Origin of the sequence: Galliscardovia ingluviei (assembly GCF_014635685.1) — a bacterium.
Classification (GTDB): Bacteria; Actinomycetota; Actinomycetes; order Actinomycetales; family Bifidobacteriaceae; genus Galliscardovia; species Galliscardovia ingluviei.
This window is the reverse complement of record NZ_BMDH01000004.1, coordinates 57,672-110,566: the sequence shown is the minus strand read 5'-3', so window position 1 is coordinate 110,566 and position 52,895 is coordinate 57,672. Positions and strand designations below refer to the sequence as shown.

38 protein-coding genes and 1 pseudogene are annotated in these 52,895 nt (G+C 44.8%); 16 read left to right on the top strand and 23 right to left on the bottom strand.

The window, feature by feature from the left end:
* Nucleotides 1-541: 541 nt before the first annotated feature.
* The 4 genes from IEU85_RS07265 to IEU85_RS07250 all read right to left on the bottom strand — a co-directional run bounded on the left by IEU85_RS07265 (nucleotide 542) and on the right by IEU85_RS07250 (nucleotide 5,720).
* Nucleotides 542-2,188: a glycoside hydrolase family 43 protein gene (locus IEU85_RS07265; RefSeq protein WP_188355591.1), complete on the bottom strand. Its 1,647-nt coding sequence runs from the start codon at nucleotides 2,186-2,188 to the stop codon at nucleotides 542-544.
* Between the two features lie 9 nt (nucleotides 2,189-2,197).
* The gene (locus tag IEU85_RS07260; protein ID WP_188355590.1) at nucleotides 2,198-3,085 is read right to left on the bottom strand and encodes a carbohydrate ABC transporter permease; all 888 of its coding nucleotides are present in this window, start codon (nucleotides 3,083-3,085) and stop codon (nucleotides 2,198-2,200) included.
* Nucleotides 3,085-4,071, bottom strand: coding sequence for a carbohydrate ABC transporter permease (locus IEU85_RS07255; protein WP_371866657.1), 987 nt, complete (start codon nucleotides 4,069-4,071; stop codon nucleotides 3,085-3,087). The genes IEU85_RS07260 and IEU85_RS07255 overlap by 1 nt, the downstream gene beginning before the upstream one ends.
* A gap of 365 nt (nucleotides 4,072-4,436) precedes the next feature.
* On the bottom strand, nucleotides 4,437-5,720 hold the full coding sequence (locus IEU85_RS07250) for an ABC transporter substrate-binding protein (protein WP_188355588.1): 1,284 nt from the start codon (nucleotides 5,718-5,720) through the stop codon (nucleotides 4,437-4,439).
* Nucleotides 5,721-6,122: 402 nt separating this feature from the next.
* Between IEU85_RS07250 and IEU85_RS07245 the strand changes: the two genes are divergently transcribed.
* From IEU85_RS07245 to IEU85_RS07220, 6 genes are all read left to right on the top strand, one after another.
* The gene (locus IEU85_RS07245) at nucleotides 6,123-7,148 is read left to right on the top strand and encodes a LacI family DNA-binding transcriptional regulator (RefSeq protein ID WP_188355587.1); all 1,026 of its coding nucleotides are present in this window, start codon (nucleotides 6,123-6,125) and stop codon (nucleotides 7,146-7,148) included.
* 179 nt (nucleotides 7,149-7,327) lie between these two features.
* A complete protein-coding gene (locus IEU85_RS07240; RefSeq protein ID WP_188355602.1) occupies nucleotides 7,328-8,143 on the top strand; it encodes an alpha/beta hydrolase in 816 nt (271 codons plus the stop codon).
* A gap of 959 nt (nucleotides 8,144-9,102) precedes the next feature.
* Nucleotides 9,103-10,128 carry a glycoside hydrolase family 43 protein gene (locus IEU85_RS07235; protein ID WP_188355586.1) on the top strand — a complete coding sequence of 342 codons (1,026 nt, stop codon included), beginning with the start codon at nucleotides 9,103-9,105 and terminating at the stop codon, nucleotides 10,126-10,128.
* A 244-nt stretch (nucleotides 10,129-10,372) separates the two neighbouring features.
* Nucleotides 10,373-11,503, top strand: a complete 1,131-nt coding sequence (locus IEU85_RS07230; RefSeq protein ID WP_229714826.1) for an oligosaccharide MFS transporter — start codon at nucleotides 10,373-10,375, stop codon at nucleotides 11,501-11,503.
* A 140-nt stretch (nucleotides 11,504-11,643) separates the two neighbouring features.
* Nucleotides 11,644-12,702 (top strand): LacI family DNA-binding transcriptional regulator, encoded by a 1,059-nt coding sequence (locus tag IEU85_RS07225; protein ID WP_188355585.1) that lies wholly within the window; start codon nucleotides 11,644-11,646, stop codon nucleotides 12,700-12,702.
* A gap of 147 nt (nucleotides 12,703-12,849) precedes the next feature.
* Entirely contained in the window at nucleotides 12,850-13,029 is a 180-nt protein-coding gene (locus IEU85_RS07220) for a hypothetical protein (protein ID WP_188355584.1), read from the top strand.
* Nucleotides 13,030-13,112: 83 nt separating this feature from the next.
* Here the strand turns inward: IEU85_RS07220 and IEU85_RS07215 are convergent, their stop codons facing one another.
* Nucleotides 13,113-13,367, bottom strand: coding sequence for a ribbon-helix-helix domain-containing protein (locus IEU85_RS07215; protein ID WP_188355583.1), 255 nt, complete (start codon nucleotides 13,365-13,367; stop codon nucleotides 13,113-13,115).
* Between the two features lie 80 nt (nucleotides 13,368-13,447).
* Between IEU85_RS07215 and IEU85_RS07210 the strand changes: the two genes are divergently transcribed.
* Complete coding sequence (locus IEU85_RS07210; protein WP_229714825.1) at nucleotides 13,448-14,113, top strand: endonuclease III domain-containing protein; 666 nt, start codon at nucleotides 13,448-13,450, stop codon at nucleotides 14,111-14,113.
* A gap of 94 nt (nucleotides 14,114-14,207) precedes the next feature.
* On the opposite strand, the gene IEU85_RS07205 is transcribed toward IEU85_RS07210, so the two are convergent.
* Together IEU85_RS07205 and IEU85_RS07200 are read right to left on the bottom strand one after the other, a co-directional pair.
* On the bottom strand, nucleotides 14,208-16,592 hold the full coding sequence (locus IEU85_RS07205) for a glycoside hydrolase family 3 N-terminal domain-containing protein (RefSeq protein WP_188355582.1): 2,385 nt from the start codon (nucleotides 16,590-16,592) through the stop codon (nucleotides 14,208-14,210).
* A gap of 88 nt (nucleotides 16,593-16,680) precedes the next feature.
* Nucleotides 16,681-18,927, bottom strand: coding sequence for an exo-alpha-(1->6)-L-arabinopyranosidase (locus IEU85_RS07200; RefSeq protein ID WP_188355581.1), 2,247 nt, complete (start codon nucleotides 18,925-18,927; stop codon nucleotides 16,681-16,683).
* Between the two features lie 208 nt (nucleotides 18,928-19,135).
* On the opposite strand from IEU85_RS07200, the gene IEU85_RS07195 reads away from it, so the two are divergent.
* Nucleotides 19,136-19,747: a TetR/AcrR family transcriptional regulator gene (locus tag IEU85_RS07195; protein WP_188355580.1), complete on the top strand. Its 612-nt coding sequence runs from the start codon at nucleotides 19,136-19,138 to the stop codon at nucleotides 19,745-19,747.
* Nucleotides 19,748-19,877: 130 nt separating this feature from the next.
* Here IEU85_RS07195 and IEU85_RS07190 read toward each other — a convergent pair whose 3' ends face one another.
* From IEU85_RS07190 to dnaA, 14 genes are all read right to left on the bottom strand, one after another.
* A complete protein-coding gene (locus IEU85_RS07190; protein ID WP_188355579.1) occupies nucleotides 19,878-22,043 on the bottom strand; it encodes a beta-galactosidase in 2,166 nt (721 codons plus the stop codon).
* A gap of 66 nt (nucleotides 22,044-22,109) precedes the next feature.
* Nucleotides 22,110-23,447 (bottom strand): glycoside hydrolase family 30 protein, encoded by a 1,338-nt coding sequence (locus IEU85_RS07185; protein WP_188355578.1) that lies wholly within the window; start codon nucleotides 23,445-23,447, stop codon nucleotides 22,110-22,112.
* Between the two features lie 198 nt (nucleotides 23,448-23,645).
* Nucleotides 23,646-24,971, bottom strand: coding sequence for an MFS transporter (locus IEU85_RS07180; protein WP_188355577.1), 1,326 nt, complete (start codon nucleotides 24,969-24,971; stop codon nucleotides 23,646-23,648).
* Nucleotides 24,972-25,246: 275 nt separating this feature from the next.
* On the bottom strand, nucleotides 25,247-25,873 hold the full coding sequence (locus IEU85_RS07175) for a TetR/AcrR family transcriptional regulator (protein WP_188355576.1): 627 nt from the start codon (nucleotides 25,871-25,873) through the stop codon (nucleotides 25,247-25,249).
* 258 nt (nucleotides 25,874-26,131) lie between these two features.
* On the bottom strand, nucleotides 26,132-27,016 hold the full coding sequence (pgl, locus tag IEU85_RS07170; RefSeq protein ID WP_229714824.1) for a 6-phosphogluconolactonase: 885 nt from the start codon (nucleotides 27,014-27,016) through the stop codon (nucleotides 26,132-26,134).
* The gene (locus IEU85_RS07165) at nucleotides 27,009-27,932 is read right to left on the bottom strand and encodes a glucose-6-phosphate dehydrogenase assembly protein OpcA (RefSeq protein WP_188355575.1); all 924 of its coding nucleotides are present in this window, start codon (nucleotides 27,930-27,932) and stop codon (nucleotides 27,009-27,011) included. Before IEU85_RS07165 ends, pgl begins: the two co-directional genes overlap by 8 nt.
* Before the next feature lie 108 nt (nucleotides 27,933-28,040).
* A complete protein-coding gene (gene zwf, locus IEU85_RS07160; RefSeq protein WP_188355574.1) occupies nucleotides 28,041-29,564 on the bottom strand; it encodes a glucose-6-phosphate dehydrogenase in 1,524 nt (507 codons plus the stop codon).
* 382 nt (nucleotides 29,565-29,946) lie between these two features.
* The gene (locus tag IEU85_RS07155; RefSeq protein WP_229714829.1) at nucleotides 29,947-30,528 is read right to left on the bottom strand and encodes a DUF3566 domain-containing protein; all 582 of its coding nucleotides are present in this window, start codon (nucleotides 30,526-30,528) and stop codon (nucleotides 29,947-29,949) included.
* 128 nt (nucleotides 30,529-30,656) lie between these two features.
* Nucleotides 30,657-33,374 carry a DNA gyrase subunit A gene (gene gyrA, locus IEU85_RS07150; protein WP_188355599.1) on the bottom strand — a complete coding sequence of 906 codons (2,718 nt, stop codon included), beginning with the start codon at nucleotides 33,372-33,374 and terminating at the stop codon, nucleotides 30,657-30,659.
* An 81-nt stretch (nucleotides 33,375-33,455) separates the two neighbouring features.
* Entirely contained in the window at nucleotides 33,456-35,453 is a 1,998-nt protein-coding gene (gene gyrB / locus IEU85_RS07145; RefSeq protein ID WP_188355598.1) for a DNA topoisomerase (ATP-hydrolyzing) subunit B, read from the bottom strand.
* A 276-nt stretch (nucleotides 35,454-35,729) separates the two neighbouring features.
* Nucleotides 35,730-36,209 (bottom strand): DciA family protein, encoded by a 480-nt coding sequence (locus IEU85_RS07140; RefSeq protein ID WP_188355572.1) that lies wholly within the window; start codon nucleotides 36,207-36,209, stop codon nucleotides 35,730-35,732.
* Between the two features lie 2 nt (nucleotides 36,210-36,211).
* A complete protein-coding gene (recF, locus tag IEU85_RS07135; protein WP_188355571.1) occupies nucleotides 36,212-37,483 on the bottom strand; it encodes a DNA replication/repair protein RecF in 1,272 nt (423 codons plus the stop codon).
* Nucleotides 37,484-37,776: 293 nt separating this feature from the next.
* Nucleotides 37,777-38,898 carry a DNA polymerase III subunit beta gene (dnaN, locus tag IEU85_RS07130; RefSeq protein WP_188355570.1) on the bottom strand — a complete coding sequence of 374 codons (1,122 nt, stop codon included), beginning with the start codon at nucleotides 38,896-38,898 and terminating at the stop codon, nucleotides 37,777-37,779.
* 928 nt (nucleotides 38,899-39,826) lie between these two features.
* The gene (gene dnaA / locus IEU85_RS07125) at nucleotides 39,827-41,761 is read right to left on the bottom strand and encodes a chromosomal replication initiator protein DnaA (protein ID WP_229714823.1); all 1,935 of its coding nucleotides are present in this window, start codon (nucleotides 41,759-41,761) and stop codon (nucleotides 39,827-39,829) included.
* Between the two features lie 532 nt (nucleotides 41,762-42,293).
* Between dnaA and rpmH the strand changes: the two genes are divergently transcribed.
* The 8 genes and pseudogenes from rpmH to IEU85_RS07085 all read left to right on the top strand — a co-directional run bounded on the left by rpmH (nucleotide 42,294) and on the right by IEU85_RS07085 (nucleotide 49,256).
* A complete protein-coding gene (rpmH, locus tag IEU85_RS07120) occupies nucleotides 42,294-42,428 on the top strand; it encodes a 50S ribosomal protein L34 (protein ID WP_093961566.1) in 135 nt (44 codons plus the stop codon).
* A gap of 49 nt (nucleotides 42,429-42,477) precedes the next feature.
* Entirely contained in the window at nucleotides 42,478-42,909 is a 432-nt protein-coding gene (gene rnpA, locus IEU85_RS07115) for a ribonuclease P protein component (protein ID WP_188355569.1), read from the top strand.
* 154 nt (nucleotides 42,910-43,063) lie between these two features.
* The gene (yidD, locus tag IEU85_RS07110; protein WP_229714828.1) at nucleotides 43,064-43,375 is read left to right on the top strand and encodes a membrane protein insertion efficiency factor YidD; all 312 of its coding nucleotides are present in this window, start codon (nucleotides 43,064-43,066) and stop codon (nucleotides 43,373-43,375) included.
* A 2-nt stretch (nucleotides 43,376-43,377) separates the two neighbouring features.
* The gene (gene yidC / locus IEU85_RS07105; RefSeq protein WP_188355567.1) at nucleotides 43,378-44,415 is read left to right on the top strand and encodes a membrane protein insertase YidC; all 1,038 of its coding nucleotides are present in this window, start codon (nucleotides 43,378-43,380) and stop codon (nucleotides 44,413-44,415) included.
* A 169-nt stretch (nucleotides 44,416-44,584) separates the two neighbouring features.
* Nucleotides 44,585-45,133, top strand: a pseudogene (locus IEU85_RS07100) (Jag family protein); the annotation flags it as partial.
* A 700-nt stretch (nucleotides 45,134-45,833) separates the two neighbouring features.
* The gene (gene rsmG, locus IEU85_RS07095) at nucleotides 45,834-46,496 is read left to right on the top strand and encodes a 16S rRNA (guanine(527)-N(7))-methyltransferase RsmG (protein WP_188355565.1); all 663 of its coding nucleotides are present in this window, start codon (nucleotides 45,834-45,836) and stop codon (nucleotides 46,494-46,496) included.
* A gap of 344 nt (nucleotides 46,497-46,840) precedes the next feature.
* Nucleotides 46,841-47,782 (top strand): ParA family protein, encoded by a 942-nt coding sequence (locus IEU85_RS07090; protein WP_188355596.1) that lies wholly within the window; start codon nucleotides 46,841-46,843, stop codon nucleotides 47,780-47,782.
* 1 nt (nucleotide 47,783) lies between these two features.
* Nucleotides 47,784-49,256 (top strand): ParB/RepB/Spo0J family partition protein, encoded by a 1,473-nt coding sequence (locus tag IEU85_RS07085; protein ID WP_188355564.1) that lies wholly within the window; start codon nucleotides 47,784-47,786, stop codon nucleotides 49,254-49,256.
* 869 nt (nucleotides 49,257-50,125) lie between these two features.
* Here IEU85_RS07085 and IEU85_RS07080 read toward each other — a convergent pair.
* Nucleotides 50,126-50,833, bottom strand: coding sequence for a DNA alkylation repair protein (locus tag IEU85_RS07080; protein ID WP_188355563.1), 708 nt, complete (start codon nucleotides 50,831-50,833; stop codon nucleotides 50,126-50,128).
* 212 nt (nucleotides 50,834-51,045) lie between these two features.
* The gene (locus IEU85_RS07075; protein ID WP_188355562.1) at nucleotides 51,046-52,773 is read right to left on the bottom strand and encodes an ATP-binding cassette domain-containing protein; all 1,728 of its coding nucleotides are present in this window, start codon (nucleotides 52,771-52,773) and stop codon (nucleotides 51,046-51,048) included.
* Between the last annotated feature and the right edge of the window lie 122 nt (nucleotides 52,774-52,895).

Genomic DNA, 52,895 nt, shown 5'->3' with positions numbered 1-52,895 from the left:
CATTCAATCATTCAGCAGCATCAAACTGGCATACAATCAAAGTAGTACAAACACACTCTTGAGTTCTCAAACCACCACACACATTCAGCTTGTAAGCTCAGTTGCTTACTTGCTGAGTGGCAACAGATGATTAATATACACGGAATGAACCATCCATGCAAATCAAAAGCATACGACAAGCTAGAAGGCTTGAAATATCAAGCCTCCATCGGCGTGTTGAAACTCTTAAATACTCCACACTCTGAGCAAATGCGCCATGCTTTATGCGCTATGCCTTGTATGTGTATTCACCTTTATTACATCTCACGCGTATTCGTTTACATCCCTATTCGTTATTATTTATAAACAAAGAAGCACATGCATGCTCCTTTGCACTACATCTGTTATATCCGTCGATATTATATCGCAAAGTTGTTGAGTTGCAAATTACATATAACAACCAATACAGCAAATAATATGGTGACGTACGTGGCACACCAGCTCTATACGTCACCATATCCCGATTACTATCATTCAGATATACAGTTAATCAGCTATACCATCAGGCTGCATCTTCAAATTCTTGATAATCAAAGTCTGTAAACTCTGCCACCGTTTCATATCCAGAATAATCAACAGCCGCCAGACCTACAAATGCTCCGGTGAAGAACCCCCCATATGTTTCATTAACATAATCATCAGAGAGAATCTTTGCATCAAGCACAATCGGAATTTCATGCCAAGTAGCTCCCTCATCAAACGAATACTCATAGGTATAGGTTTGTGTGCGAACCTTGGTACGCAATCCAATACGCTGCACATGCTCTGGCACAACCACTGCATTTTCGCGTAAGTACGTTGTTAAATGGTTCCGATCATTCTGCGCAACTTCAATAATACGGCAGGAGCGTTCCTCATCCCAAGTCACATACACCCATGACCAGTGCTGATCGTTATAGTAATGAGTCAACCCAGCCATTGCTTGATATGTCGACGGATTAAACGATACGCTTGTTGTAGCATCAAAATTAAAGGCTTGCCAACGTCGAGCAACTAGCGATAGATCGAATGTATTGCACAGTGAGCCTTCACCAATAAGACGAAGTTTACCCTGACCAACTTCACCCATGCACTTGCTAAATGGGACGCGCAAAGTATTCCATTCAAGATCCAGAGTTGGCGACATAAAATCATCATGGATATGACGCGGCAATGCAGGATCTTCAGCATTATCTGGCACAATGGCATCAACTGGAGCTTCTACATATCGAGTACCACCATGTCCGCCGACTACGTACGGCCAGCCTTCTTCATCCCACTCCACTTTTTGAATTGAAGTTTCTCGACCAAGCGTGCACCATCCGCGAGGATCAGTAGCAGATTCCGTTGCATGATGCCAAGGACGCGCACATAGCGATGCGTAATACCATTCACCACTCGGTGTATCTACAAGCGCACCATGACCCTGCTTTTGCAAGTACGAGTTTGGGGTATCAAAATTAGAAATAAATGGGTTGCCCGGGCTTGCTTCAAAAGACAACGCTTCCAATGAATTTGAACGCGCTACCACTTCTCTATGCGTCCAAACGGTACCGCCTTCGGCAGCAAACAAGTAGTACAAACCATCTTTTTTATACAGGTGTGGTCCTTCAATAAGCTTAACCTCATCACCGCGCCACAATGTACGTGCTGTCTCAGGCTTTAACTTCATCATTGCCGTGTCAAATTCAGTTAAGGTAATGCCATTAAAAGCATGATGATATTCACGATGATCCCATGTCTGCTGCACGAGATACTTTCTGCCATCATCATCGTGGAATAATGACGCATCAAAGCCAACACCATTCAATCGAATTGGTGTACTCCACGGACCTGTAATCTGGTCAGCACATGTCAGATAATTAATACCGTCTTTGAATGCTCCATTAACAACTTTAATATCTGAATATACTAACCAAAACTTGCCGTCTGCATACGATAAATCTGGAGCCCATACGCCACCGGAAGCAGGATTACCCCTCATGTCGATAAGCTCAGTCGACTGCAGCGGACTTGGCAGTAATTTCCAGTGTACGAGATCCGTTGACTCATGCAACCGTACACCTGGGAACCATTCAAATGTGGAATTTGCAATATAATAGGTATCCCCCACACGAATCATGGAAGGATCAGCATCAAATCCACGAAGAACAGGATTAGAAATTTTCATGATGACTCCTTAACCCTTAACAGCACCCGTAAGACCGCCAACAATCTTCTTTTGGAATAGCGTGAAGCAGATAAGTGCTGGAATCATAGAAAGCGATGTGAATGCCAGAACTTGCGCTGTATCAACAGAGTGCTGTGTACTAAACATCTGCACACCAAGAGGAAGTGTGTACTTGCTTGAATCATTAAGTAAGAATAACGGCAACATATATGCATTCCAGCTGCTTACGAAAGCAAGAATTCCAACAGTTGCAACGCCCGGCCAGCTCAGCGGCAAAATCATGCGCCAGAAGAATCCTAGGCGCGAGCAACCATCAATTTCAGCTGCTTCCTCAAGTTCAAGTGGAATAGACTTAAGGAATGGTACAAGAATAATAATGGCTTGCGGTAGTCCGAATGCAATCTGCGGAAGAATAAGACCCAAATGGCTATTGATAAGACCAAGATTGCGTAGCAGCAAATAGAGTGGGGTAATAGCAACAGTAATTGGAAACATCATACCTGCTGCGAACAGTGAGTACATGAAGCCACGCAGTTTGAAATTGTAGCGGGCAATAACAAAACTCACCATCAAAGCGAATACCACAATACCTACCATGGTGCCGAGCGCCACAATAAGCGAATTCATCAGTTCACCCCAGAAAAGCCCTGAAGTGAATACTGTTTTATAATTGCTTAAATTCCATGGGTTTGGCAAACCTGCTGGATCTCGAGTGATCTGAGAATTGGTTCTAAAACCACCGATAATAATATAGAGCACAGGTCCAATGCACAGTGCAACCAGCAACAGTGAGAAGAAATACACAATTGGGTTGCCCCATGGCGTCTTTTGCGACTTACGTAATTCATATACCCGTGATGTCGCTTGATTAACCTGAGGTGCAGTTGCTGCAGTCATTATGCTACCTCGCCTTCATGAATAGGAGCAGTTGCTAGGGAAGCCTCAGAACTCTTGGCTTGCGATGCAGATACATTAGCCGCTGCACTACGAGCATGAGCACGCTTATTACTGACCTTATGTTTACGATTGCGCTTCTTTTCTGGACCAGTGATTGCGCCTTCAAGATCACGATTGAGAACGAAATGCTGATATGTCAATGCAATAACAAGTGAAATAACGAAGATAACCACAGCAACTGCGTTACCATAACCGTAATTGCCTGCCAGGCGACCTTCACGCACCATGTATGTTGCCATTGTAGAAGTTCCAGCAGTAGAGGCTACATACTGCCCCCAAATAATGTATACCAAATCAAACAGCTGCAGCGAGCCGATAAGAGAGAGGAATGCCCAAATTCGCACTGTTGAACCTAGTAATGGCAGTGTGATGCGCCATTGCATTTGCCAGAATGACGCTCCATCGACACGAGCAGCTTCATAGAGTTCTTCTGGAATTGACTGCATACCAGCAATCATCAAAATAACAGCAAAACCAATATATTTCCATGAAATAATGAACATTAATGTCCAAATTGCAGCTTTTGGATCAGCAATCCAATCTACGCCTGTGATTCCGACTTTTGCAAGCACTGCGTTAACTGCACCTGTGCTTTGCAACATCAGACCCCAACCAGTACCTACAATTACTTCAGAAACCACGTATGGTACGAAAATTAAAGTACGAATAATGCCTCTTCCCTTAAATTTTTGGTTGAGGAGAAGAGCAAAAAGAATAGCAAGTGGACCCTGAATTACCAGCGACAGCACGGCAATCAATAATGTATGACCGAGTGCTTGCTGGAAATTTGGATCAGTAAGAATAATTTTATAATTGTCAAGACCGACGAAAGTACCGTTAACTGACGGCTTACCATAGCCCTTCCATTTGAAGAAGCCATAATAGGCGGCCATAATTACTGGTAAAACAACGAAGCCAAGGAACATAACAAGCGCAGGTACAGATAATATAAGGATCTCTATTCCTTTGCGCATGCTATCTGAGGAACGTTGGCTTTTCGGTTTCTTGGCAATTTGCGTGATTTCGGTAGGATGACCGGCGATCGCGGCTGACATATTTGCCTCCCGAGTAAAAGCTGCTCGAAAAATATGAAAAATATTTAGGTAATAAAACGCAATTTTTTATGAAACGTGGCTCAGCCCAAGATCTGCTGAACTGAGCCACTGAACGATACACTTTTGATATTGCTAGTGCATGACTACTGTGTTGCATGACTACTGTGTGATAAGTGCACCCATACACTCATACATGCATACACGTATACGCTCTTGCAATAGTGACACCTTATTAACTAGCCTTTTGCAGCGGCATCTTCAATAGTCTTAACAACATCTTGAGGAGTGCCCTTACCAGCCATCATGTTCACAACGCCTTCGTTGAGAGCGTTACCGACATTTTGACCGAATACGGTATCCAACCAAATAGTGACGTAAGATGCGTTGTTATATGCTTCGAGAGCGCCCTTCAACGCTGGGCTGGTTACAGCATCCTGAGCTTCCTTAGAGGCTGGAATAGTGGAAAATGCCTTAGCATACTTTTCCTGCCAATCTTTCTCAGAGACGAAGTTCAAGAATTCGACTGCTTCCTCTGGTGCCCATTGACCGACCGCAAGTGCGTCTACACCGCCCATAACAGCGGTAGCATCACCCTTGCCATTTTCTACTGCTGGGAATGGGAAGAAGCCCAAGTCAGCAAGATCCTTGCCATCAGGTGTAAGATCGCGGATAACACCCGGATCCCAGCCACCCATAAGTTCCATAGAAGCCATGTGGTTAGCAATCAGACCTGCAGAAGAGCCTGCACCTTGCTGGGCTGGAGTGGTTAGGAAGCCTTCGTTAAAGACATCAAGCTTGAGTAGTTCTTCGACATCTTCTCCTGCTTTAATCCAGCAACCGTCACTAAAGTCGCCCTTTGTCGTTGCCGCATCGAAAACTTTCGTTGGGCATTCACGTAATGCAAACCAGTACCACCAGTGTGCTGCTGGCCAAGCATCCTTACCACCTAGTGCAATTGGTGTAATACCAGCATCCTTGATTTGTACAGCGGCAGTCTTAAATTCATCCCAATTCGTTGGAGTCTGGCTAACACCTGCCTGTGTAAAGAGATCCTGAGAGTACCACATACCACCAGGAAGCACTGATTGCGGAACGGCATATAGCTTGCCATCTACTGATTCTGCACTAAGTGCTGACTTCATTTGTGTCTTAACAGTGTCCGATACTTTATCGGAAATATCCATAAGCTGACCCGCTTCTACCATGTCACGGAGCTTTTTACCACCGCGTGACATAAAGATATCAGGCGCAGAATTTGGATCTTGCAATGCAGTCTGCAATTTGCCATCCATATCCTCATTCTGGATTGGCTCAATTTTAATGCTGACGTTCGGGTGATCCTCCATAAATGCATCAGCTGCAGACTGCCAATAGGCTTTTCCATCACCAGTGGTGGAGTTATGCCAGAGTGTAATTTCAGTCTTTCCATCTGATGATGCGGAATTTGAGTTACCGCATGCTGCTAGTGAAAATAGGGTAACAATTGACAGACCAGCTGCAAGTACTTGCTTAAGTCTCATCTCATCTCCTTTTTCTGTATACCACATAACAATTGCCACAATGCGTTATGAAGGTTTAGGGTATTTCACTGGATTATGGGTTTTGAATTATGTAGTAGAAATACAGATTTGTTTTCGAAAACAACACTGTTTCCTCGCTTAATTATCGTATCATATCGAAAACTATTTTCGCAAGTTATTTAGTAAAATTATTTAATTAAATTTGAGAAACCCTGAGAAATGGGCAAACTTGCCGTCTATTGTTACAAAGTTTTATCACAAGATCTCTTTGTAGCTGCAAAAAAATATAAAATTTCGAGACAATAATGCTGTATTATGTCGAAATTTTCGATATACTAGTATCTAGGAACCAGAAAATAGCAGAACAGACATAACATATATACAGAACAGGGTGGGGAACACATGACTGCACAAACCGAGCGACCAATACAGCTACAAGATATCGCAAAACAAACGGGATACTCTATTGCAACAGTATCTAAAGTACTCAATGGCAAATCAGATGTTTCTGATAAAACCCGATCACTTATTGAACATGCTTTACAACGTAACGGTTATGCAAAACGTATGCCGACAACAAAAAACAGAAAACTCATCGAAGTCGTATTCCAAAATTTCGAAAACATATGGTCACTTGAAATTTTACGCGGTATTATTGCCGAAGCTCGAGAGCATGGGCTGAGCGTTGTGACAACCGAAAGTGGCGACAGAACCCATCCAGACGCCACTTGGATTAACGGGGTTATCCAAAGACAACCACTCGGCGTAGTGCTTATTTTTTCTGACCTGACACAGACTGAGCGCGATAAATTACAATCCTGCCATATCGACTACGCAACATTTGATCCAGCTGGCGACCCGTCCCCTAATAATCTTTCTGTGCAAGCCGATAATTGGACAGGCGGACTGATAGCAACACGGCATCTTCTCGATCTCGGACATACCAATATCGGCATTATCACCGGACCAATGACCATGATGTGCGCAAAAGCAAGACTGGATGGATATAAGGCCGCACTCGAAGAACGCCATATCGAATTTCGCTCAAGTAATGTGCGCGAGGGCGACTTTCGCACAGAAGGCGGTTATCAGCAAGCACTCAACCTCTTGCACAATGAGCAAACACGTCCAACTGCCATCTTTGCGAGTTCAGATTTGATGGCCATGGGTGTATACGAAGCGGCAAGAACATTACGCCTTCGCATTCCAGAAGACTTATCGGTAATTGGATTTGATGACGTACAAACATCGGCATTTATGGGACCTAGCCTCACTACCGTGCGTCAACCCCTGCAAGAAATGGCGAGCGCAGCAGTTCGGCTAATCGTTGACAAAACAAGTGGTAAAACCATACAAAATCATATGGTATTCCCTACTAATATTGTGCAGCGCAATAGTACGATGCGATACGACCGCACGGGCAAGTGATACCAATGCCAAGCAATCACAAACCACGACCATGAGTCACCTACGTCAGCATGTGTATAGAGACCAAATATGTGCATATACAAGCAGACATATATAAAGCAACCATATGCATGCACAGCAAGCGTGCAGTCACTGTAATTAACGCAACCACTGTAATAGCTTAATAACTAAGGAGCATGATGCAATATATTACGCAAACCATTACAGGAGCAGATGGTAGTAATGCCCAATTTATCGGGTATGTTATCGATAATAGTCCAGAAATTGATGAGCAGCGAACTCGTCCAGCAGTGCTCATTCTACCAGGAGGCGGATATGAGATGACTTCGGACCGTGAGGCTGAGCCAATTGCTTTGCGATTTGTTGGTGCGGGATATCATGCATTTATTTTGCGATATTCAACTTTCCCCAGCCTCTACCCTACCGCATTATTACAGGCTGCTGCAGCAATGCAACTCATCCGAGCACATGCCTCACAATGGCATGTTAAAGCAGATGCAATTTGCGTATTAGGGTTTTCCGCAGGTGGGCATCTTGCAGCAAACTTATCTACTACAGCTAGCGATGATGTGCTACAGGCCAATGGTTTTCAGCCAAATGAAGTGCGACCAAATGGATTGATGCTCTCCTATCCAGTTATTTCGTCAGGCGAGTTTGCGCATAGAGGCAGTTTTGATCACTTACTTGGTGAGCAAAAAGACAACCCACAAATGTTACAGCAACTTTCCCTTGAGCAGCATATTAATAGCGTAACTCCTCCAATATTCGTTTGGCATACATTGACAGATACTGCGGTACCAGTTGAGAATACCTTGATGCTTATCAGCGCCTGCAGAGCAGCAGGTGTCAGCATCGAAGCGCATATTTTCCCAGAAGGTGATCATGGGTTATCGTTGGGCACTTGGGAAACATCACACAATAAGCAACAGGTAGTTCCAGCAGTCCAGCCTTGGTTTGATTTAGCAGTGCACTGGCTAGGAAGAACGTTGCTATAGTATCCATCTTTTGCGTTGAGTTGTATTTGCATTGCGGCGCGATGTATTACTACGCATTACATTACGTTACATTGCATTATGCTGATTGCTTCGCGGTGCAATATATTGAATTACGCTGTATTGGGATATCATGCAACGCATTATATTGCACTATATTGAGGCACATTGCCTTACGCTACATTGCGTCATATTACATTGCAGTACATTGTATTGAATACTACTGTTCGAAATGAGCAGTCTAACCAGCATAGCATCGCTACACAGCCACCGTAGGCATTACGAGTCAGCCACTTCTTACAGTAAAGCATACGCATATGAATAGCAACTATTACAAACCAGCCACTTCTTGTAGCAAAAACGTACGCATACGAATAGTAACTATTCAAAACCAGCGGTTTTCAAGGCAGTAGAACTCGAATTCTATACGATGCGAAACATCAGATATTACAAACCAGCCACTTCGATAGGAAAAGCATACCCGAACGAATAGCTACTAGTCTGTAGCAGCAATTCTTAGAGGCGCTAATGTATTAGCAGTACTAGTTACTGGTTCTGCCTCGCCTATTCCTGCTATATCTAGACCCACCCCAACCTCAACCTCAGTTAGTTCAGCACTACCTAGTCCAACCCTACCTAATTCAGCACTACCCAATTCAACCTTTACCAGCTCATCCTTAGTCAGCTCATCCTTAGTCAGCTCAGTTACTTATTTCTCATACAGCACCTGCACTCGTGCATTCTACGGTATGATAACTGGAATCGGTTTCAGTAAATACATCCCATAAACGCGCCGTAAAGATATTGAAATAACAGTATTTCCATAACCATGTCCACAACTAGGCTATGCTTGATTACTGTAACCGTGCACAGTATTGAGTTTCCAACGAAGAAAAGTACTCAAAACCCAAAGCACAACGCAAAATTACAGAAGTACTACACAACGACGTTAGGCAGGAGAAATGGCGCTACTTCCTAATCCAATCGTGCTCCAACGAGCAGATCCTTTTGTATATAAAGATGGCGATAGCTACTTATTTACCGGCTCATACCCAACCTATGACCGCATTGTGTTGCGCCGAGCAAACAAACTCAGCGAACTACAAGAAGCTGAAGAATTTACCATTTGGCGCAAGCATGATAGCGGCACTGGAGCAATGAGCGAACTGATCTGGGCTCCAGAAATCCATAAAATTGGCGACCAATGGGTTATCTACTTCGCAGCATCACATACAACAGCTATTCATCCAACTGCTGACACTTTCCAACATCGCATTTTCTGCTTAACTTGCGATGATGAAGACCCAATCACTGGCACCTGGACAGAGCGCGGACAAGTCGATACTGGCATGGATACCTTCGCGCTCGATGCTACAACATTCGTCCACAGTGACAGCAAGCAGTACCTGATTTGGGCTCAGCAGGATTTGGCTATTGAAGGCCATTCCAATTTGTACATTGCACGCATGGAAAACCCTTGGACACTTGCTACTACCCCAGTTATGCTGGCTAAACCAGAGCTTGAGTGGGAAAAAGTACGGTTTATTGTTGAAGAAGGCCCCGCAGTATTGCAGCACGGCAACCATATTTTTATTACGTTCTCTGCTTCTGGCACTGGCCCAGAATATGCCATGGGTATGCTTACTGCAGATGCGAGTGCTGATTTACTTGATCCTGCAAGTTGGACTAAGTCTCAGGAACCAGTATTTACTTCCGATGAAACAGTGCGCCAGTTCGGCCCTGGACATAATTCATTCACGACTACTGAAGATGGTCAGGACGTGCTGATTTATCACTGCCGTAATTATGTGGAAATTCTTGGCGATCCTCTCTTCGACCCTAATCGTCACGCTCGCATGGGCTTGATTACTTGGGACGAACAGGGTATGCCGCAGTTTGGCACTCCACAAATGGATACGCGCTGGACTCCTGCAACTACTGATGTACTTCCAGCCAACGGCAAGCTCGAAGTGCGCAACGATTTGTAATAGCAACAGTTTTATCAATAGATCAACAGATCAACAGACAAACAACTAAACAGACAAACAACTAAACAGACAAATAGCAAATAACAACATATATCAAATAGCAATATATATATATGAGGTAATTATGGCAAGCAACACATCGCTCGCAAAATCACTAACCCGCCCAGTGTTCTGGAATTTCGGCGGACTATACTTCTTCTACTTCGCCTGCTGGCAGCTCGTATTCACTTTCCTGCCATACTGATTGCAAGGAGATGCCGGTCTTAACACCACAGTTTCTGGCTTAGTATTCTCTACTATGTCTCTTGGCGCATTGATTTTGCAGCCAATTTTCGGACCATTACAGGATCGTCTTGGATTAAAGAAAACCCTTTTCTACTTTGTTATTATCTGCATTTTGCTGGTAGGTCCGCTCTTCCAGTGGGTATTCCTTCCACTGATTCACGCTAATGCGTATGTTGGTGCTTTCATTACCGGCGCATACATGAGCTTGTGCTTAAACGGCGGTGTAGGTGTAGTTGAGGCTTATAACGAGCGTTCTTCTCGCGCCTACAACTTTGAGTATGGTCACGCTCGTCTATTCGGTTCTCTAGCAGGCGCTACTGCATCCTTTGTAGGTGGCATTATGTGGGCTAAGCATCATAACAGCATTTTCTGGGCAATGACATTCTGCGCAGCAGTATTACTCGTGCTGCTCACTGTAGTTAAACTGCCTGAAAACCATATGGCAGGCGCTGTTTCTGATGATGCTAAGCCAGCTGCACAAATTACCAAGGAAGATTATGCTGCTATTTTCAAGAATCGCAGTTTCTGGGGCTTCTGCTTGCTGATTGTCGGTTCTGCAACGATGTATGACGTATTCGATCAGCAGTTCCCTAACTATTTTGCTTCCTTCTTCGCTGATCCTGCAGCAGGTCAGACTATGTTTAGCCGCGTAGTTTCTGTACAGATTCTGCTTGAGGCTGTCTGCATGCTCTTTATGCCTGCATTGATTAACAAGATTAGCGCTAAGACTGGTTTGATTATTTATGGTGCTATTTTGTTCGTCCGAGTACTGGGTTGTGCTTTTATTCCAAGCATTGGTATGCTCGTTTTCTGGCGTTTGCTTGCAGCACTCGAAATGCCATTTATGCTGGTTTCAGTCATGAAGTACATTTCGCATGTGTTTGATGAGCGCCTTTCTGCAACGGTGTACATGTATGGTTTTGGTACTGCAAAGCAGATTGGTTTGACTATTTTCTCCCTGTTCATTGGCAATCTGTACACTGCATTCGGTTTCAAGCACACCTATCTCCTGCTTGCCGTTATTATTGCAGTATTTGTAGGGGTTGGCGCTTCTTTGATGAAGTCTGACCGTAAGGCAGTTGCTGCATAACTTGCCCTGCAGTTTGCTAGCAGCATCTAATAATTTAATTACTATCAAAGCGACGAAGCTCACGTATATGCCTCATATGGTGTATAGGTGAGCTTCTTGCATTACACTATATATCAGTAACTTTGTAGAGATGAGGAACCGTGGCACAACAACGCAAATCAACAATTCATGATATTGCCCAGCTTGCTGGAGTTTCCAGAGCCACTGTTTCTCGGTATCTTAATGGACATCGCTGGGTGAGTAGTGAGTCTGCGGAAAAGATAAAAGCAGCCATTGAGCAAACACATTATGTTGCCAATACTCACGCTCGCGCTCTAGCCACCGGCAAAGCTGGCAGTGTAGCATTTTTGCTGGGAGAGCCGCAAAAATTACTGTTTGAGGATCCAAATTTTGCTTCTTTGCTGCGCGCTGTGGCTGATGAGTTGGGTAAGCGCAATACGTCATTTTTAATGATGACTACTGATAATGCTCAGGAAGAACAGCGTAATTTAGAGTATTTGCAAGCAGGGCACGTTGATGGTGTGATTCAAGTAGCTTGGCATCAGGATTCCAGCTCTATGATTCGCGGGCTGGTAAAGGCTGGTATTCCAACGGTTGTAGCCGAGCATCCCTCGGATGACACGTTGCCTGTGGGGTATGTGCATGTAGAAGATTATGGTGGAGCACGTAAGGCTGTAGAGTATTTGCTGGATCATGGTGGCAAACGAGTTGCTATGATTTCCGGACCTCAGGGACCTTCTGGCACTCGCGACCGTGTGCGTGGGTTTATAGATACGGTAACTATGTATACGCAGATTCATCAAGGAGATCCTAGTTTACCGGTAAACCTTCAAGAGTATTGTGATACTCATATTGTTTATGGCGATTATTCAGCAGCTAGTGGGGAAGAGTGTATGACCAAGCTGCTAGCTCAAGATTGCACTATTGATGCCGTATTTGTCTCTTCTGACGCTATGGCAGTGGGCGCTATCAGAGCCTTGCGCAATCAAGGTTTACAAATTCCTCAAGATGTGCAAATTATTGGGTTTGATGATTCTTCGGCTGCTAAACTTGCTGACCCGCCGTTAACTACCATCCGACAGCCATTTGACGAAATTGGTAAACATCTAGTACAGCAGCTTATGCAAATTATTGATGGGCAAGCACCAGTTGGTGTAACTCTTCCCTGCGAACTTGTAGTACGAGAAAGTACGAGGTAAGGCACAATTTACGTTGTAGTATCAGAGTTTTGCCGCAGTGCCACTACTATAACGAGTACAGTTATTTTATATAGCAGTATATAGCCGATTAGGAATGAGTAAGGTTCAGCGCCGAATCTAGCTTATTGCACTCATGAGGAGGACAGTATGCAAACACTACTCACCACATCCGCCATCATCATTGTATTAGTTGGTGCTATTGGCATATATTACCAGCACAATAGAGATACACTGTCAACACAGAAAAAGAGAATGCTTGCCACCGCAGCTGTACTAGTGCTTATCATAGGTATGCTTATCGCATTTCTCATCGAAACATTTGCGTAATTCCCATTATTGTCACTCATATAGGGGAGCCTGATCACGTAGTAGTAATCAGACTCTCAGCGGCAAGGATATGCTAATACACTTTATGAGGATGCAGGTTGTGCAGTGAGATAGTAACTTACAGCATCACGCAAAATTTCACTTACTGATTGTTTACGTTGTTGTGCAAGCTGCTTAATTTCAACAGATTGCACATCAGTCAACCGCACAGTATGCACTTGCGTTGCCTGCGCTTTCTTCCACGGTACACTATTAATAACCACACCTGTATACCCATCTGATTGAGTTTCATCTTCAAGAATGCGCGCCTGCTCATCTTGTTCTTGCTCGCTCCTCACAAACATACAGCGACATCAAACACGCCAACTTATCAAGTAGCACAAAACAGAGTAGGGTGCATAACAGCAAGGAGGCTACAGTGTACGATTCCACAAACGAAAGCCGACGTAGTTCACATAATACAGGCCATCTCAAATCAGCAAAAGCCTTATATAACGCGCTCCTTGACCACTACGGCACGCAGCATTGGTGGCCCGCAGACACTGACTTTGAAATGATGATTGGTGCGGTGTTAGTGCAGCATACCGCTTGGCGCAATGTTGAACGTTCGATTGCTAGGCTGAAACAGGAACAACTACTTACTCCATCTGCTATTGCACAGGCAGACTATGACTATCTGATGATGGTCATTCAGTCGAGTGGATTTATGAAAGCAAAAGCTCGCACCTGTATCAATCTCTCTGCTTGGCTGTTAAAGCACGGTTATAGTGGCACTGAGGTTGAACCTACGCAGGATGCTCAGTTACGCAATAACTTGCTCTCCATTGCTGGTGTTGGATCGGAGACTGCTGATGTTATTCGGCTCTACGCTTTTGAGCAGCCTTGCTTCATCTGGGATGTGTATGCACGTAGACTGCTTGCTATGCTTAGGTATCCGAAATGGGATTCATATGAGCAAGCGCGTTCACAAGAACACATGTTTATTGCTCTTGAAGAGTTTTCTGTTGCCGAGCTACAAGAATTCCATGCATTGATTGTGGAACATGGTAAAGCAACTAGAACGCAACGAGGCTGGCTACCGTAGTAACATACTGCACTACAATGCAAATAACATTTGTAATACAGCAATCGCCACACGGCAGCGCAGCCCCGTTAACCCTTAGAGCAGATACAATCGCTTATTCCACAACGAATGTGGCACGCTTCAAATCAGCACGCCTACTGGAATGACCAATTAAAAGCTCGAATTCACCAGGCTCTACAATACGATTGACCTCAGCATCTACGATGGAGCACTGTGCCACAGGAATAGCAAATTCCACAGTCTGAGTTTGACCGGGCTCAAGCTCCACACGCTGGAATGCCTTCAATTCGCGGTCGGTCCAGCTCACCGAAGTAACCAAATCACCCACATACGCTTGTACGACTTCTGCACCGGCACGATTACCAGTATTCGTCACGGTAATAGAAGCACGAACTATATCATCTGCATGCAGTGGGGTAGTGCCGGACTCAATTACCACATCACCATACTCAAATGTGGTATAGGAGAGTCCCTCGCCAAACGCAAATGCTGGGTCCTGCGTCAAATCAGCATAACGATTACCGTGCTGTCCGCGAATTTGGTTGTAATACACCGGCAGCTGTCCTGCATGGCGAGGGAAGGTAATTGGCAAGCGTCCGGAAGGATTGACTTTGCCGAGGATAATCTCAGCAATTGCCTGACCGCCCTTCATGCCAGGGCTTGGAGCCCAGAGCAGAGCGCTAGTACCGCGAGCCACGCTTTCGTCAACAATCACGCTATGCGTACCGATTACGCACTCTGGCAGTACCATTGGCTTCGAGCTCATCAGCACTACAACCAGTGGTTTACCAGTTTCTAGCGATACCTTGCTTAATGCTTCTAGTAGCGCTGGCTGACCGCCTTGTAATTCCAAGGTTCCTGTGGAACAAGTTTCGCCAATCAGCTGCACTACATCGCCTACTACTGCCACAATCACATCAGACTGCTTGGCATTTTCTACAGCTTCATCAATCAATGCTTGATCTACTGGAGCACTCACGCCAATCTTTGGACGAGGCTGCCCATCTGGATAGAATTCACCTTCTGGGTCAGGTATCAAATCCACAATATTGGCGCCTCTAGAACGCACTACTTGCCAATTCTCAGGCACGAGCTCATCGAAAGCATCAGCAATAGTCGTAATGCATTCACGAGGGTGTCCATCCGGCATCCATGTGACTTGGCCAGAGTTACCTGCCCAGTCTCCGAGCTGTGTTTGTGCATCGTCAATAAGTGGACCAATAAGTGCAATGCGCTTGGCATACTGAGTAGCTTTATCAGAGGCTGCATCAGCTACATCTACTTCAAATGGCGCGGTAAATGGTAATACACCATTATTTTTCAGCAGAGTAACTGACTGACGCGCCAGCTGCAAATTCACATCACCATGTTCGCGAGCGCCCATTACTGCCTTGATGCGTTCGCGGTCTGGTAAACGTGGATTTTCAAAAAGCCCAAGTCGGAACTTCAATGACAGAATGCGAGTCACCGCTGCATCAATATCTGCAACATCCAGCAAACCAGTCTTGAGCGCTTCCAATGCACCCTCGTAGAACTGTGGGGTAGTCATAATCAGGTCATTACCTGCACGCACTGCCGCTGCCGAAGCATGAGCAAAATCAGGCTGGACGCGCTGTTCCCATACTGAGCGACCCACATTATCCCAGTCGGTAATCAGCATGCCTTTGTATCCCCATGCTCCGCGCAATTGGTCGGTAAGCAACCACTTATTAAAGGTCACTGGAACGCCTTCGATGGACTCATAGCCGAGCATGAATGTGCCACAGCCTTCACGAGCTACACGCTCAAATGGCGGTAAGAACCAGCTGGCAAGTTTGCGGTGAGAAATATCGGCTTCGGAAGCATCTCGACCACCTTGGGTTTCTGAATATCCTGCAAAATGCTTGGCTGTTGCCAAAATAGCATCTTGGTCAAGTGTGCCGTCGGTTGCTGGTCCCTTTTGGTATCCTTTGACCATGGCTGACGCCATTTCGCCGATCAGATATGGGTCTTCACCAAAGGTTTCTCCAACTCGACCCCAACGGGTATCGCGTGCAATACACAGCACGGGGGAGAAGGTCCAATGCACTCCAGTGGCAGAACCTTCTACTGCGGTAACGCGAGCGGCTTGCTGCACTAATTCAGTATTCCAACTGCTTGCCATACCAAGCTGCTCTGGGAAAATAGTGGAACCCGGGTAGAACGAGTATCCGTGAATTAAGTCTTCACCAATAATCAGTGGTATGCGCAACCGCGTCTGTTGCACCAGTTCAGCTGCGCGGAAGAGATTTTCTGGACTAGTATGCAAAATGGAGCCCACGTTGTAGTGCAGTATTTCTTCGTCCAAGTTGCCACGAGCGTCAAGCTGCATCATTTGTCCAACTTTTTCTTCAATACTCATGCGTCCAAGCAGATCGGCAATGCGATCGGCAACTGGCGCATTAGCATTGAGATACAGTGGTCGATCTTGTTCCGACTGTTCCTGTTCTTGCTGAGTCATAGTATTCCTCACCTATCGTACTGTAACTATTTACCTCGTATGTAATAGATTGGCTGTAATACGTTTGCATAGCACTTGCTGCTATTTACTACTTGGTATGAGCTTCATACCAATCAAGCAAGAACTGTGTAATTTTGCCTCCCTCAGGACCAAGCAGCGTAGTCATGGAATTGATTGGCATAGCGTGCAAAAACAGCGCAGTCATATCATTATCAGGAATTGCAATAATTTCTCCGCGTTCAGCTGCTTCTTCTGCAGCTTTCATAGCTTGAGCACCAAGAATATCTTGTTTCCACTCATCATAGGTTGACCACTCAGTCAGCGGCAGCGTCTTATGGTCGCCTTCAAGTGTTACTGCTACACGAGCTGCAATATCTCGGCTAGAAGTTCCTACTTCCACAGTGTAGGTTCCTTCTTCCACATGCCAATCATTAAAGCGCTCTGACCAGTATGCAAAAGCGCGGCTATCAAGTTCGATAGTTACTGTGGTGCTGGCTCCTGCTTCCAAATAGACTTTGGCAAAGCCTTTAAGCTCATGAACAGGGCGTGCCACTGCTGACTGTTCAGGTGCTACATATACCTGCAAAACTTCGGCACCAGCTCGGTCAGACGTATTAGTGACGCGGGCGCTTACTTGTACGGTATTTGGTTGATATGCATCTGCTACAGCCTGAACTTGATCAATAGCAAAAGTGGAGTAGGACAGTCCGTATCCAAATGGGTATGCTACTTGGCGCTTGAATGTGTCGTAATATCGGTATCCCACAAATACGCCTTCTCCGTAGTCAACGTGACCTTCCTCTCCTGGCCAGTTCAGCATACTTGGATCATCATTAATATCGTTGATAATAGTTTGTGCTAACTTTCCAGATGGGTTAGCATCGCCATAAAGCAAGTCTGCGAGTGCTGCGCCGCCTGCCTGACCGAGCAACCATGCTTCGAGTACTGCCTTTGCATGCTGCTGCCATGGCTCCATACTTACTACGGAACCGTTGGACAGGATTACTACAATATTGCTATTGACTTGTGCTACTGCATCTAAAACAGCAAGTTGTTTTGCTGGAATATCTAGGGTAGTGCGGTCGAATCCTTCAGATTCCGCATATTCTGGCAATCCAATGCACATCACTACTACATCAGCATGCTGGGCAGTAGTTACGGCTTCTTGGGTAAGTGCTGCATCTTGTGGTTCATCTTCCAGAGTGAATCCCGGAGCAAATTGTGCGTTTGCGCCGCGCTCTTGCAAAGCGTCTATCAAACTGCTCATGCGCGTTGGTGTGATATGTGAAGAACCGCCGCCCTGATAGCGTGGGGTTCGTGCAAACTCACCAATAATTGCAATGTTTGCGGTTGGTGCAAGAGGCAGAATATTGTCGTCATTTTTCAACAATACTACTGACTCTGCGGCAGCTTGACGGGCTAACTGATGGTGTGCATTGGCATCAAACGTATAGCCTTCACGGCTCATGGCTTGACGAGTTTGGTTGACGAGATCAATCATGCCTTGTGCCATAGCTGCGAGCTGTTTGCGGTCAATTCTGCCGTCTTGTGCAGCATACACAATTTGGTTATCAGTACCGCTTGGTGGCATTTCTAGATTAAGTCCCGCATTCAGTGAGGCTACACGGTCATGATCTGCGCCCCAATCGCTCATCACTATACCCTTGAAGCCCCACTCACCGCGCAAAACATCAGTAAGCAGCCAGCGGTTTTGTGCAGAATGCACGCCATTGATTTGATTGTAAGAGCACATAATGGTCCATGGTTGGGCAGTTTTTACAATATGCTCAAACGCTGGGAAGTAGATTTCTCGCAATGCTCGCTGGCTAATACGAGCACTAATACGCAGTCGGTCTGTTTCTTGATTGTTGGCAGCAAAGTGCTTTAATGAGGTTCCAATACCTTGTGATTGCACGCCTGAGACGATACCTACTGCTTCATGTCCAGCCAAGTATGGGTCTTCTGACCAGTATTCAAAACTGCGACCCCCAAGAGGATTGCGCTTAATATTAACGCCGGGACCTAGAATAACAGCCACTTGTTCTTGAATACATTCTTCACCCATGGCTACGCCTACTTGGTGAATGAGTTGCGGATTCCATGTACTAGACATTCCTGCTGCTGGCGGGAAGCAGGTTGCTGGCACAGAGTCGTTGAGGTTAGTAGCAGTGGTGCTAGCGAGTGCCTTACGCAATCCGTGTGGACCATCGGTAATCATATATCCTGGAATGCCTTTTTCAGGAATACCTTGTAGATGCCACGCATCTTGACCAGAAGTGAGGCTTGCTTGTTCTTCGAGTGTGGGATCTTGTGCGCTTGGGTATTGTTCACTCATTTGTGTCTCCTTTGCATCACGGTGAGCACCATTGCTTGATAAGTCATTCAACAACCTACCGGTCGGTTAATATTACTATAACAAATAATAACACCCTGATACAACTCCAAAACCATACTTTTATAAGTAATCTTCACAAGTATGCGATACTGTTGTACTGCACCGTCCAATAGTGCATCCATACTATGGGAAGCACGGAAGGAAGAATATGACAACACAACATAACCATGATTTAGCCAATACCGATACAGCCGAGCAGACGCGCAAAGAAGCCATTCTCCAAGCTGCTATCGAATACTTTGGCACACTTGGTTTTTATGGAACTTCCTTACAAAAAATTGCCACCAAAGTAGGACTTACCAAAGCGGGCGTTTTACATTATGTCGGCTCAAAAGAAGGGCTGCTTTCTCTTGCGCTCGCCGGCACGTATGATGTGCAAACTGATGATATTACACAGCGCTATCAAGCTATGGAGCAACCACACTTGCCAGCAATGCTACGCGAAATTGTTGCAGTAAATGCCAAGCGCCCCATGCTGGTGCATATGTTTTCTACCTTAAGCGCTGAGGCTATTAACCCAGATCATCCAGCACATGAGTATTTCCAACAGCGCGAAAAGAGAGGATTAAGCGATTTACATTCAATCCAGTGGCAAGTGCCTAAGGGCGTGGATGTCGTCGCTACATGTTCAGCAGCATATTGCGCTATGGATGGCATGCAATTGCGCTGGCTACGCAATCCAGAACTTGATCTAACAGCAATGTGGCAGTCTATTGAGCAAGTATTATTCCCAGAACCACTCTGGAGTGATTTTAAATAGAATGCTCAGTGCAATTGTGTACATAAACTAAATATGTAAACCACACAACCACACTGAGCACATGCTAGTTTTGTATTCACAGAATCAGTACTGGACCCGATTATGAGTTACTGACAGCTACCATTGGCTGTTACTCGCTTGCAAGAATAACGACATTCCAAGGTCCAATGCTAAGCTCATCTCCTTGAACCAGCGCTGTACCCACGGCAGGACCAGCCTGAGGATCATCAATAGCAGTGCCATCAGAGACTACACGCTTACCGCCAACAAGCACCGTACCTGCAACTGGACTTGCCACATGCACGGGCTCAGCACTGTAATTGAGCATATAGGTAATCTGCTGACCCTGAACATTGATACCCTGACGAACGCTCACTATGCCAGCGAGCGCCAAGACCTGCTCATCGACTACACCCGCGCGAATCACTGCCTCGCGCAAAACATCACGCATAGCATCGGCATCGAGGAAAGTGCCAATCCACTGAGCATCGCCTTTACCAAATGTACGACGTGTAATTGCCGCATACTCTGACCAAGCATAATGCCCATAGCGCGCCAATACTTCAGTATCAGATGCAGGCTTGAGCAATTCAATCAACACTTGCGCTTGAGTACTATCGGCATTATCAGCACTACTAGCAATATCAACACCATCAGCATTATCAAGAGACTGCAAAGCACCCTGATACACCACACTCACATCACGCGGACGAGTGAACTGGTTATACGATATGCCAAACACATCATCCAGCGTATGAGGGGCGCGATCATGCCAGACTTTTACTTCTTCATCGGCGACAAAAGAGCGCAATGTTGCAATCAAATGCCCGCCATCGGCTACGAAATTACGCAAGGTATCAAGCGTGGATTGTGCAGCACAATATAATGCCGGTGCAATAATCATATTGTATTGTGACAGGCGCTTGGCGCTCGTATCACTTGGCACGATATCGCATTCCACATTCAGCTCGAATAGCGCATCGTACACACGTCGGAACACATCGTTATAAGCAGGACCAACACCATCAGGGAATCCTGTTTCTATGCGGAACCAGTCCAGTGCAGACAGCGACTCATTATTGACCATAATGGCTACGCGGTTAGTTTTCTGCAGATGAATCAAACTGCGTTGCACTTGAGGCTGGGCAATCTCACGCCCGAATACAGCCGCTTCACGATACGTTGGGTTTGGTTCATAATCGTGGCTGAGCAGGCCTTTCCAGTATGTTTCAAAGGAATTATGAATCGAACTCCAATGCCAATACATTACACCATCGGCACCACTGGCCAAATGTGAATAGGCTTGAAGTCGCAACTGTCCAGGGAATGGCAACCAACCGTGCTGACCTTGCGCCTCAGTTTCCAGCACAATGTAATTACGCCCGTTCTTTGTGGAGCGCGTAATATCACCGCCAAAAGCAATTTCTTTGCCAGTTAATTGATCTTCTGTCGGGTGGTAAATATCCACGCCAGTAATATCCATGGCCTGCGAAGCCTTGAAATGGTCAACCGCTGGCTGCACACCATACGAATATCCGCGCCATTCAAAATCGAAATTGTGCGTAATAAACTGATCATCACGCATATATTCGCGCACAATACTCGCTTGCCATGCCAAAAACTGGGCAACCTGCTCCCTACGAAAACGGTCAAATGAAGCGCGAATTGACTCGTTAATAGAGCCCGTCACATCTGGAAAATCTTCCCAGGCATCTACGCGATTTGACCAGTAGTCAAGTCCAAAAGCCTCGTTCATTGCATCTAAATCATCATGGAATTGCTCCCGCAAAGACTTCACATATAATGCTTGCATGTCACGAGAAACCGAATCATAATATTTGGTTTCATTATCAACTTGGTAGCCAATTACTGCAGGATGCTGTGCTACATGACTAATCAACTTGCGAATAATGCGTTCACCGTAAAATCGATACGCTGGATTAACAATATCCATAATTTGGCGAGCGCCGTATTTGCCTTCGCCACTGACTGTTGTTGCTAGCACATCAGGGTGCATACGCACTAACCACGATGGTACGGCGTAAGTTGGTGTGCCAACAATGACGTGTATTCCAGCGCGCAGTGCCGCATCCAAAGCACGATCCACATGCGAAAAATCAAATACGCCAGGCTGCGGTTCTTCGGTACTCCATGTTGATTCTGCGATACGAATAGTATTGATGCCAGCTTCTTGCATCATTGCCATATCGTCATCAATGCGGTCAAGCTGTGCTGGCACATACTCGTCATAGTATGCTGCGCCAAAGAGGATATGATCTACTTCTTGCACACTCATAGTATTCCTTTACTTGCTCTGTTACCGAATTTTCATTGAATTAACTTTCAACGTTTCAATAAGCGTTTAGTCCACAACAAAGGTATTGATTGAGCGTGCTTCAAGCGTCACTTGCACACTGTGCTCGTTATGTTCAGGATCTGCAAACGTAAACGGCATAGCATGATCAAGGGCATTCTGTACTACCACAACCAAACTTCCATCAGGATTACGGAACGCGATACCCATGGAGTTAAAGTGACCTGTAGTACCCAGCACTGTAGCACCAGGCTTCACATACTGCGAGAAGTGGCGCATAATATAATATTCTGGATTACGGCGAACTTCATGGGTATCAGCAGTAATAGTAAACAGTGAATTCTGCCACCAACCCCATGTAGAGTCCTGATCATCCAAAATCATATTCCAGTAGGTATATGCTGTAGCACCATTGCGGAAGTAATGATTTACTAGATGGAATACGTACTCCGCATACTCCCATGTGTTTTCACCATTGCCGCATTCTGATTCAGACTGGATAAGCTCAATTTCTGGCCAAGAAGCGTGTGTGCGCTGGATTGCAGCACGTCCTGCCCACTGATAGCTAATGCCCTTAATATATTTTCTTGCGTCATCGTCAAAAAGAATTTCATCGACATAGCGGTTGTAATTATCAAGCTTCATGCCGTAACCGCCAGTAAATGCCATATCTTCTGGACCGTTCAAAGTACCCAGCCAAATATCCGTATCTAAGCCGGCGGCTTCAAATGCAGGACCGAGATAATCACGGATAAAGACTTTCATAGATTCAGCATCCCAGAGTGCGCTTGGGAATTTTTGATCAGCAAATACTTCATTTTGCACATGCAACTGGTTTACAGCAATACCATGTTCTGCATAAGCCTGAATATATTTAACAAAATATTGAGCATAGGCTTTGAGATTTTCCGGTGTCATAACCAAGCGGCCATAGTTATAAGCCTTTGGACGCTTCATCCATGTTGGAGGAGACCATGGGCTGGCAAAAAGTTTCATATTTGGCTGCCACTGCTGAGCCGCATGAATATAAGGGATAAGCACTTGTTCGTCACGTTCTACGCTGAAATGCTTAAGCTCGTAGTCGCCTTCTACTTCGTCGTAGCTATACCAGTGATCGGCAAAATCATTAGCACCAACTGGCGCACGGTTGAAGGTGAAGTTCATTTCCTCAGGATCAAATAATTCTTTGATAATCTGATTGCGTTCTTGCTCGCCTACTGTTTGCAACGCCAGCCAACCAAGTTCATTAAAGCAACCACCAAAACCGCGAATAGCTTGGTATGAGTTGCCGTCTAATTGCAGATCCTGCGATGAAGTTACTTGCGCAGCGTCAATATGTTGTACTTGCAAACGTTCTTGTGGGGTAGAAGAAATCCACGTAGTCATTATGCTTTCCTTATCTACTATATATTCGATTTCACATCTTCATTGGTGCAGATTATCGTTTTATCTAATAGTTGTTATATAAGATTGTTGTAAGACTGTGCTTCCGATATGCCGAGGTTTGAAACTAAGCTATCCGAAGCACAGCCGAATGGTATTGAGAAGTGTTATTCTTCTTGCTTTCTCAATGTATACAGTTGATTACTTCACGCCTTTAATAATCATAATGAAGAAGCAGCCGATAATGGCAAGTGCAATAGCTACCGGGAATGCGAAGTTGTATCCAGCAGCAACCACAATACTACTCATAATAATTGGGCCACACATCTGACCTAAAGTAGTTGCCAAATTCAAAATACCAAGGTCCTTACCAGCTTCTTCTTTATTTGGCAGCACATCAACGAGCAGCGCCTGATCAACAGCAGAATAGACTGCATAGCCTAGACCTGCAATAGCTGCAAAGAGGAACATACCCATAGAAGAACGGATAAACCAAGGCATGGCAATACCAATAGCGAAGAGTACAGAAGAAACAATAACCGGAGCTTTACGGCGTCCAATAAGATCGGAAACAGGTCCTGCAATAAAGGAACCAAGCAACGACACTACCATGGTAATTGTAGAAACAGTAGCAATTGTAATACCTGACTGCTTGACATCCTGACCAATCCAGTTCTGAATAATATACAGCTGATAGACGTTAATCATCTGATAGCTAATCAGCATGCAGAAACGACCTGCAAATGCCTTGTAGAAGTCATGCGCAGTGGAGAATTTTGGAGGGCGGAAGCTCATAATAACTTCCTTGAAACCAGTCTGTGAAGCTGGCAAATAATCAGCTGATTCTTCCTTAGGGATAATCAGTACAGCAACAACGCCACCCAAGAACATCAGCACGCCAGCCACTGCAAAGCCAGGCAGAAGATTCTGAATGAAGAACGCGCCAAGCATAGTGCCAATTGGAGCACCAATTGTGGCACCAGCGCCGTAGAAAGCGCTCATCGTACCGCGCACACCAGAAGGAATGCGATCAGAAAGAATAGCAACCATTGGCGCAATCATGCAGTTCAAGCCAAACATGCACAAGCAGTACCAGAATGTCAGCAATACAGCATTATGTGTGGTACCAGTTAAGAAAAGTGTTACACCGCCCAATGCTGCACCAAAAATAATCCATGGGGTGCGGCGTCCGTAGCGCGAGCGGGTGCGGTCAGAGAAGTTTCCAAACATCAAGTTAGAAACTAGGGAAGCGACAGCGGTAAATGCATTAACAATACCGACGAGCGCATCTGGGTTGGCGCCTTCAATAGTTTTATACTGCATTGGCAGCAATACTGCGGATACAATACCCAAACCGCTCATCCACAGAATGCCGAAGATTAAAAAGCCTGCGCCAAAGCGAGTAAGTTTTGCTTTTGATACTGGCAAACCAGTTGCAGGAGATAAGCTTGGATCTTTATCTGCTGCTTCGATTGCAGCATTATGAGCAGCAAGTCGCTCCTCTTTTGATATTACAGCAGTACTCATGGGTCAATGACCTCCATCCAACAGTCAACACTGACACTACTGGGCGTTTGGACGTTAGCAACGTACAACTCCGTTGTTACCGAACGTTTAGTAGATAAATGAATAATAAATCAAAATGCAAAACTTGGCAAACAAAAAAATCTTAATTAGAAATACATTTTTTTAGAAAGAAAAACTGGAATATCAAGAACACTTGATATTCCAGCAAAACTACACCATCAAAAATTTTATATACTACTTATTAGATAAGTGACAACGGCGTGTCTTAAAAAGTATCACTTATATCCATCCCACTGAGGTGAGGGGAATAATATACGCTCAAAATCAACCCACTCATCATAAAAATCAATAGGCGGTTGACGAAGCCAACGCAACTGAATACCATCCATTGCTTCAATAGACTTGCGCACAAACGGCCTCATATGCACATCCCATTGCATTCCTGGAGGGAGCTTCCACGAATATTGGGAATAATGTTTCCACACTTCCTCAGGACGATGCTCGAAATACTTATGTAATGGGTGATCGATATTGAATGATTCTGTTTCAAGCACCATATACAACTGCACCATTTGCCTACGATGCGCATTATGCCGTACCAAAAAACGCAAATATGCGGGGAAATGCATACCCTCTGGATCTGAGCCCGGCAAACCAGACTTCATAAAATCAGAAGGAGTACCAGTCATATCGTAAATATCAGTAATAAGCAGGGAAAGCAAGCCATCTTTATTACCAACATAGTGCAGTAGTCCAGGCTGACTTATGCCCACAGCATCAGCAACATCACGCAACGAAATACCATTGAATCCACGTTCACTGATCAGTTTTACTGACGCTTCAATAATCTCCTGCTTGCGTGCTTCTGGCGATTTACGAATCTTCTTCTTTATATCAACCATATGCTTCCACCATTACTCATCCAACCTGAATTATGATACCCAGTTAGATAACAATAGCTATACCCGAATACACTGAGCACGGCGTTCAGCTTATGTCTTATTTGAAATCGTATCACAGGCACATTGCAAGATATTTCAATTAGGCTTTGCTATCTGCCCATATTATGTAATACTTATTCACTAATACACTGTATGCTGACGCACTGCACATCACGCAGCATGCTATGAGATACTATCTAAGAATACCTTACGATAACTTCATGCCAAGAGCAGCGATGCGGCGTCCTGATCAACTAACCATAGTGTACGCTCTACTCCGTCAATCAGTGAACTTGGAGTATCCGCACGGGCTTCGCCACTCAAAGCACGTTGCACTGCCTGTGCTTTACCAGCGGTAGAAGTACAGAACCACACTTGGCGAGACTGGCGAATAAAAGGCACAGTTAATGTCAAGCGCAATGGCGGTAGCTTAGGCGAATTACGCACTCCAGACACCCAACCATCAGCTCGCAACTCAGCAGCATTAGGGAAGAGCGAAGCGCAATGCCCATCAGGACCCACACCAAACATAGCTAAATCAAGACATGCTTTATCGCCAAGTTCAGCGTGTAATTCTTGCTCATATGCCAATGCCTGCGCATCAAGACCCTCTTCACCATTACCTAAATCTGCAGGCATCTGGTGAATATTATCTTCTGGAAGTAGCCCAACTGCTACAAGCTCGTCAAGCATCTCCTGGCGTACTTGTAAAGCATTACGGTCGGGGTCATTTGCATCAACATAGCGCTCGTCCCCCCACCATAAATGCACACGTGACCACTCAACTTGCTCTATAACGCTGCGCTGATGATGAAGCATATCAACAAGCACACGCATCATGCCATTACCATCAGTACCGCCGGTTAAAGCAATATCAGCGCGAGATTGTTTACTCAAAATATCAGCAAGTGTATCCAGCAAACGCAATGCTAAAGCCTGCCACATATCTTGTTGAGAAGCGTAGACCATGCACTCACGTACTACTTCTCCCTGATGCTGCGCTTGGTAATCCTGCTCAGTAATTCCCGGTGCTATCTGGGCTAAAGACTGATAATCAGGGGCAATGCGCTGCACTACTGTCTGTGGTTGTGACATATTAGTCATGATTTACGAGATTCCACCCCTCAGCAAGTACCTCGCCATAGACAACATCGGGTTCCAAACGGCGCATTTCTTCACTCAAGCACTCCTCAAGGGAACGCTTAGGCATAGATAAATGCTGATCCATCTGTCCAGGCTGTTCAATAACAGCTTGCTCATCAAATGGGCCAGTGCGGCGAATACTCAAATCACCATCTTCACGGTGGAATACAACTCCCATCAATCCGCCTTCGGCATCGCGATCAATAGTAACTGGCACCTGCAGCTTTAGCGCCAACCAGGAAGCTAGCAAATCTACTGGCAAACTACCGTGGCTACCTTGTACCGTAACTTCTCGAATAGCAGTATATGGAGGCTGATCAAGCATAGACACCAGCAGAGCACGCCAAATAGTAAGCCTTGTCCATGAAAGATCCGTATCGCGTTCATTCCAGTTTGCACGCAATGCAGCAAAAGCCGCTGCCGGATCAGCGCTATGTGTCGCATCAGTAATACGACTACGGGCAATAGCACCAAGTGGCTCAAGCGATGGATTTTCGGGAACTTCACCCAACCACCATGCCATTACTGGCACATCTGGTACTAGCAGTGGAATAACTAAAGTATCCAAATGCTGGGTCAATGCACCGGTTGGGTGCAATACAATACATTCACCTGCACCAGCATCAGCACCGAAGCGCAACTGTGCGTCTAAATGTCCGTCATCGGAATCTTCGTGAGGGACTACTGCAATTACGCGGCATGGGTGCTCACGACTAGCACCATTTGCTATTTCCAGCGCTTCTTCCAAACGATTATCAGTAGTAGCAATCAGCAGTGTGAGCACGCGCCCCTGTGCTGCCTCACCGCGCTCTTCATGCATAGCATCAATACGCTGAGAAATCTGCGCAGTAGTGGTACCTGGCAAATCTACAATCATGATGCCTCTCCAATCCTAAAATATGTATTCAATGCTCTATACGGCTTATACGGTTCTACGCGTATCTATTGTTTGCATATCCAAGTCATACCAATAACCATGGCATAATCATGGCATTCTCCAGCAGCGACCATCTCGAGCCAACATTTCATCAGCTTCCTTCGGACCCCAAGTACCAGCACGGTATGCTTGAGGCTGACCGAGAGTTGCCCAATACTGCTCAATTGGATCAAGAATTTGCCAAGAAAGCTCAACTTCCTTAGTTGTCGGGAACAGCGGTGGCTCACCAAGAAGCACATCCAAAATCAAGCGTTCATATGCTTCAGGAGAAGCCTCAGTAAAGGAATTGCCATAGCTAAAGTCCATATTGACATCGCGCACTTCCATAGCAGTCCCTGGAACTTTAGAACCAAAGCGCAGGGTAACGCCTTCATCTGGCTGGACGCGAATAACAATAGCATTCTCTCCAAGCTCTGATGTTGAAGTCTGTTCAAATGGCAGATGCGGAGCACGCTTAAAGACTACTGCAATCTCAGTTACACGCTTGCCTAAACGCTTACCAGTACGCAAATAGAACGGCACACCAGCCCAGCGCCTTGTATCAATATCAAGACGCACCGCGGCATAGGTTTCTGTGGTGGAATCAGGATTCACACCTTGCTCCTGCAGATACCCAACAGCTTGCTCAGATCCCTGCCATCCTGCACTATACTGACCACGCGCGGTATGCAGTGACAAATCTTCAGGCAGGCGTACAGCAGAAAGTACCTTAATTTTCTCTGCTCGTAAATCATCTGCAGAGAAGGAAACTGGCTCTTCCATTGCAGTTAATGCCAGCAATTGCAACAAGTGATTTTGAATAACATCACGAGCAATACCGATACCATCAAAATATCCAGCGCGGGAGCCAATACCAATATCCTCAGCCATGGTAATTTGCACGTGATCAACGTAGTTTGAATTCCAAATTGGCTCAAACATAGTATTAGCAAACCGCAGTGCCAGTAGATTCTGTACGGTTTCCTTACCCAAGTAGTGGTCGATTCTAAATACTGAATCCGGATCAAATACTTCAGCAACTACACGGTTTAGTTCGCGAGCGCTTTGCAAATCATGTCCGAATGGCTTTTCAATAATGACGCGACGCCAAGCTCCCTTATCAGACTTCGCCAAACCGGAGTCAGCGAGCTGACGCGAAACAATAGGGAAAGCGCTTGGTGGAACAGACATGTAGAACGCATGATTGCCGCGGGTACCGCGCAAACGATCAAGTTCAGATACGGTTTTTGACAGCTGTTCAAATGCTGCAGCATCATCGAATTCGCCACGCACAAAGCGCATGCCCTCGGCAAGATGACGGAATGTATCTTCATCGAATGGTGTGCGTGCACGCTCGCGCACAGAACGCTCGACATAGGCTACGAAGTCTTCATCGCTCCATTCGCGCCTACCAAAGCCTACCAGTGCAAATCCCGCAGGTAATAATCCTCTACTGGCTAAATCATATACTGCTGGCAACAGCTTTTTTCTTGATAAATCGCCAGTTACGCCAAAAATCACTAATGAGCATGGGCCAGCAATTCTTGGCAGTCGCAAATCACGCGAATCACGCAATGGATTATGATGTCCCATATATCCTCCCCAACCGCATAGCCTACACTAAATGACAGTTTCTTATTAGAGTTCGTTAGTAATGTATATATGTAAACCTATCAATTATTCTAAGGTTGTACATCATTTTTGTATGCTAATGAGATAAGTTTTCTTACAGCGTCAAAAGTTGCGCGAATTTGCCTTGAAATGACGCCATAAACCTTCGCATACGTGATATATATCATAAAAACAGAGCCCGCGAACACGAGCTATATATAGGTGCTCCATACAGAACAGGGTCTCAGTTCAGTTCATAGAACATAGAACGAGACCCTGTACACATCCTGCAACTACTATGCGTTATGTAATCGCGTAATCAGGTAGCCTAGCTAAAAATACCTAGCTAAGCGCTACACAGCGATTAATCATCACCAAGCGTGACATGAACACCGCCAACTAGTGCGCTCACAATATTGTATAAGAACGCTCCAATGGTAGCGAGTACAGTAAGCAGCACAATTTCTACAATAGAGAAAATCGTTGTAGCACTCAGCACTGTACCTAAGCTAAAGAGGCTGCCAATATCCATATTGCCACTATCAAGGCCAGTAGTAGACACCAGCTGCGTGATATTATCAAACAGTCCGATAGAGTTCAGCAATACCCATACCAGAGCAACAGCAACAAGCTGAATAACACCTAGCGCAATAGAGAGCAAGAATGAAACTTTAGTTACTGACCATGGATCGACATGAGTCACCGAAAGCTTCATACGGCGAGCACGAGGTACTTCCGACTTGCCTTTATCACGTGATGAGCCGTCAAAACCCTTACCCTTGTGAGGAGCGTCAGCTTCGGCACCTGCTGGCTTAAACGATACCGGCTGTGGCTGGGATGCAGTCTGACGCACCACACGATTAGGATGCACTTCTTGCTGCTCAGCATCAGACTCTTGTGATTGCTCATCTTGTTGTGGGGTATGAACTTGTGCATGTTGAGCAATAGCATCAGCATCAAAATTTAGTGAAGCTGAACCAGAAGCAACCGTTCTGCCCTGGTGAGCGTGCTCATTGGAGTCTGATATAGACTCAGAGCGAGCTTGTTCATTATCTTGTTCTTCACTCATCAGTCCTACTCCTTAGCACCTGATTCAGTGGTTTGTGCAGCTACCTGCTGGACTTGACTTGTTTCTTCCGATGCATTGAGATTATCAGCATTTTCGGACGATTGTGCAGCTGATTCATCTTCATCATCATGTTCTGCATTGCGAGCAATAGAAATAATCTCGTCACCTTTATCCGGCTTAGCAAGAGTGACGCCTTGAGTATTACGCCCAGTGCGCTTGACTTCGGCAATATCCGAGCGAATGACCTTGCCGCTCTTCATAATTGCCATGACTTGGTCAGCTTCATCAACTACCAATGCGCCCACCAAGCTACCGCGACCATCTGGTAATGCTACAGCTTTCACGCCAAAACCATTACGCCCTTGCAAACGATATTCATTGATTGCTGTGCGCTTAGCAAAACCTTCATTAGTGACTACCAGCAGGTCTTTATCACTGTCTCCCCAAACCACATCCATGGCTAGCAATTCGTCACCTTCGCGGAACTTCATGCCTTGAACGCCTGCAGTTTGACGACCCATTGGACGCAGCTGCTCATCATCAGCCTGGAATTTCAAACTCATTCCAAGCTTAGAGACGAGAATAATATCGTCTTGTGCCTTGCACAGGTTTGCGCCTACAAGTTCATCAGTAGTGCCATCTTCTAACTCGTTTAAGCGAATAGCAATCAAACCACCTTGGCGAGCAGAATCATATTCACTCAATCGAGTTTTCTTTACCTTGCCGCTACGTGTTGCTAGTACTAAGTAATCGGCAACTTCGTAGTTTGGAATAGACAGCACTTGCTGAATATGCTCATCTGGACCCAACTGCAGCAGATTAGCCACATGAGAGCCCTTAGAATCGCGAGATCCTTCAGGAACTTCATAGCCCTTAATTCTGTACACGCGACCTTCATTAGTGAAGAAGAGTAGCCAGTTATGCGTGGAAGTTAAGAAGAAGTGATCGACAACATCATTCTCGCGCAATTTAGCGCCTTTAATGCCCTTACCGCCACGATGCTGTGCACGATATTCATCAGCCTTGGTGCGCTTAATATAGCCGGAGTGAGTGACCGTAACCACCACATTTTCCTCGGCAATCAGATCTTCCATATTCATTTCGCCTGAGTATGGCAAAATCTTAGTCCTGCGCTCATCGCCGTATTTATCAGCGATTTCATCAAGTTCTTGACCGACAATAGCACGCTGACGTTCTGGCTTTGCCAAAATATCATTGTAATCAGCGATTTTACGCAGCAACTCTTCATGCTCGTCTATAATCTTTTGACGTTCCAAAGCCGCCAGACGACGCAACTGCATTGCCAAAATTGCATCAGCCTGAATCTGATCGACATCAAGTAATTCAATCAAACCTTGACGAGCAGAATCAACGTCTGGAGAGCGGCGAATCAAGGCCACAACTTCGTCAATCATATCCAGAGCCTTCAAATAGCCCTGCAAAATATGGTCGCGCTCTTCTGCTTCGCGCTTCAAATAGCGAGTACGGCGTTCAATCACATTAAGCTGATGCGTGATCCAATGGCGAATGAATGCGTCAAGACTTAATGTACGTGGCACACCATCAACCAATGCCAGCATATTAGCGCCGAAAGTTTGCTGCAACTGCGAGTGCTTGTACAAATTATTGAGCACTACCTTTGGTACTGCATCACGCTTTAATACCAGCACCAAACGCTGACCAGTACGACCGGAAGTTTCATCGCGCATATCGGCAATACCTTGAATCTTGCCATCGCGCACACCTTCACGGATAGACTGAGCAAGACGGTCAGGATTAACCTGATATGGCAGTTCGGTAACTACCAAGCACATGCGCCCGTTAATCTCTTCGGTATTAACCACTGCACGCATAGTGATTAAACCGCGTCCAGTGCGATATGCCTGCTCGATACCCTTATGACCGAGAATTGTCGCGCCAGTTGGGAAATCAGGTCCCTTAATAATGCCAATAAGTGCTTCTAACAGCTCTTCTCGGCTTGCTTCAGGATGCTCCAATGCCCAGTGCACGCCAGCAACAACCTCACGCATATTATGCGGAGGAATATTAGTTGCCATGCCTACGGCAATGCCTGCAGAACCATTGACGAGCAGATTTGGGAAACGTGCTGGAAGAACTGTTGGTTCTTGTGTTTTACTATCGTAATTCGGTACAAAATCAACAGTTTCTTTGTCGATATCACGTACCATTTCCATGGCTAATGGTGCCATACGGCATTCGGTATAACGCATTGCTGCTGCAGGATCATCGCCAGGAGAACCAAAATTACCCTGACCGTCTACGAGTAGATAGCGCATTGCCCAAGGCTGTGCCATACGCACAAGAGTGTCATAGATTGCAGCATCGCCATGAGGGTGATATTTACCCATCACATCGCCGACCACGCGAGAGCACTTGTTATACCCGCGATCTGGACGATAGCCGCCATCATACATCGCGTATACTACACGGCGATGTACTGGCTTCATACCATCGCGCACATCTGGTAGCGCGCGCTCAACAATCACCGAAAGTGCGTATGCCAAATAGGATTCGCGCATTTCCTGCTGCAAATCCATGGGCTGAATACGCTCGCCAGCAAGCAGACCATAATCGGTATTATCTGCTTCTTGTGGGCTGAGCGGTTCCGTAGAACCAGAGAAACCGTACTGTTCTCCAGCCTGCTCACTATGAACAGCCTGCTCATTGTTCCCAGACTGCGCAGCATTATTCTGCTCATTCATTGAGCCGTTATTTTCGGTTTGTTCGTTATTTTCCGTATTTTCTGGAGTATTCATATCGTCTGCCACAGAACTCACTTATCCTTACGCATCAATAAATCGTGCATCACGAGCATTACGCTGAATGAACAATCGTCGTGGCTCTACTTCGTCACCCATCAGCATGGAGAATGTTTCATCAGCTTGAGCAGCATCTTCAATATGAATCTGCTTCAAAATACGATGCTCTGGATCCATAGTGGTTTCCCACAATTCCTGATAGCTCATCTCACCCAAACCCTTGTATCGCTGGATACCTTCGCCCTTTGGCAGCTGGCGTCCTGCCGCACGACCTTCGGCAAGTACACGGTCACGCTCTGCGTCGGTGTATACAAAGTCATGAGCACCTTTAGTCCACTTCAAGCGATACAGCGGTGGCATTGCCACATACACATATCCTGCGGTAATCATTGGGCGCATATAGCGGAAGAACAGCGTAAGATTCAAGGTTGCAATATGAGCGCCATCGACATCAGCATCAGCCATAATAATGACCTTGTGATAGCGCACTTTAGAAATATCAAAGTCTTCACCATAGCCGCCACCAATAGCAGTAATTAATGACTCAATGGTGTCTGACTTCATCATGCGGTCTAAAGAAGCACGCTCTGTATTCAAAATCTTACCGCGTAATGGCAAAATTGCCTGTGTGATAGGGTTGCGACCCTGAATTGCGGAACCGCCTGCAGAATCACCCTCCACGATAAAGAGTTCGCACTCTTCTGGATTGCTTGACTGGCAGTCCTTGAGCTTATCTGGCATGCCTGCCGTTTCAAAAATAGACTTGCGTCGGGTGCTTTCACGAGCTTTCTTAGCCGCAATGCGTGCACGCGCTGCTTCAATGCCCTTCTGCACAATAATTTTTGCAGAACTTGGGTTCGCGTCAAACCAATCGCCCAAACGCTCAGTCATTACGCGCTGTACAAAGGTTTTAGCTTCAGGATTACCCAGCTTTGTTTTAGTCTGTCCCTCAAACTGTGGGGTAGTGAGCTTAACTGAAATAACAGCGGTCAAGCCCTCGCGCACATCGTCGCCAGAAAGATTTTCATCTTTATCTTTCAAAATGCCTTTTTCACGAGCATAGCGATTGACTAAACCAGTGAGTGCTGCGCGGAAGCCTTCTTCGTGAGTACCACCTTCTGTAGTAGAGATGGTGTTAGCAAACGTGTGCACTGACTCTGAATAGGCACTGGTCCACATCATGGCAATTTCGGCAGAAATACCAACATTCAGGTCTTCTGCTTCAATATCAATAATTTCATCAACTACTGGCGTTGTTTTACGGGTTTTAACCATGTAATCTACATAATCTTTAATACCGTTTTCATAGCAGTAGCTCACCGTGCGATGCAGCTCTTCAGCAACGTTTTCACCGTCACCTGCTACCTCATCACCAGCTTGATCAAGTTCGCGCAAATCAGTCAGAGAAATACGCAGCCCCTTATTCAAAAAGGCCATTTGCTGGAAGCGCGAACGCAAAGTTTCAAAATCAAAATGTGTTGTTTCAAAAATTTCGGCATCTGGCCAGAAACTTACGCTAGTACCAGTGGATTCACCATCATTAAGAGGTGCACCCTGTTGCAATGGCGCTACCGGGTGTTGATTTTTATAGCTCTGATGCCAGTGGAATCCTTGGCGGCGCACATCAATTTCCATGCGTGTAGACAGGGCATTCACTACAGAAATACCAACACCATGCAAACCACCTGAAACGGCATAGCCGCCACCGCCGAATTTACCGCCAGCGTGGAGCTTGGTCATCACGACTTCAACGCCGCTAATGCCTTCGCCTGGCACTTCATCTACTGGAATACCACGACCATCATCATCTACACGCACACCACCATCAGCAAGCAAAGTTACTTCAATATGTGATGCATAGCCGGCAAGTGCTTCATCGACGGAATTGTCAACGATTTCATAGACTAAATGGTGTAAGCCGCGCGGTCCTGTTGAACCGATATACATACCTGGTCGAATACGAACTGCTTCCAGCCCTTCGAGGACCTTCAAATCGCTTGCTTCGTAATGCTCAGGTGCCATGGTGCCGTCTAACTGACCATCTTGTAGATTACTTGGCTGTTCTACTTGTTCAGATGGCTCTTGAGTCAGGTCTGTCACACCCTATCCTTTCTGTAGATCCCTGCCATCACTCCTTGCTGGCGCCGACAGTATGCCTGCCAATGCCTCATCAACGGAGCATGTATGGGACTGATTCAAAGTGAATTGCCCCAAAATCGCGTTATAAAGGGTCTATTCACGCATTAATCCTAGAAGTAATAGGGTACTAGGTAGCAAAGACCTCCATGTGTTAGAGAGCTATCGCCAAGAATGTATGTATCGAGAGCGTTTACGCCCCACGCCAGGTCCCGTAATCTGCACTTTTTCTAAAGGCAAGCCTTCTAATTTTTTTGCTATTGTCTGCTCAATTTGCGGCACTAAGTAGGTCAATTGTGATACCCATACTGGCGAATTTGCACGAATAGTCAGCACCCCGTCAACATACGAGTCTACACGTGAATATTGTGCAATCTGTTTGCCAACAACTTGATCCCAATGGTTATTTAACTGGGCTAGTAGTAAATGTGGTTTCCACGCACTCTGTCCTGCAAGCGTTTGCAACACATTACCCAGTTGTTCAGGATCTCTACCAGGTGCACCAAACTGCTCTAATGCTAATTGTGCACGTTTGCGTCGCTCTTCATAGAGTTGGGCACGCTGCGCATAGCGTTCAAATACCTGTGCTGCAAGTTTTCTTTGATCGAGATGAAGCACTTGTGCAATAGGAGGTGTTCTCATTGCTATGCTTGCTCCTGAGACTTCTGCTTGACCATGTTTGCAACAAGATGCATCATCTCATCGTGCTGACTGGCAATCTGTTCTTGCGCGCATCGCTCGACATCAATCAACTGCGCTTCCATACCATCTGGAAGGTCGCGAAGAGCTGCCATCGTAATGAATACTTGGGTTTTCTGCTGAGCAAATTCCATAATCTGCTCACGTCGATTCATATCAAGTTGTGCAAACACATCATCCAAAATAATAATGGGTTCGCTCTGCAGCTGTTGCTCAAGAACCTCACATAACGCCATTTTCAAGGCAAGTGCCAGTGTCCATGCCTCGCCATTTGATGCATATTCTTTTGCCGAAAACCCGTGAAGCTCAATAAGTACATCATCGCGGTGAGGACCAATTAAATTCTGTCCTCTGGCAACTTCGCCAGCGTAAATTCTCCTAAAATGCTCACTAATATTTGCTTTGATGGATTGAATATCGTGTTCTGTAATGTCTTCGCTGCCCACGGTTTCTTGGTGATAAGACCCTTGAAATGTAGACTCCTGAGGCGTCTGCTCTTGAACTTCTTCAAAAGATGGAGCATAGATTATGCGGGCACTCGTATCTCCGGAGGTGAGCCGGCTATAGATACGTGTAAATGGCTCTGCAAGTTGATGTATAATCTGCTCACGTGCGAGGGTCAGACGCAAGCCAAGCTCAATAAATTGCCCAGTCCAAATCTCAAGATTTTGTAAGGTCGCACTAATATCAAAACCTTCATCCTGATGCTGCAATGTTTTTAGCAATGCCACGCGCTGCTTAGCAACCTGCATATATTGTTGCAATATGGCGTAATAATCAGGGTTGAGTAGTGCTCCTGCTTGGTTGATAAACGATCTTCGTAAACTAGGATCTTGGGTAACTAATTGCTGATCATCCGGCGCAAACGCTACTACTGGGATTTGCCCTACAACATCACGCATATATACGGATTTGCCGCCATTAATACGCGCTCGGTTGGCGCCTTTTGCAGCAAGTGAAATCTCATATGTGGTTTGAGACTCATCATTATTGATAACGTTGGCACGAATCGTAGCCTTTTGCTGTCCTGCACGAATTAGTGGAATGGTACTGTGTGCACGATGGCTTGTTCCTGTTGCAAGTACTTCGATCGCTTCAACAATATTAGTTTTGCCAAGACCATTGGCACCATAGAGTACGGTAATACCAGGCGTAACATCAATAAGTAAGTTTTGCCACGATCGAAAATCGTCTAATGCAAGTCTTGTAAGATACACTATCTTCCTTATCTATTGATATTGCCTATCGTATGCAACTTTCCTGTTTGCCTATAACAGCCCATATTATAACCATAATGGAGCTAATAGGGTAGGGCAATTAGAATCTATCTGCTGTATTACATAACGCTGTAGCAGTAGTAGTCAGAAACAATCTACAGCAATAGTCGAATAGCTACATAGCCAAATGCGGGCTGGTATGAACCAAACCCGCATCGATAGTGAATTGCTTTGAATATCAAATAGTAGTGGGGCTATTCATGCTGGTGTGTGCTCCCAACCCCACTATAGTGTTATTCTGCAGAACGCATTGGCACGAGCAGATAACGGTATGCTAATGATTCGTCACCCGTTGCCTCTTGTTGACCGTTAAACTCAACTGCTTTCAGCGAATCTGTCATTTTCATACGCACGTACGGCTCACGAATAGCAGAAAGTCCTTCAACCAAATATGTTGGATTGAAAGCAACCATAATTTCATTACCATCAAGATCAACTGGGAGCACATCATGACCGGATTGTTCATCACCACTTGCAGAAAGTGATACTTCATCGCCATTAAAAGCCATGCGAATTGGAGCATTGCGCTCTGCTACAAGTGCTACACGGCGAATGGCATCAAGTAACAGTTGCTTTTCGATAACTGCATGAATAGGATATTCGTCTGCAAATAAGCGGTCTACCGTCGGGAATTCGCCATCAATAAGCTGTACAGTAGAACTGCGTCCGTCATTTTCAAATCCCATTAGCGTTGGCGCGTCTGGTGCAAAATCGAGGGTAAGATCTTGTGCAGTATTGAGAGAACGGGCGATATCTTTAAGATAGGCGCCTCGGACCAAAGTTTGTACTGCAATATCAGGGTTTTGTGGACTCCAGTTGAAAGTAGCTCGAGATAGGCGGAACCGGTCCGTAGCTGTTAATACTACTTGTTCACCGGTAAATTGCATATGAATGCCAGTAAGTACTGGACGATTTTCTTCGCGAGCTACAGCAACTGAAGCTTGTGCAATAGCATTGGCAAAGACCTGTCCGTCAATAGTACCTAATGTTGGTGGTACTACAGGTAGATCAGGGTAGTCTTGCTCCGGCATCAATTGCAAAATAAATGATGTTTTACCGCTGCTAATCGTCAGGCGAGTATCATCAGTTTGTAATGTTGTTACTTCTTCTGGAAGAGATTTAACAATATCAGTGAGTAGTTTACCGAGTACAATTACAGTTCCTGGTTCGTCAATGCCTGCTTCAATGTGATGACGAGAGGAAATTTCGTAATCAAAAGCAGATAGTTGCAATACTCCGTTGAATGCTTCTAGTTTAACACCTGAAAGAATTGGAGATGCTGGACGTGATGGAATAACTCGTGTGGTCCATGCTGTTGCTTCAGCAAGGGCTTGTGTATTGACTTCAACTTTCATTGCTTTCCTTTGCTCAATTGCTGCTGTGTTTAGTGTAGCGCAAAAATGAGGATGAAATTCAAGGCTGTTATCGCATTATGATTATGATGATTATAAAATATAGATATAAGAGAGTGTAGTAATAATAAGTGTGGTGGAAATTGTGGATAAGTTCAGATTTTCATTGCTAATTATAGGGTTGTATAGCGTATGTTGTATGTGGAAGAAATGTTGAAATGATGCGGATAAGTAGGGTAGTTTTCCACTGAATCTTGAGCAATTTAAGTTTTCCACAATTTGAGTGAAGTTTTCCACAGCCTATACACTGGCAAAGTCAAGTTTTCAACGAGGTTCTCCGCTGAAAAAACCCGATAAAGTGGAAGAAATGTGTATAAATTAGTGCAAAACATAAGAGCACCGGGTGTGTCGCAGCAAAAAATTTGCAGAGAATCTAAGCACTTTTAGCGCATAAAGTATTTGTAAAGCGTTTTCCATAAGTTTTACGCAGTATATAAACATGGTTATCCACAGGATTAACCTTGTAATTGCAACGATATTACAAGTTATCAACTTGTTTTCCACAATAGATTAACAACCTATACACATGTTATACTCGGAGTTATTCTCACAACGTGAAGTGCGCATATCCGATGTCATCAGTATGCAAGGTACTACTCGAATCCTGCTACTCATAGACTACTGAGCTGATAAACTATTGAGCAAGAATGATATTGTCAGCTGTGCTTCTTGATGTTAATCGGTAAACTAAACAAAAAAATTTACGTTAAAATTGAGTGATATGAACAACATACAATGCTGCTCTTTAACGATATTTACAATACAATATGCGTTGCAAGAGCGTGCTCAATCTCATAAGAGGATATGTTGAAATATTGTAATTGCAACGTAAATAAAAGTTCGCGTAGCAAAATATCCTAAAGCTTAAGACTTAATGGTTAGCTGTAGGCTGTCGCTTAATCTTATTTGTTAACTCAGTGACATAGTTGTAAACTTCGCGCTCTTGAGACATGGCAGTTTGAATCTTCTTACACGCATGCATTACTGTAGAATGATCCCTGCCGCCAAAAATTAATCCAATATCATGAAGTGACTGACTAGTAAGTTCTCGAGTTAAATACATTGCTACTTGGCGAGGAAATACCACGTTTTTAGCTCGCCAAGGCCCAACAATTTCATCAAAGGAAACAGAGAAATAAGTGGCAACGATATTAATAATATCTGTTGGACGAATCTCCACCTCTGCAGTAAAGAAGTCCTGCAAGGTTTGCTGCACCAAAGAACGTGTAATCACCTGATCATTCAAACTCGCCATAGCGGTTACACGTGTTAACGCGCCCTCAAGCTCGCGCACATTATCAGTAACTTGCTCTGCAATAAAATCGAGAGCATCCTCTGGAATATCCAAGCCGCTAATTTGCGCTTTCATGCGCAAGATAGCAATGCGTGTCTCTAAATCTGGTGGAAGCACATCTACGGATAGCCCAGATTCAAATCGAGTGATAAGACGTTCCTCAAAGCCCTTAAGATTCTTTGGAGCCACATCGGAGGCAATAACGATTTGTTTATTAGCACTGTGCAAGGCATTGAACGTATGGAAGAACTGCTGTAGCGTTTCTCCCTTGCCTCCAAGGAATTGGATATCGTCAATAAGCAGCACGTCTACTTCGCGATAGCGGCGATGGAACTCAGTAATAATGCCGCCTGTTTGTGCAGATCCTTGTAGTGACTCGATAAAGTCATTGATAAATTCCTCTGAATTGACATAGCGCACTTTAAGCGTCGGGTCTTCTTTGAGTGCGTAATTGCCAATAGCATTAAGCAAATGCGTTTTACCAAGCCCAGAACCGCCATAAATACATAGCGGATTAAAGGTTCTTCCGGGAGATTCTGCAACAGCAAGGGCGGCACTGTGGGCGAAACGATTAGAGTCGCCCGGTACAAAGGTTGCAAAGGTGGCATTGACGTCAAGATGCGTGAGCTTGTCACGGGTTGTTTTATTCTTACCTCGATTGAGCTCGAGCGGAGATAAACTGCTGTCATCATTGCCACTAAGAGGCAAAGTATCGTCAAAGCGCTGCTGAACAAAATGAGGATTGGTATTACCCGACGGCTGAGTATATGCTCCAGCGGTGCTAGGGGTGGTAGCAGCGCTAGAGCCTTGCCAATGTATTGGCTGTTCTGCATGAAGTGGCTGAGCAGGCGCTGCTGACTGGGATGGCTGCGCTGAACCCACAGCATACGAAGTATTAGGTTGTGCGAATTGCTGCGCGTTGAATTGCTGCGGTTGCTGCTGAGTATTAAAAGACTGTGCTTGGCTGCTTGGCTGTCCTACTCCAGAATCTGCATACTGAGTAACGCCTGAGCTTGGTTGCATATTAGTTGGCTGAATATTGCCAGCATCTTGTACTTGCGTGCCGAATTGTTGTACAGGAGTGGAAAACTGTTGTACTTGTGCAGATTGTGGCTGTACAGGCTGTGAATTTATAGATTGGTTTGGTAACTGTTGGCCACCCTGCGACGATTGTGCAGGAGCTTGGGTAGGAGACTTTCGCATTGCGTTGCGCTGTGCCAATGATGGACGCGGTGGCACAATTTTAATTAATGGGGTTAATGGAATACCGCCATTAGCTGCCTGTAAAGCCTCCATGACTTCATGCTTCTGTTCGACAGTAGATCGTGTAGTTTCGTTAGAAGCATTGAGCACAATCATTGAATCGAATACACTAACCGGCGAAATATCATCCACGCAGGCTAATTCGCGTGGAGTAAGTAATCCGCTGGCGCGAAGGCTTGCGCTCGCATTGGTCCAAATGCGAGCAGCATTATCGGCTGGCGAAGCATTGTGCTGATCCAGCTGGTCCATAAGCGTCTCCTTCTTCAAACCTTCGACCTGTGTACTGTCCGTAGCGTGGCATGGCGTAGGAGCATTGCTCCTATGGGTGCATACAGTTCCTTGTAGGGTATACAAATTAGCTAACAGTGGTGGTAGCTATCTTCATGCAAAGTGGTATGTCCCTGTGTTTACTATGCACAATAATACGCCTAGTAGAGTCTTTTATACGCTAATTTCACAGAGTTATCCACATGTTCGCGTGTTGCAAAATATAGCAAATCCCCAGAAAAATGCAAATTGTGGATAACTTGCATTGTACAGTTTTACACCTGCATAGAGTAGTGGAATATATAGTGAATTCACCGTTGAGAAAACCTAAATGTAGTTATGTATTGGATGTGGTAGTAGGGTGAAGAAGTGCGATATTTGCGCGACACGCTATATGGTGTAAGGCTTTATCTATCGACATTGAGTTTGACACCGTCCTGCGCTATGTGTACATTAGAAAGGCTTGACTCATGAGGGAGCCATGCCCGGACATGGCCAATAAACGGGAGCAGATATGAAAAGGACATTCCAGCCAAATAATCGCCGTCGTCATATGAAGCACGGTTTCCGCGCTCGCATGCGTACACGTTCAGGTCGCGCCCTGATCAACCGTCGTCGCGCAAAGGGACGCAAGGTACTGTCCGCCTGATACGGCAGTTGCACTATACACATGAACAGCACAGTCGTGCGGGGGTAAGTTGCAGCGTCTTAAGAGTCACCGTGACTTTGTAACGGTTTTGAAAACTAGGACCAAAGTATCCAGTAAGGATCTTGTGGTCCATTTTCATATCCGATCAGTGAATCAACAGATTGATGAGATTCAATCTGCAGAAAAGCCGCAAGTGTGTCGCCGAGAGTGCGCTGAAGACACACAACGTCGGCTTGGGTTGGCTGTCTCTAAAGCCGTTGGTAATGCTGTGGCGCGCAATCATGTCAAACGCAGACTGCGGGTGTTAGCAAAGCACTATGAGACGCTATTACCACAGTATTGTGATGTCGTTATTCGCGCAAAACCAACAGCGAACCATGTGTCATTTGCGCAGCTTGATCAGCAAATCGCACGTACTTTTACGAGCATTGCTCACAAAGCTACAAAGCATGAATCTGCAAAACACACTGTCAGCGAATAACAAGTAGCAGATTAACACAAGTGATACATGCATATGTATGATTTATGCATGGTTCATATCTCGTAATACATACCGAGTAGATAGTGCACTGAATATGAGTATGGTACAAGAATGTACTGGGAATAATACGCAGTATCCACAGCATGCGCAACGTATTCAGAGTATAGCCGCAAAAGGTCTTATCCGTGCTGTTCGCTGGTATCAACGTCGAATTTCACCATTATTTGGACCAAGTTGTAAATATTATCCAACATGTTCCAACTATGCATTAACCGCACTGCGCCGATTTGGTGCAGCTCGTGGTAGTGTACTAACTGTCTTACGGCTACTCAGGTGTCGACCATGGAGCCGCGGTGGAATTGATGATGTGCCGCAACAATTCTCAATTTTTTACCGATTTTCTTGGTCGAAAGCTCATGAAGAGCCGAGACTAACTCCATTGCCTACTGAGGAGAGTACAGACTAGTCATGAATCCTGCAAGCCAACAAACGTTTACACTTGATAGTGCCGGCATTTTTGCATGGCTATATCGTTTACTGTACCCACTTGAGTGGTTAATGACGCATATTTTGAACGTCCTGCACAAGGGTCTAGTTCTTATCGGTTTTAACGATGGTCCAGGTATCGCTTGGGTACTTTCTATTATTTTGCTGGTAATACTGGTACGACTTCTGATTTTGCCACTATTTATCAAACAAATGATATCCATGCGCAAAATGCAGGCGATGCAGCCAAAGCTCAAGCATATTCAAGATAAGTACAAGGGCAAAAACGATCCAGCAAGTCGTGAAGCGCTCAATCGCGAGACAATGAAGCTCTATCAGGATACCGGAGCAAACCCGATGGGATCGTGTGTACCTGCGCTGATTCAGAGCCCTATATTTATGACCATGTTCTACGTACTTTCATCGGTGAGCTATATCGCACGCGGATTGAAAGAACCATATGGTGCATTTAGTCAGCAGATTGCAGCGGATATTGAGGATACCCACGTTTTTAATGTTTCTTTGGCTGACGTATTCGGTAGCACCTCTGGCGGCGGTCGTGTAACCATTGGTATTTTTATTGCCTTAATGTGTTTAACCCTCTTCCTGTCTCAGTACTATAACCTGCGTAGAAATATGCCAAAGGACCAAATCGGCGGTCAGCAGTATCGCATGCAGCGTTCTATGGCATTTATTTTCCCTGTAATGTACATCTTCTCCGGTGTAATGTTCTCCTTCGCTGTACTCGTATACTGGCTTACCAATAATTTGTGGACTTTGGGACAGACTATTTGGCAAGTTGAACATATGCCAACGCCAGGATCGCCGGCAGCAGAGGCTCGCGAGATTCGTGTACGCAAGCGCGAAACTGCTCGACGTGAACGTCTTGGTTTGCCAAGTCTTGAAGAAGAGGCTTTGGAGAAGGCTCGTCAAGCAGAAGCAGCGCGTGCTGAAAAAGGGCATCAGCGTCAACAGCCATCGCGTGGTAAGAACAAGTCACGTAAGCAACGTAATAAGTAACATAAGTAATTTGTCTTATCGAGTAGCGCCGCAATGAGCTACTATCAAGCGTCCTGTGTGGAAACATGCAGGGCGCTTTTGTATGGTATTCGTTGTGTTGTTCCTGCTATACGGCTAAACTATGGGGTAGTTATGTTCATGCTTGTGTAAGGTTGTGTAAGGAGTTCTTATGACTCAACTAGATTCGCAAAGTGTTGATCAGCTCAATGAAGAAGCTGATATTGCTGCCGACTATTTAGAGGGTTTACTTGATATTGCCGATTATGAAGGCGATATTGAAATGGGTATTCGCAATAATCGACCAGTTGTGCAGATTGTTGCTGATGATAATACGGATATTAAGCACCTTATTGGACGCAATGGTGAAGTTGTTGATGCTTTACAGCAGCTGTGCCGCCTTGCAGTACAGCAGTCAACTGGTGAGCGTTCGCATTTGATTGTAGATGTTGATGGGTATCTTAAGCGTAAGCGTCAACGCCTGCGCAATGCTGCACTAGATGCTGTTGACGAAGTGCGTGACACTGGTGAGCCGGTATCGCTGGATCCAATGAATTCGTTTGAGCGCAAAATTGTTCATGATGTCGTGCGAGAAGAGGGCTTGCGCTCGCGTTCTCACGGTGAAGAACCTCATCGTTATGTGACCGTATATATGAAAGCCTCTGCAGCGCGATCAGCTGAGGATCTTGATGATCTGGAAGATGCTGATAGTGTTGAAGATGAAGCTTTTGACGAGGTTGAGCTCGAGGACGTGATTGATCTTTCTGATGACACTCAGTCAGGTGACGAACTTGATGATGTCGATGCTTTCGATGGCGACCTCGATGAAGATTTGGATGAGGACTCTATTGAAGAACTTGACGATGATGACGTCGAAGTCTTTGATGATGATATTGACGAAGATGATATCGATGATGAAGCCGACGATGAAGATGTCGATGGCGAATAGCACTAGGTGAACCAACGGTAGTCGTATAGTGCTTACGTATTGTTGATGATGGTGTCTTACGCAGTTGCGTGAGGCACCATTGCATTGCTTGGCAGTATTGTTGTGCTAATTCTGGAAGTACTATGATGGTATGTTGTGTAGTACTGTGCAATATGGTTGAATACTATGATGTAGAGTTGTCAGGGTTTACTACATTTAGTTTATCGGTAAACTAAAGTTGTAGAATAGTGGTTGGAGTACTGGTTTCGTGAGGTAAGAGTTTCACGCCGCTCAAAGTGATTAGTGCCGTACCTTAGCCAGCAGTGTTTTTGCTTATATGCACTGAATGTACTTGAATAGTTATTGTAAACGACTATGACGCTTTAATGTTTTGTCGCACTATGGTATGGGCTTGCTATAATACCATATGCACAGGTAGTAAAGCATAGTGCACTGTATTTTTACTGAATATTTTGGACAGTAAGGAATTGGCATGGTTGATCAGCTTGAGGGGAACCCAATACTTCAAGAGGTTCTTGGTAAGGCATATGAGCCATTGCGTATGTTTCACGTGAAACTCGAGCAAGAGGGTGAGCCACGAGGATTGATCGGACCACGAGATGTGGATATTATTTGGGAACGTCATATCCTTAATTCTGCAGCTATTGTGCCATTTATTACTGATAATTTCGGCGTGACTGACTGGCAAACAGTACAAGGGACTATCGCAGATGTTGGTTCTGGCGGTGGATTCCCAGGAATTATTATTGCAGCTTGTTTGCCTCAAGCTTCGATAACCTTGATTGAACCAATGGAACGTCGTGTTATATGGCTTCAAGAAGTTGTTGATGAGTTGCAATTGCAAAATGTGCAAATTCAACATTGTAGGGCAGAAGAAGCTGTTGTTCCTCAGCATGGTTTTGATGTTGTCACATGTAGAGCTGTGGCGCCTATGCGCAAGTTGGTCGGGTTTACTATGCCTTTGCTGCGGCATGGTGGTCGGTTAATTGCATTAAAAGGTGCAAGTATTGAACAAGAAATTGAAAAAGGGCGCTCTCAGATTACCAAAGCAAAAGGTGTTAATCCCCGAGCTTATGAAGCACCTGTTGGACCAGGGTTGCAATCAACTCATATTGCCATGGTGGATAAACGTTAATATTAGTGGGTGATAAACGCCCGACTATATCAATTTTTTACTTAGTTTTACTTAGTTATCCACAGTGTTTTTGATACATTGTGGATAACTTGTTGATAGTATGAGCTGAGCGAGTATTTGATATTTCGTTGAAAATAATAGGTTTCAGGGGATAATGAATAGGTGTTTGTGGTTTCTATTCGGTAATTAGAGGATAATATTATCCACTTATCCACAATAGGAAACTTCTTATTTTGAAGTGGATTTTAGTGAAGTTTTGAGTAGACTACAGATAGTTATCATTTTATTTTGAAAGGCTTAATATGGCGAATGTTTCACGTGAAACATCAAAGTCAGATGAACGTATGGAATCTGCATCAGATGTATTGCGACGAATTTTTGGTGGGTCCTCTTCTGTAGGTGCTGAGATGGCTGATACGCTTCGCCGTAAACAAGCATTGCGCAATAGCACCTATCCAAAACCATCTCAAACACGTGTGATTGCTGTTGCTAATCAAAAAGGTGGCGTGGGCAAAACAACATCAGTAGTTAATATTTCTGCTGCTCTTGCCGATGCTGGAGCTCATGTACTTGTGATTGATTTGGATCCGCAAGGTAACGCTTCTACAGCATTTGGCATTGAACATGCTTCTGGTAGTGATTCTGTATATGATGTGCTAGAAGGACGTAAAGCTATTGCTGAAGTAAAGTCTACGGCTGTAGATTTTCCAAGTCTTGATGTAGTTCCATCTACTATTGATTTAAGTGGTGCGGAGCTTGAAATTGCGAACTTGAGCAAGCGTACATATTTATTAAAGGATGCCTTAGACGCTGCACTAGCAGATAATAATGAACACTATGATTACGTTATTATTGATTGTGCTCCAAGCCTTGGGCTTCTTGTGTTAAATGCATTATGCGCTGCGCATGAGGTGATGATTCCAATTCAGGCGGAATATTATGCGCTTGAGGGCTTAGGACAACTGTTAAAAACTATCGGATTAGTTCAGTCGTCCCTGAATAAGGATCTTATTGTCTCCACTATGATGGTCACGATGTTTGATAAGCGTACCATTCTTAGTCAAGAAGTCTATGACGAAGTGCAGCGTCATTATCCATCTATTTTATTGAAAACGACTATTCCGCGGTCTATTAAGATTGCAGAGGCTCCGAGCTTCAATAAAGCGGCTATTAGCTATGATGCTAATGGTAATGGATCTGTTGCTTATCGTGAGGCTGCGTTAGAGATTGCTCAACGCTCAGAAGAAGTATTACGTATGATTGATGCACAGAAGAAGGGCAAGTGAAATGGCTAATCATGGACGCAGATTAGGCAGGGGACTAGGAGCATTATTTCCAACACTGCCTGAGAGTGAAAACAATATTGCAGAGCAGCAGCCTGAATCATCAAAAATTCAGCAGGAGACTACTGAACAAAAGGATCCTACGGATACCGATAAGCGAAATAACAATGTTTCACGTGAAACACAGCAATTAGAACATGAACATGGTATGCAGCAGGGGATCAAAAATAGTGCGCCTGAAGCTGGTGCTGCTGATGTTTCACGTGAAACATCAAAAATCCGTGGTGTAGAGAAAAAGAATTCAAGAAAACGTCCAACAATGCCTTCTCTTGCGGACTCAGTGCACCCAAGTAATATGTTCTTTGGAAATATTAGCGCTACCGATGCATTAGATGGTGAAAATGCGCAACGCGGTATTGATACAGTTATAGCCGATGTCCATGTACATGACGCAGCTACTTCCGCTGAAACTACGCAAAATATTGAGGTAGAGGAATCACAAGCGCCTGATGTTTCACGTGAAACACATGCACATGAAACATCAGAACAGAATTCGCAGGGAGCCGCTATTGTTAAAGAACCATTGCAAGATGTAACTGGTGGTTATCTCACAGAATTGCAGATTCATGATATTGTTCCTAACGCGAAGCAGCCAAGAACAATTTTCGATGAAGATGATTTAGATGAACTATCGCGCTCTATTGCTGAGGTTGGTATTCTACAGCCAATTGTTGTTCGTCCACGAAACAGGTCTGCCAATGATTCCGATGGGCAATATGCAATAACTTCTGATGACAAAAACGTACAGCAGGAGTCAGCACATTATGAACTGATTATGGGGGAGCGTCGCTGGCGTGCTTCACAACGAGCTGGACTAGATACTATTCCTGCTATTGTGCGTACCACTTCTGATGGTGAAATGCTTCGTGAGGCATTGCTCGAAAATTTGCAGCGCGTTGCGCTGAATCCTTTGGAAGAAGCAGCTGCATATCAGCAAATGCTTGATGAATTTGGTATTACTCAAGCTCAGCTATCGAAATCGGTATCTAAGTCACGTCCACAAATCGCTAATACTCTGAGGTTATTACAGCTCCCAGCGAATGTGCAGAAGAGGGTTGCATCAGGAGTATTATCTGCTGGACATGCACGTGCGCTACTCAGCTTGGGTAACGAAGAGCAGATGGAAGCACTCGCCAACCGTATTGTATCTGAAGGGCTTTCAGTCCGTTCCACAGAAGAAATCGTTTCTTTACAAAACACCAAGAAGAACAATAAGAAAAAACATCCAACAGCTCGCAATATTTGGGCTGGAACAGAAACGCTTCAACGGCTAGAAGATCACTTTAATACAACGGTAATGATTCGTGGTACGAAGAAGCGCGGTAAAATCGAAATCAATTTTGCTTCGGAAGAGGATTTTCAACGTATTCTGGATTTGCTGAATAACCAGCAATCTGAAATACAGGAGTGGAAGTAGTAATTAGTTGCTTTCATAATTTATCCTGGTGCCCTGCCTCATATATTGGGGTAGGGCACTTACTTATCTGTAGTACTATCTAATAACGTTGTGCCATCCAATAACGACGTGTTACCTAATAACGCAGCGCTATCTAATAACGTAGTACTATCCAATAATGCAGTACTATCCAATAACGTATATCTATAGTTGCTATTTAATTTGTTGTCGAACTGACCTGGTAGGCGCAAACTTGTCCAAAATTCATATCGGCTGTTGCATAATATGTAGTCTCACCGTTGATTCACAATTCAAATCAGTATGTAATTTCTAGACTAAGTCTTGGTTAGTAATATTTGTATTGCTGCCAGATTTATAACATCACATGTATGGTGTATTTATCTGATCTTAAGTTGTTGTAAAGCATTCCTCCGTGAATATACAAACCTATGAATACGTGTTTCACGTGAAACATATCAATAAGGCTTCTGAATCCATACAGAGAGGTCGTACCAGTACAACGTAATTTGTTTATAAACGTTACAAATATGTAGAGCGTATGCGCATATAAGCGCTGGGGAATTAATAAATCGTATTGCAGTCTAATAGGTGGAAAAGTGTTTCACGTGAAACAAATATCGTGAAGTGATGCTGAACAGTTATATATACAAATAATAGAAACAATATATACTAATTGAGAAATCGCAAGTCGAAAAAGCCGGAAAACGAAAAGTAGCAGAAGAAAAGTATAGTACGTATTACTCAGTGATAGTGGACAGCATAAGAAACCTAAGTACGGTTACGGAAATGCTGAATAATCGTTATAAGCAACACCGCAAAACTAAACTATTTGGAAAATACATTGTGCGCTTCGAGAAAACGTTAAGTGCCTACTGCTGTTTAAGTGTAGTTCGAATTGCCTTCATCTGTTCTCTATCTAATGCATGAGTTTTTCTACTTTCAAGTATTTTTTGTATGGTCTTGCGCTTGACACGGAGTTCTACATTACTTTCAGTAAGCATGGTATAGATGATTGATGGTTGGTATTCGAATAGTGTTGCAAAATACCATGCCCTCATCATATCCACGTAATAGTGATCTGTATTCACTGAACAAACTACCAAATAATCCTGCTCTTGGAATTGTGACTTTCTAACGAGCTGCATAAGTAACAGTATTGCTACACGCTGTACATATGGTTTTGTATCTGTAATCCAAGTCAGCGCGCAACTGCGTAACGCATCAGGATCTCGGCCAATATATTTCGGCGACGCGGCATCAGTAACCATCCAATTGTCGAGGAATGGGTGAAAATCTTCCATCGCTTGTTGCCAAAGTTGATTATCACGATATGAATTCAAGATAAGCATGTGAATGATATTTTCTTCAACATAGGTATGAGGGAGACTCGCACAAAATGCTTCGTCCTGATGATTGCGAATAAGTGTTTGCGCTATCGTTCTGCAATCTTGCATAGTAACACCTATTACACGGGTAGGTTCAATCGTAGGCAGTAGCTTACTAGTAAATGCTTGGCGCTGCGGAGAGGAATAAGATACAAGCTGATCATAAACCAAGGATTGAATGCTATTGCTCATTTCGTTCCATTCAGAAAAATCCGTGCAAATAGAGGTTGCTAAGATACGTGCAAGAATATCGTGTGTAATACATGTATTGTACTGCATACGTGGTGGCCGTCGTACGGGGGAGTACTGTTTGTATGTTCCCTTGCACGACATAACAGCTATATTGCCTATTGCATCTGCATTACTACAATAGTAATGATTTACACCAATACCCAAGGCATACCTTATGCTTGCAAATATTCTCGTATGAAGAATTCATTATGTGATGCTACCACAACAGCTCCAGGAAAATCATGCAAAACAGGAGCAAGAATTTGGGCCGAAGAAATATCAAGATGATTCGTTGGCTCATCCAATATAATCAGCTGAGGAGCATGTGCCAAGCCTACACACAGAAGCAACTTTCTCGCCTCTCCTGGGGAGAGCTTATTGCCAGAAAGGATATGATCCGGATTAGTATTAAGCTGTGCAATATTAGAAAGTACTTCCGACTGCTGCTCTTTTGGTAGTTGACGGAGTTCTTCTAGAGCATGCTCAATAGTAGCTTGACTGACTGTTTGCTCGATAATCAATGCTGGTACGGAATTCGACTCTCGGTTAAGTGCGGCTATAAGCACTCGCAGTAATGTGGATTTACCGAGACCGTTTGATCCCGTAATAGCAATATGATCTGTTGCTCCAATACTCACTGCTGGTATTTGCATTTGATCTATCGGCACACCAGCACTAGTGGCGTCCTGTGCTTCGCCTTCGTTGGAACGCAATGTGATATGCCAACGAGAATCAGTGCAGTGCAAGATAGAGATTTGTGTATCAGCAGTATTCTGCGCGGAGGCAGTGCTTGTCTGAGCGGTAGTGCTTTGCTCAGCGGTACTATTCCTATCAGAGAATGCTTGCTCCGTCCCTATTGATTGCTCGCCAGACTTATTAGTATTCGGTAGCACATAATCTGTTCCCATAGCGATACTACCTTGGGGGAGTGAGACTAATACTGTGCGACTGCTTGCTTGAGAGGCGTAGCGTATTTGCCCGCTATATCGTTTTGCTGCAGTTTCCAAAGTATCGCGTTGTTGTTCCAGATTTTGTATTTTCGTGCGGAATCGAGCATATTCTTGGCTGACTCCTGAATCTAAGCTGGTTGCCTTGGCGAGGTTTCTTGTAGCTCTTGCATCATGGTCATGCATATCAATTCTGGCATGCTTCTGTGTTTGAGCATGCTGAACTTTTGCAAATGATTGTTGCTGAGCGCGTTGCAAAGATTGCATTGCATTGGTATGCTGTGCTATTGCTTGCTGCTGAGCATTATGTTTTATTGCAATTTGCTCCTGAGTTTGTGAATAATTTCCTGAATACATGTGTACTTGTACGCGGTTTTCTCCTTGGACATGTACTCGTTCAAATACAGCACACTGCTGTGCTACTTGGTCTATGAGTTCGATATCGTGTGAGATAAGCATTCCAACACAAGTAACATGCTGTAGTGTTTGTGCAATAATCGATCTAGTATAAGCATCGCAGTGATTTGTAGGTTCATCCAATACCACCACATCAGAGTGCTGAGCAAGGGCACAGGCTATATGGATTCGGCGAGCTTGCCCTCCAGAGAGCTCCGCGTAACAGTATAACCAATCTTCTTCAATGCGCAAATCACTGCGTAATTGAATTGCCAACTGGGACCAATCCGAACAGAACTCATTAAGATTTGTTGGCGGATCGGCTATCGATTGAGAGCAGTAGGATACAACGAGTGAGCTTGGTGTTGGTATAATACTTCCAGAAGAGATAGGAAGCATACCGAGAGCGCATCGAGCAAGTGTTGACTTCCCGATACCATTATCTCCTGTAATGGCAGTCCATCCTGGAGTGAAGGTTAGTGTGACATCCTCAAAGATTGGTTCTCCCTGGTTTGGATATGTGTATGTAATATGGGAAAGTGTTAGTGGACGTAACATTATTCTCCTGATTATTTGGAATACAATGAGGCGTCAGCAAAAGAGTTAGATATAGGAAGATTAATAAGTGGCGCCTCGTGGTCAGCAATAAATGGAACTCAAGTATGCATCTGTGCAGTATT

Coding starts and splice junctions, on each gene's coding strand:
- IEU85_RS07265 (WP_188355591.1), bottom strand. CDS start 2,188: ATGAAAATTTCTAATCCTGTTCTTCGTGGATTTGATGCTGATCCTTCC.
- IEU85_RS07260 (WP_188355590.1), bottom strand. CDS start 3,085: ATGACTGCAGCAACTGCACCTCAGGTTAATCAAGCGACATCACGGGTA.
- IEU85_RS07255 (WP_371866657.1), bottom strand. CDS start 4,071: ATGTTCCTTGGCTTCGTTGTTTTACCAGTAATTATGGCCGCCTATTAT.
- IEU85_RS07250 (WP_188355588.1), bottom strand. CDS start 5,720: ATGAGACTTAAGCAAGTACTTGCAGCTGGTCTGTCAATTGTTACCCTA.
- IEU85_RS07245 (WP_188355587.1), top strand. CDS start 6,123: ATGACTGCACAAACCGAGCGACCAATACAGCTACAAGATATCGCAAAA.
- IEU85_RS07240 (WP_188355602.1), top strand. CDS start 7,328: ATGCAATATATTACGCAAACCATTACAGGAGCAGATGGTAGTAATGCC.
- IEU85_RS07235 (WP_188355586.1), top strand. CDS start 9,103: ATGGCGCTACTTCCTAATCCAATCGTGCTCCAACGAGCAGATCCTTTT.
- IEU85_RS07220 (WP_188355584.1), top strand. CDS start 12,850: ATGCAAACACTACTCACCACATCCGCCATCATCATTGTATTAGTTGGT.
- IEU85_RS07205 (WP_188355582.1), bottom strand. CDS start 16,592: ATGACTCAGCAAGAACAGGAACAGTCGGAACAAGATCGACCACTGTAT.
- IEU85_RS07200 (WP_188355581.1), bottom strand. CDS start 18,927: ATGAGTGAACAATACCCAAGCGCACAAGATCCCACACTCGAAGAACAA.
- IEU85_RS07195 (WP_188355580.1), top strand. CDS start 19,136: ATGACAACACAACATAACCATGATTTAGCCAATACCGATACAGCCGAG.
- IEU85_RS07190 (WP_188355579.1), bottom strand. CDS start 22,043: ATGAGTGTGCAAGAAGTAGATCATATCCTCTTTGGCGCAGCATACTAT.
- IEU85_RS07185 (WP_188355578.1), bottom strand. CDS start 23,447: ATGACTACGTGGATTTCTTCTACCCCACAAGAACGTTTGCAAGTACAA.
- IEU85_RS07180 (WP_188355577.1), bottom strand. CDS start 24,971: ATGAGTACTGCTGTAATATCAAAAGAGGAGCGACTTGCTGCTCATAAT.
- IEU85_RS07175 (WP_188355576.1), bottom strand. CDS start 25,873: ATGGTTGATATAAAGAAGAAGATTCGTAAATCGCCAGAAGCACGCAAG.
- pgl (WP_229714824.1), bottom strand. CDS start 27,016: ATGACTAATATGTCACAACCACAGACAGTAGTGCAGCGCATTGCCCCT.
- IEU85_RS07165 (WP_188355575.1), bottom strand. CDS start 27,932: ATGATTGTAGATTTGCCAGGTACCACTACTGCGCAGATTTCTCAGCGT.
- zwf (WP_188355574.1), bottom strand. CDS start 29,564: ATGGGACATCATAATCCATTGCGTGATTCGCGTGATTTGCGACTGCCA.
- gyrA (WP_188355599.1), bottom strand. CDS start 33,374: ATGAATGAGCAGAATAATGCTGCGCAGTCTGGGAACAATGAGCAGGCT.
- gyrB (WP_188355598.1), bottom strand. CDS start 35,453: ATGGCACCTGAGCATTACGAAGCAAGCGATTTGAAGGTCCTCGAAGGG.
- IEU85_RS07140 (WP_188355572.1), bottom strand. CDS start 36,209: ATGAGAACACCTCCTATTGCACAAGTGCTTCATCTCGATCAAAGAAAA.
- dnaN (WP_188355570.1), bottom strand. CDS start 38,898: ATGAAAGTTGAAGTCAATACACAAGCCCTTGCTGAAGCAACAGCATGG.
- dnaA (WP_229714823.1), bottom strand. CDS start 41,761: ATGGACCAGCTGGATCAGCACAATGCTTCGCCAGCCGATAATGCTGCT.
- rpmH (WP_093961566.1), top strand. CDS start 42,294: ATGAAAAGGACATTCCAGCCAAATAATCGCCGTCGTCATATGAAGCAC.
- yidC (WP_188355567.1), top strand. CDS start 43,378: ATGAATCCTGCAAGCCAACAAACGTTTACACTTGATAGTGCCGGCATT.
- rsmG (WP_188355565.1), top strand. CDS start 45,834: ATGGTTGATCAGCTTGAGGGGAACCCAATACTTCAAGAGGTTCTTGGT.
- IEU85_RS07090 (WP_188355596.1), top strand. CDS start 46,841: ATGGAATCTGCATCAGATGTATTGCGACGAATTTTTGGTGGGTCCTCT.
- IEU85_RS07085 (WP_188355564.1), top strand. CDS start 47,784: ATGGCTAATCATGGACGCAGATTAGGCAGGGGACTAGGAGCATTATTT.
- IEU85_RS07080 (WP_188355563.1), bottom strand. CDS start 50,833: ATGAGCAATAGCATTCAATCCTTGGTTTATGATCAGCTTGTATCTTAT.
- IEU85_RS07075 (WP_188355562.1), bottom strand. CDS start 52,773: ATGTTACGTCCACTAACACTTTCCCATATTACATACACATATCCAAAC.